The organism is Marinobacter sp. LV10R510-11A, assembly GCF_900215155.1.
GTDB lineage: Bacteria > Pseudomonadota > Gammaproteobacteria > Pseudomonadales > Oleiphilaceae > Marinobacter.
This window is the reverse complement of sequence record NZ_LT907980.1, coordinates 2,809,588-2,865,520: the sequence shown is the minus strand read 5'-3', so window position 1 is coordinate 2,865,520 and position 55,933 is coordinate 2,809,588. Positions and strand designations below refer to the sequence as shown.

The 55,933-nt window shown below is 54.0% G+C and carries 53 protein-coding genes and 3 pseudogenes (2 of these 56 running past the window's edge); 31 read left to right on the top strand and 25 right to left on the bottom strand.

Features of this window, described 5'->3' with window-relative positions; translation table 11 throughout:
- Positions 1–168, top strand: the 3' end of a protein-coding gene (locus CPH80_RS13730; protein ID WP_197703552.1) for a glycine betaine ABC transporter substrate-binding protein. Its footprint begins 849 nt before the window's first position; only the last 168 of its 1,017 coding nucleotides appear in the window; its start codon lies off the left edge, out of view; the stop codon is at positions 166–168.
- Positions 169–472: 304 nt separating this feature from the next.
- Complete coding sequence (locus CPH80_RS23360) at positions 473–694, top strand: JDVT-CTERM domain-containing protein (protein ID WP_096278635.1); 222 nt, start codon at positions 473–475, stop codon at positions 692–694.
- Positions 695–779: 85 nt separating this feature from the next.
- Here CPH80_RS23360 and CPH80_RS13720 read toward each other — a convergent pair whose 3' ends face one another.
- Positions 780–1,013: a hypothetical protein gene (locus tag CPH80_RS13720; RefSeq protein WP_101469615.1), complete on the bottom strand. Its 234-nt coding sequence runs from the start codon at positions 1,011–1,013 to the stop codon at positions 780–782.
- A 28-nt stretch (positions 1,014–1,041) separates the two neighbouring features.
- Positions 1,042–1,128 carry a hypothetical protein gene (locus CPH80_RS21680; protein ID WP_134038300.1) on the bottom strand — a complete coding sequence of 29 codons (87 nt, stop codon included), beginning with the start codon at positions 1,126–1,128 and terminating at the stop codon, positions 1,042–1,044.
- 37 nt (positions 1,129–1,165) lie between these two features.
- On the opposite strand from CPH80_RS21680, the pseudogene CPH80_RS23355 reads away from it, so the two are divergent.
- From CPH80_RS23355 to CPH80_RS13710, 3 genes and pseudogenes are all read left to right on the top strand, one after another.
- Positions 1,166–1,366, top strand: a pseudogene (locus CPH80_RS23355) (DEAD/DEAH box helicase family protein); the annotation flags it as partial.
- Positions 1,367–1,527: 161 nt separating this feature from the next.
- Positions 1,528–1,949 (top strand): annotated as a pseudogene (locus CPH80_RS13715) (transposase); the annotation flags it as partial.
- Between the two features lie 131 nt (positions 1,950–2,080).
- Complete coding sequence (locus CPH80_RS13710) at positions 2,081–3,193, top strand: S-(hydroxymethyl)glutathione dehydrogenase/class III alcohol dehydrogenase (protein WP_096278631.1); 1,113 nt, start codon at positions 2,081–2,083, stop codon at positions 3,191–3,193.
- 34 nt (positions 3,194–3,227) lie between these two features.
- On the opposite strand, the gene CPH80_RS13705 is transcribed toward CPH80_RS13710, so the two are convergent.
- The 3 genes from CPH80_RS13705 to CPH80_RS13695 all read right to left on the bottom strand — a co-directional run bounded on the left by CPH80_RS13705 (position 3,228) and on the right by CPH80_RS13695 (position 5,823).
- A complete protein-coding gene (locus tag CPH80_RS13705) occupies positions 3,228–4,274 on the bottom strand; it encodes a peptidoglycan -binding protein (protein WP_096278629.1) in 1,047 nt (348 codons plus the stop codon).
- Positions 4,271–4,999 (bottom strand): MotA/TolQ/ExbB proton channel family protein, encoded by a 729-nt coding sequence (locus CPH80_RS13700; protein ID WP_096278627.1) that lies wholly within the window; start codon positions 4,997–4,999, stop codon positions 4,271–4,273. Before CPH80_RS13700 ends, CPH80_RS13705 begins: the two co-directional genes overlap by 4 nt.
- Before the next feature lie 140 nt (positions 5,000–5,139).
- The gene (locus CPH80_RS13695; RefSeq protein WP_096278625.1) at positions 5,140–5,823 is read right to left on the bottom strand and encodes a type 1 glutamine amidotransferase domain-containing protein; all 684 of its coding nucleotides are present in this window, start codon (positions 5,821–5,823) and stop codon (positions 5,140–5,142) included.
- 235 nt (positions 5,824–6,058) lie between these two features.
- Here CPH80_RS13695 and CPH80_RS13690 point away from each other — a divergent pair, with 235 nt between their 5' ends.
- Positions 6,059–6,508 carry a substrate-binding periplasmic protein gene (locus tag CPH80_RS13690; protein ID WP_096278623.1) on the top strand — a complete coding sequence of 150 codons (450 nt, stop codon included), beginning with the start codon at positions 6,059–6,061 and terminating at the stop codon, positions 6,506–6,508.
- A gap of 44 nt (positions 6,509–6,552) precedes the next feature.
- A complete protein-coding gene (locus CPH80_RS13685; protein ID WP_096278621.1) occupies positions 6,553–6,978 on the top strand; it encodes a hotdog fold thioesterase in 426 nt (141 codons plus the stop codon).
- 42 nt (positions 6,979–7,020) lie between these two features.
- On the opposite strand, the gene CPH80_RS13680 is transcribed toward CPH80_RS13685, so the two are convergent.
- Positions 7,021–7,401: a rhodanese-like domain-containing protein gene (locus tag CPH80_RS13680; protein ID WP_096278619.1), complete on the bottom strand. Its 381-nt coding sequence runs from the start codon at positions 7,399–7,401 to the stop codon at positions 7,021–7,023.
- Between the two features lie 136 nt (positions 7,402–7,537).
- On the opposite strand from CPH80_RS13680, the gene rarD reads away from it, so the two are divergent.
- Positions 7,538–8,428, top strand: a complete 891-nt coding sequence (rarD, locus tag CPH80_RS13675) for an EamA family transporter RarD (RefSeq protein ID WP_096278617.1) — start codon at positions 7,538–7,540, stop codon at positions 8,426–8,428.
- Positions 8,429–8,434: 6 nt separating this feature from the next.
- On the opposite strand, the gene CPH80_RS13670 is transcribed toward rarD, so the two are convergent.
- Complete coding sequence (locus tag CPH80_RS13670; protein ID WP_096278615.1) at positions 8,435–9,217, bottom strand: LysR family transcriptional regulator; 783 nt, start codon at positions 9,215–9,217, stop codon at positions 8,435–8,437.
- A gap of 95 nt (positions 9,218–9,312) precedes the next feature.
- Here CPH80_RS13670 and CPH80_RS13665 point away from each other — a divergent pair, with 95 nt between their 5' ends.
- The 5 genes from CPH80_RS13665 (at position 9,313) to dctP (CPH80_RS13645) (ending at position 14,852) form a co-directional block, all read left to right on the top strand.
- Positions 9,313–9,951 carry a cation transporter gene (locus tag CPH80_RS13665; protein WP_096278613.1) on the top strand — a complete coding sequence of 213 codons (639 nt, stop codon included), beginning with the start codon at positions 9,313–9,315 and terminating at the stop codon, positions 9,949–9,951.
- Positions 9,952–9,961: 10 nt separating this feature from the next.
- Positions 9,962–10,165, top strand: coding sequence for a DUF3565 domain-containing protein (locus CPH80_RS13660; RefSeq protein WP_096278611.1), 204 nt, complete (start codon positions 9,962–9,964; stop codon positions 10,163–10,165).
- Positions 10,166–10,250: 85 nt separating this feature from the next.
- Complete coding sequence (locus CPH80_RS13655; RefSeq protein WP_096278610.1) at positions 10,251–11,927, top strand: methyl-accepting chemotaxis protein; 1,677 nt, start codon at positions 10,251–10,253, stop codon at positions 11,925–11,927.
- Positions 11,928–12,109: 182 nt separating this feature from the next.
- Positions 12,110–13,156: a TRAP transporter substrate-binding protein gene (locus CPH80_RS13650; protein WP_413772270.1), complete on the top strand. Its 1,047-nt coding sequence runs from the start codon at positions 12,110–12,112 to the stop codon at positions 13,154–13,156.
- A 679-nt stretch (positions 13,157–13,835) separates the two neighbouring features.
- Positions 13,836–14,852, top strand: coding sequence for a TRAP transporter substrate-binding protein DctP (gene dctP / locus CPH80_RS13645; protein WP_096278608.1), 1,017 nt, complete (start codon positions 13,836–13,838; stop codon positions 14,850–14,852).
- A gap of 107 nt (positions 14,853–14,959) precedes the next feature.
- Here dctP (CPH80_RS13645) and CPH80_RS13640 read toward each other — a convergent pair whose 3' ends face one another.
- The 5 genes from CPH80_RS13640 to CPH80_RS13620 form a co-directional block, all read right to left on the bottom strand.
- Positions 14,960–16,243 carry a TRAP transporter large permease gene (locus CPH80_RS13640; RefSeq protein ID WP_096278606.1) on the bottom strand — a complete coding sequence of 428 codons (1,284 nt, stop codon included), beginning with the start codon at positions 16,241–16,243 and terminating at the stop codon, positions 14,960–14,962.
- 65 nt (positions 16,244–16,308) lie between these two features.
- Positions 16,309–16,941, bottom strand: a complete 633-nt coding sequence (locus tag CPH80_RS13635; protein ID WP_096278604.1) for a TRAP transporter small permease — start codon at positions 16,939–16,941, stop codon at positions 16,309–16,311.
- Between the two features lie 170 nt (positions 16,942–17,111).
- A complete protein-coding gene (dctP, locus tag CPH80_RS13630) occupies positions 17,112–18,143 on the bottom strand; it encodes a TRAP transporter substrate-binding protein DctP (protein ID WP_096278602.1) in 1,032 nt (343 codons plus the stop codon).
- A 107-nt stretch (positions 18,144–18,250) separates the two neighbouring features.
- On the bottom strand, positions 18,251–18,781 hold the full coding sequence (locus CPH80_RS13625) for a YqiA/YcfP family alpha/beta fold hydrolase (protein WP_096278600.1): 531 nt from the start codon (positions 18,779–18,781) through the stop codon (positions 18,251–18,253).
- A gap of 6 nt (positions 18,782–18,787) precedes the next feature.
- Positions 18,788–19,780, bottom strand: a complete 993-nt coding sequence (locus CPH80_RS13620; protein WP_096278598.1) for an LLM class flavin-dependent oxidoreductase — start codon at positions 19,778–19,780, stop codon at positions 18,788–18,790.
- 170 nt (positions 19,781–19,950) lie between these two features.
- On the opposite strand from CPH80_RS13620, the gene CPH80_RS13615 reads away from it, so the two are divergent.
- Complete coding sequence (locus tag CPH80_RS13615; protein WP_096278596.1) at positions 19,951–20,706, top strand: putative 4-mercaptohistidine N1-methyltransferase; 756 nt, start codon at positions 19,951–19,953, stop codon at positions 20,704–20,706.
- Between the two features lie 15 nt (positions 20,707–20,721).
- Here CPH80_RS13615 and nfsA read toward each other — a convergent pair whose 3' ends face one another.
- From nfsA to CPH80_RS13600, 3 genes are all read right to left on the bottom strand, one after another.
- Positions 20,722–21,465 (bottom strand): oxygen-insensitive NADPH nitroreductase, encoded by a 744-nt coding sequence (nfsA, locus tag CPH80_RS13610; protein ID WP_227520158.1) that lies wholly within the window; start codon positions 21,463–21,465, stop codon positions 20,722–20,724.
- Positions 21,462–22,430: an MBL fold metallo-hydrolase gene (locus CPH80_RS13605; RefSeq protein ID WP_096278594.1), complete on the bottom strand. Its 969-nt coding sequence runs from the start codon at positions 22,428–22,430 to the stop codon at positions 21,462–21,464. The genes nfsA and CPH80_RS13605 overlap by 4 nt, the downstream gene beginning before the upstream one ends.
- Positions 22,431–22,528: 98 nt before the next feature.
- Complete coding sequence (locus CPH80_RS13600; RefSeq protein WP_096278592.1) at positions 22,529–23,323, bottom strand: enoyl-CoA hydratase/isomerase family protein; 795 nt, start codon at positions 23,321–23,323, stop codon at positions 22,529–22,531.
- 157 nt (positions 23,324–23,480) lie between these two features.
- Between CPH80_RS13600 and CPH80_RS13595 the strand changes: the two genes are divergently transcribed.
- The 7 genes from CPH80_RS13595 (at position 23,481) to nhaD (ending at position 31,768) form a co-directional block, all read left to right on the top strand.
- The gene (locus CPH80_RS13595; RefSeq protein ID WP_096278590.1) at positions 23,481–24,296 is read left to right on the top strand and encodes an ABC transporter ATP-binding protein; all 816 of its coding nucleotides are present in this window, start codon (positions 23,481–23,483) and stop codon (positions 24,294–24,296) included.
- A complete protein-coding gene (locus CPH80_RS13590) occupies positions 24,297–25,175 on the top strand; it encodes a branched-chain amino acid ABC transporter permease (protein ID WP_096278588.1) in 879 nt (292 codons plus the stop codon). It begins immediately after the preceding gene.
- Between the two features lies 1 nt (position 25,176).
- The gene (locus CPH80_RS13585; RefSeq protein WP_096278587.1) at positions 25,177–26,220 is read left to right on the top strand and encodes a branched-chain amino acid ABC transporter permease; all 1,044 of its coding nucleotides are present in this window, start codon (positions 25,177–25,179) and stop codon (positions 26,218–26,220) included.
- A 36-nt stretch (positions 26,221–26,256) separates the two neighbouring features.
- Complete coding sequence (locus CPH80_RS13580; protein WP_096278585.1) at positions 26,257–27,465, top strand: ABC transporter substrate-binding protein; 1,209 nt, start codon at positions 26,257–26,259, stop codon at positions 27,463–27,465.
- A gap of 8 nt (positions 27,466–27,473) precedes the next feature.
- Positions 27,474–28,283 (top strand): ABC transporter ATP-binding protein, encoded by an 810-nt coding sequence (locus CPH80_RS13575; protein ID WP_096278583.1) that lies wholly within the window; start codon positions 27,474–27,476, stop codon positions 28,281–28,283.
- On the top strand, positions 28,280–30,082 hold the full coding sequence (locus CPH80_RS13570; protein WP_096278581.1) for an AMP-dependent synthetase/ligase: 1,803 nt from the start codon (positions 28,280–28,282) through the stop codon (positions 30,080–30,082). Before CPH80_RS13575 ends, CPH80_RS13570 begins: the two co-directional genes overlap by 4 nt.
- 177 nt (positions 30,083–30,259) lie before the next feature.
- Positions 30,260–31,768: a sodium:proton antiporter NhaD gene (nhaD, locus tag CPH80_RS13565; RefSeq protein WP_096281618.1), complete on the top strand. Its 1,509-nt coding sequence runs from the start codon at positions 30,260–30,262 to the stop codon at positions 31,766–31,768.
- Positions 31,769–31,776: 8 nt separating this feature from the next.
- Here nhaD and CPH80_RS13560 read toward each other — a convergent pair whose 3' ends face one another.
- Complete coding sequence (locus CPH80_RS13560; protein ID WP_096278579.1) at positions 31,777–33,342, bottom strand: EAL domain-containing protein; 1,566 nt, start codon at positions 33,340–33,342, stop codon at positions 31,777–31,779.
- 204 nt (positions 33,343–33,546) lie between these two features.
- Here CPH80_RS13560 and CPH80_RS13555 point away from each other — a divergent pair, with 204 nt between their 5' ends.
- Complete coding sequence (locus CPH80_RS13555; RefSeq protein WP_096278578.1) at positions 33,547–34,566, top strand: tellurite resistance/C4-dicarboxylate transporter family protein; 1,020 nt, start codon at positions 33,547–33,549, stop codon at positions 34,564–34,566.
- On the opposite strand, the gene CPH80_RS13550 is transcribed toward CPH80_RS13555, so the two are convergent.
- The 5 genes from CPH80_RS13550 to CPH80_RS13530 all read right to left on the bottom strand — a co-directional run bounded on the left by CPH80_RS13550 (position 34,547) and on the right by CPH80_RS13530 (position 41,869).
- Positions 34,547–36,802, bottom strand: a complete 2,256-nt coding sequence (locus CPH80_RS13550) for a heavy metal translocating P-type ATPase (RefSeq protein WP_096278576.1) — start codon at positions 36,800–36,802, stop codon at positions 34,547–34,549. The two genes, CPH80_RS13555 and CPH80_RS13550, sit on opposite strands and share 20 nt — an antisense overlap.
- 1 nt (position 36,803) lies before the next feature.
- On the bottom strand, positions 36,804–37,562 hold the full coding sequence (locus tag CPH80_RS13545) for a cytochrome c (RefSeq protein WP_096278574.1): 759 nt from the start codon (positions 37,560–37,562) through the stop codon (positions 36,804–36,806).
- Positions 37,563–37,570: 8 nt separating this feature from the next.
- Entirely contained in the window at positions 37,571–38,176 is a 606-nt protein-coding gene (locus tag CPH80_RS13540; RefSeq protein ID WP_096278572.1) for a cbb3-type cytochrome c oxidase subunit II, read from the bottom strand.
- Positions 38,173–39,789 carry a cbb3-type cytochrome c oxidase subunit I gene (locus CPH80_RS13535; RefSeq protein ID WP_096278570.1) on the bottom strand — a complete coding sequence of 539 codons (1,617 nt, stop codon included), beginning with the start codon at positions 39,787–39,789 and terminating at the stop codon, positions 38,173–38,175. The genes CPH80_RS13540 and CPH80_RS13535 overlap by 4 nt, the downstream gene beginning before the upstream one ends.
- Before the next feature lie 256 nt (positions 39,790–40,045).
- Positions 40,046–41,869 (bottom strand): hypothetical protein, encoded by a 1,824-nt coding sequence (locus tag CPH80_RS13530; RefSeq protein WP_096278568.1) that lies wholly within the window; start codon positions 41,867–41,869, stop codon positions 40,046–40,048.
- Positions 41,870–42,013: 144 nt separating this feature from the next.
- On the opposite strand from CPH80_RS13530, the gene CPH80_RS13525 reads away from it, so the two are divergent.
- Positions 42,014–43,072: an AraC family transcriptional regulator gene (locus tag CPH80_RS13525; protein WP_096278566.1), complete on the top strand. Its 1,059-nt coding sequence runs from the start codon at positions 42,014–42,016 to the stop codon at positions 43,070–43,072.
- Positions 43,073–43,084: 12 nt separating this feature from the next.
- Here CPH80_RS13525 and CPH80_RS13520 read toward each other — a convergent pair whose 3' ends face one another.
- Positions 43,085–43,909, bottom strand: coding sequence for an SDR family NAD(P)-dependent oxidoreductase (locus CPH80_RS13520; RefSeq protein WP_096278564.1), 825 nt, complete (start codon positions 43,907–43,909; stop codon positions 43,085–43,087).
- A gap of 209 nt (positions 43,910–44,118) precedes the next feature.
- Here CPH80_RS13520 and CPH80_RS13515 point away from each other — a divergent pair, with 209 nt between their 5' ends.
- Both CPH80_RS13515 and CPH80_RS23350 read left to right on the top strand, forming a co-directional pair.
- Positions 44,119–46,038: a DUF6351 family protein gene (locus CPH80_RS13515; protein WP_096278562.1), complete on the top strand. Its 1,920-nt coding sequence runs from the start codon at positions 44,119–44,121 to the stop codon at positions 46,036–46,038.
- Positions 45,944–46,171: a DUF6351 family protein gene (locus CPH80_RS23350; protein WP_227520157.1), complete on the top strand. Its 228-nt coding sequence runs from the start codon at positions 45,944–45,946 to the stop codon at positions 46,169–46,171. The genes CPH80_RS13515 and CPH80_RS23350 overlap by 95 nt, the downstream gene beginning before the upstream one ends.
- A 20-nt stretch (positions 46,172–46,191) precedes the next feature.
- On the opposite strand, the gene paaX is transcribed toward CPH80_RS23350, so the two are convergent.
- Positions 46,192–47,163, bottom strand: a complete 972-nt coding sequence (gene paaX / locus CPH80_RS13510) for a phenylacetic acid degradation operon negative regulatory protein PaaX (protein ID WP_096278561.1) — start codon at positions 47,161–47,163, stop codon at positions 46,192–46,194.
- Between the two features lie 382 nt (positions 47,164–47,545).
- Here paaX and CPH80_RS13505 point away from each other — a divergent pair, with 382 nt between their 5' ends.
- From CPH80_RS13505 to CPH80_RS22530, 6 genes and pseudogenes are all read left to right on the top strand, one after another.
- On the top strand, positions 47,546–48,706 hold the full coding sequence (locus CPH80_RS13505; RefSeq protein WP_096278558.1) for an ABC transporter substrate-binding protein: 1,161 nt from the start codon (positions 47,546–47,548) through the stop codon (positions 48,704–48,706).
- 77 nt (positions 48,707–48,783) lie between these two features.
- Positions 48,784–49,659: a branched-chain amino acid ABC transporter permease gene (locus CPH80_RS13500; RefSeq protein ID WP_096278556.1), complete on the top strand. Its 876-nt coding sequence runs from the start codon at positions 48,784–48,786 to the stop codon at positions 49,657–49,659.
- Entirely contained in the window at positions 49,659–50,666 is a 1,008-nt protein-coding gene (locus CPH80_RS13495; protein ID WP_096278554.1) for a branched-chain amino acid ABC transporter permease, read from the top strand. Before CPH80_RS13500 ends, CPH80_RS13495 begins: the two co-directional genes overlap by 1 nt.
- Positions 50,663–51,421: an ABC transporter ATP-binding protein gene (locus CPH80_RS13490; RefSeq protein ID WP_096278552.1), complete on the top strand. Its 759-nt coding sequence runs from the start codon at positions 50,663–50,665 to the stop codon at positions 51,419–51,421. The genes CPH80_RS13495 and CPH80_RS13490 overlap by 4 nt, the downstream gene beginning before the upstream one ends.
- Positions 51,422–51,442: 21 nt before the next feature.
- Positions 51,443–51,892 (top strand): annotated as a pseudogene (locus CPH80_RS22535) (hemerythrin domain-containing protein); the annotation flags it as partial.
- Between the two features lie 210 nt (positions 51,893–52,102).
- Positions 52,103–52,807, top strand: a complete 705-nt coding sequence (locus CPH80_RS22530) for an ABC transporter ATP-binding protein (RefSeq protein WP_227520494.1) — start codon at positions 52,103–52,105, stop codon at positions 52,805–52,807.
- 67 nt (positions 52,808–52,874) lie between these two features.
- Here CPH80_RS22530 and paaZ read toward each other — a convergent pair whose 3' ends face one another.
- Together paaZ and paaE are read right to left on the bottom strand one after the other, a co-directional pair.
- A complete protein-coding gene (gene paaZ / locus CPH80_RS13480) occupies positions 52,875–54,920 on the bottom strand; it encodes a phenylacetic acid degradation bifunctional protein PaaZ (RefSeq protein WP_096278548.1) in 2,046 nt (681 codons plus the stop codon).
- 19 nt (positions 54,921–54,939) lie between these two features.
- Positions 54,940–55,933, bottom strand: the 3' portion of a protein-coding gene (paaE, locus tag CPH80_RS13475; protein ID WP_096278546.1) for a 1,2-phenylacetyl-CoA epoxidase subunit PaaE. It continues 83 nt past the right edge of the window; 994 of the gene's 1,077 nt are visible here — the last part of the coding sequence; its start codon lies beyond the right edge, outside the window; its stop codon occupies positions 54,940–54,942.

Sequence of the window (55,933 nt, the reverse complement as noted above, 5' to 3'; positions counted from 1 at the left end):
AAAAAATACCCGCAACTGCAACAAATCTTTGCCCAGATTTCCTCGAAGCTGACAAATTCGCAGCAGCAGACACTCAACTCCCGAGTTGATGTTGATGGCGAGGAGCCTGCCTTTGTGGCCTTCGACTGGATGAAGGCAGAAGGCCTGATCACTGCGCCTGTGAAGTAAATTCGACGTACATTTAATACCTTGAGCATCACATTTCTTCCTGAATCTGGCCAAAGGCCAGCATCGCGAACAAACCTGTACCGCCGAGAATGTTGCCGATCAATACCGGGGAAATATGGTAGATCAAGGCGGTAAAGATATTCATGACGCCATTGAGCACCAGAGTGAAAATTTCGTTTGACCCGGCAATCACATGGGTAAAACCACCCGCCGCGAGAGCGCGCCCGATGCGCGAATAGAGGCGCAGGATCCTTAGCGTACGATTTTTTCCGTTTCGTGAGTTGACCCCTCTCAGCGTCAGGAAATGCCCGAGGCTGGTCTGTTGCCGGCCTCGGGGACAAGAATGGACAGGCACAACATAGCCTGGACCGATGATGAAGAGATCACTTCTTCTGGTTCTGGTGGCGGCACGCTCTTTGGTTGTAGCGCCGGTGCATCGGGTTCGCCATTTGATCCGGTTCTGCCCGGTATGGTCCCGATGGCTCTGGGTGGTCTTTGGGCGCGCAAGCGTCTCAGCAAAGCCTGAACCATTTGCCATTAAAAGGCGCAAATAAAAAGCGGGGCTGATTTTCAGCCCCGCTTTTTTTGTTACCTGGAAAATTTACTCCGGGTTACTGGTTACCACCGCTCTGGCCACCGGGCCCCTTGATCTTATACTCCTGGTTTTTGCCGTTACCCCCGGAGCCCATGCCCTGGCCTTTGCCCATGCCTTGACCGGGACCTTGTCCCATTCCATTCTTCAGTCCAACGCCGTTCTCGCGGTGTTCCTGAAACTCCGTTTGGGTCATCAGCTCCCGGCCAAATACTTCTTCATTTTCCTGAGCTGCTAGCGGCCAACTCGCCATGGTAACGAGAATAGCGACCCAATGATTGTCACATAAGGTGGTCCGGGGTTTTATAGTCCGCGTACGGATCATCGTCACTCATATCGTCTGTTCTGCGATCGTGGAGTACAACCACCGCCTGCTCATGGCATCGGTATTTGCTAGTATGAACGTCTCTATCGGCTAATCTGGATCAGTTCAGAGATGAATGCTCAATGATCATCATCGATGAGTGCCATCGGGTTAGTGGTGATGAAAGCAGTCAGTATCAAACAATTATCGAGCTGCTGCGACCGGCACGACACTTCGGTTCTGCGGAGGCAACAACTTATTCAAAACGGCCGCTTTACGTTCTTCGGAATAACGTGGCATGAATGCTCCCATGCCGCCCCAGCTAGTGAAATTCAGGCGAAATCGCCAACTCGACATGTCTAGGGGGTGTTGACAATTGCTCGTAAGCCTTTGAAAGATAAGAGCAGGCTCGTATAATGAAGTTCCGAAACAACAATTATACGAGCCCGCAATGCCCAGATACATGTTCACAGAGGAGCTGTGGTCCAAGCTGAGAGAAATATTGCTTCAATTCAGCCTCTATGACAAGGCAGGCCTGCGCAGGACAGTCGAAGGTATTCTGTTCAGAATGCGTACTGGCATACCATGGAGAGATCTGCCAGAGCATTTCGGCAAGTGGAATTCCATCTACAAGGCGTTCAATCACTGGTCAAAAAAAGGCATCTGGAAAAAGCTCTTTAGTGGGCTGACAACCGACTCGGACCTGGAGTGGGTCTTCATTGATGGCCGCTATGTATGATAGCCGATAAAGGATACGACAGTCAGACGATACGCGCTGAGGCAGAAGCCCTCGAAATGAGCGTTATTATCCCCAGAAGGAAAAACTCGATAAAGGGAAACAAGGGGCTCGACTGGCATTTGTATAAGCTCAGACGTCTGTCTGAGTGACAAGTTTGCGTGTGTTGTTCGTCGTCATGGCAGCCATACTAGACCGGTCGTCTAGAATCCGTCAAACTCTCGGTATCCGAAATAACCGTAACTCTTTAACCCTAACTCTGCCTGCAAGGAGATATCCTGTGATTAAATCCCGTGCCGCCGTGGCCTTTGCTGCCAATCAGCCGTTGGAAATTGTAGAAGTGGATGTCGCACCGCCCCAGGAAGGCGAAGTTCTGGTTCGTATTGTGGCCACCGGTGTGTGCCATACCGATGCCTACACTCTGTCTGGTGCCGACCCCGAAGGCCTGTTTCCCACTATCCTGGGTCATGAGGGCGGCGGTATTGTGGAAGCCCTTGGTGAAGGCGTGACCGGTCTCGAAGTCGGCGATCACGTGATTCCGCTTTATACCGCTGAGTGTGGCAAGTGCAAATTCTGCACCTCTGGCAAGACCAACCTGTGCGGCGCCGTTCGCGCCACCCAGGGTAAGGGCGTGATGCCGGATGGCACATCCCGGTTCTCGTATAAAGGCGAGCCGCTGTATCACTACATGGGCTGCTCTACCTTCTCTGAATACACGGTACTGCCAGAAGTGTCTTTGGCCAAAATTCCCAAAGAAGCGCCTCTGGATAAAGTGTGCCTGCTGGGTTGTGGCGTAACCACTGGCATTGGCGCGGTGCTAAACACCGCTAAAGTTGAAGAAGGCGAAACCGTTGCAATTTTCGGCTTGGGTGGCATTGGCCTGGCGGCGATTATTGGCGCCAAAATGGCAAAGGCTGGTCGTATTATTGCGATAGACATCAACCCGGGTAAATTTGATATTGCCAAGCAACTTGGCGCCACCGATGTGGTCAACCCGAAAGACCACGACAAGCCGATTCAGGAAGTTATTGTTGAAATGACCGACGGCGGCGTGGACTACTCGTTCGAGTGTGTTGGCAACGTTCAGCTTATGCGCTCAGCGCTGGAATGCTGTCACAAGGGCTGGGGTGAATCGATCATCATCGGCGTGGCCGGTGCCGGCGAAGAAATCAGCACCCGCCCGTTTCAGCTGGTTACCGGTCGAGTCTGGAAAGGCTCGGCGTTTGGTGGCGTAAAAGGCCGCACTGAGCTGCCGGGTTATGTGGAAAAAGCGGAGAAGGGCGAGATTCCGCTGGATGTGTTCATCACCCACGAAATGCCGCTGGAAGACATCAACAAAGCGTTTGAGTTGATGCATGAAGGCAAGAGCATCAGGACTGTTATTCACTTCTGAGGCCTGCGTTCAATACTTACGGACCGTTTTCGAATTAACGGTCCGTAAGTTTGATTTCGATGCGTCGGTTTTTCTGCAAGGCCTCTGGCGTCATGCCATCAGCAACCGGGAAGAACTCGCCAAAGCCGGCGGCAGCCATGCGGTTTTGTGGCACATTTTGGCCCGAGAGGTAGCGCACGACCGCCACCGCGCGGGCGGTTGAAAGCTCCCAGTTAGAGGGAAACTGCTGGGTGTTGATGGGAATAAGGTCGGTATGTCCGTCAATGCGCAGAATCCAATCAAGATCTGCGGGAATCGTTTCCACCACATCAAGCAGCACCCCGGCCAGCTTATCCAGCTCGCGCTGACCTTCAGTGCCGAGCTGGGCCGAGCCAGACGCGAACAACAGTTCCGAAGGCAGTAAAAAGCGATCACCGACAATTCGGATGTTTTCATTGGCCGCCAGAATGTTCCTTAGCCGCGAGAAAAATTCGGATTGATACTGCTCCAACTGGTTGACCCGTTTAGCCAGTAGGGTATTCAACCGCTTACTGACATTATCCAGTTCACCTTCCTTCTCCGCCGTCATTTCTTTTTGCAGGTTTAGGGCTGTGGCTATCTGCCGCAGCTGTTCCTGAAGCGATGCAATCCGGTTTGACAGCCGCAAGATCATGGTTTGCTGGCTGGCGGACATATCGTCCTTGTCATCCAGCTTCTGGTTCATGTTCGCCAGCCTTTCAGCCCTGGCTTCGGCATCGGCGGTTTGTTGCATTAACTGATTACGGGAGGCGTCCAAGCGTTGCTGCAGGTCTTCGCTCTGAGCCAGGCTATCGCTGAAGTTGCTCTGAACAGTGAGCATTTGCTGCTCGAGCGCTCCGGTTTTGCTCTGCTCCAGCCCCAACAGCTCAGATATTTCGTTTAGTCGTTGGTTCAGGCTGGCCAACTCCGAATTGCGATCCGACAGCGTTTGAGAAAGGTAAAGCTGGCTCACCACATAAACCAGCAACATGAAAATCACCAGCATCAGCAGGGCTGATAGTGCGTCTACGTAGCCAGGCCAGACATTGATGCTGCTGCGGTTTCGGCGTCTGGATCCGCTCATGGTTGGGGGGTATCGCTGTTAAACGGATCCACCAAGGTGGTTACGCCCGTAAGCCACTCTTCCAGCCCGTCATAAAACCGGTTCTGAGCATGGCCGGCTTGGATATCCAAAAAGCCCAGTATGAGAGAGCCGCCAAGACCAAACAGTGACGAACTGAATGCGGTGCCCATGCCCTGCAAGGGCGTTAGCAGCCCGGCTTGAAGATCCGCAAACACCTTGCCGAAATCACCCTGGCCCATATCTAGGTTGGTGATCACGGCGCCAACCGCATTGATGGTGCCCAGCAAGCCCCAGAAGGTGCCCAGTAGACCAAGAAAAACCAGCAAACTGATGAAGTAACGAGTGATTTCGCGCTGTTCATCCATTCGTGAATGGATGCCATCCAGGACGGTACGCAGTGACAAATTAGATAGCTTAAACCGATCACGCTTGGACTCTTCGCCCAGCTGCCGGGCCAGGGGTTTTAACAGGCGGGGTTCCTGTACCACGGAAAGACCAGAGTGGCCGGTGCGAAACTGTGCAATCCAACGCATCTCGGGAAACAGCACGAAGACCTGGCGATAGGCAAGGCCGATACCGACGATCAGCACGCCAACAATCATTAGATTGAAAACCCAGTTGGCCATAAAGGCCGATATCAATGGCTTGTGGATCAAAATGCCAACGATTGTGACAACCGCGAGAAAAAAGGTCATCCAGAAAAGGGTATGTTTTGGGTTACTCATGAAGAAAGCCAGCCTTTTGAGATGTTCTTCAAAACGTTAGCACACACTGGCGGATCTTGATGCTTAATCGGCGGGATATCATAGGAATTAGGATCCCCCGGCTAGGCAAATTGCCAGACCGGGGTTGGGTATGGCGAATATCAGTCTTGCTGAAGTGTCTGAACCACTGCCTTGGCAGCACCCTCAGATGAAGCCGGGTTCTGGCCGGTTATCAGCTTGCCGTCCACAACAATATGCGGAGCCCAGTCATCACCCTTGGAGTAGGTGGCGGCGTTTTCCTTCAGCATGTCTTCGAGTAGGAAAGGCACGACCGTTGTGAGGCCAGCCGCTTCTTCTTCACTGTTGCTGAAGCCCGTGACTTCGCGGCCGCCAACTAGGTTCTGTCCCGGCTTGATCTCCACGTTTTTGAACACAGCCGGCGCGTGGCATACAGCACCAATGACTTTGTCTTGCTCATATGCAGCTTTGATCAGGTCGACCGATTTTTTGTCGTTCACCAAATCCCATAGTGGGCCATGACCGCCCGCGTAGAAGATTGCATCAAACCCGCTCATGTCCACATCATTCAGCTTTTTCGTGCTGGCGAGGGCTTCTTTTGCGTGGGCGTCCGCCTGAAAGCGGTGGGTGGTTTCGGTTAGGGCTTCGTCGGCCTCACTGTTCGGGTCGATCGGTGGCTTGCCGCCCTTTGGCGATGCGATGGTGATGTCTGCGCCGGCATCGCGGAATACGTAATAGGGCGCGGTGAATTCTTCCAACCAGAAGCCCGTTTTTTGGCCAGTGTCGCCCATCTGATCGTGGGAAGTGAGAACCATGAGGATCTTCATAGTGTCTATCCTTTTCGTTGAGAAGTAGAAGTGAACTGTTTTCAAGACCTGTTACTGTTACTTGTGCTGTTAGGCTATTAAATCAACCATCGTGTAAAGTGTCTTTTTCGCTTATACGAAAATCTGGTGTTAAAGTACACGGATCAGTACGCTCAGTTATCCTCAGTGGTAAACCGGGCACCGCTTCAGCGTGTGCCTTAATATATAGAGATATAACTCCACGCCCGCAAACAGGATGACCGCTCACTTGCAAGCGCCTAAAGACCAGGTGTTTGAATATCGTCACTGGCCGGACTTGAAGGGCAAGCACGGAAGTACGCTGATCAATAACAGTTTCGGGCAGGGTTTTGACCTTTATGCTGAAAATAATCTTCAGATTGTTAGCGTCAGAACCATAGAGCAATCTTTTGAAATGGCCCTCGCCGGACGTGTTGATTACGTTCTGTATGAGCAGCTACAGGGGCAGGTAAAGCTTCAGCACCTGGGGCTGGCGGATAAGTTTGTTGCCCTGGCTGTGCCCATCAGCAACGAAGGGCTTTTTTTCACTTTTTCCAAGAACTCCCCATGCAACACCTACGAATTCCGTGAGCGCATTGCAGACCGCTTGTATACACTGATCAATTCAGGCCGTTTGGATGAGCTTGTTCGTGAATATACGGCCCGCTACATGTCTCTGCCGCCTTAGTGCCGTAGAGATAATTTCCCCACCCGTTAGAGAGTTTTATCAGTATGGCAATCTGGACGGTTAAACCGGATCTTGAGTACATGGCGAAAGCCAGTGCTAACACGGCAGTCAGCCACATGGGCATTGAGTACACCGAAATTGGTGATGATTACGTGACAGGCCGCATACCGGTTGATAAGCGCACGGTTCAGCCTTTTGGCGTACTCCATGGCGGCTCATCAGTGGTGTTGGCCGAGACGTTAGGCAGCATGGCCGCCAATTGCTGCCTTAAAGATCCCAATACCGTTGCAGTAGGGCTGGAAATCAATGCTAACCATATCCGCCCTGTCACCAAAGGCTGGGTATACGGAACCGCCAGGCCTATTCATATTGGTAGCGCGACCCAGGTATGGGAGATCCGCATGGAAAATGAAGAGGGCAAGACCACCTGCATTTCCCGTTTGACCATGGCGGTTACGCGGCGGGCTTAACGGTTCTCCGGGCCGCGAAAAGTATGCCTGCCCTAGCTGCGTTTAATCGAAGGATGGCAGCTCGGGTTTGGCTGTGGGTTTGCCTGCTTCCTGCCAGGCATCGAACCCACCTTCAATGGATTGCACGTGCAGGTAACCCATTTCTTGCAGGGCCCTTGTGCTCAGCGCTGCGCGGCCTGAAGTTTTGCAATAAACCACGATTCTCATATCCCGGTTTGCCAGCGCCGGGTCGTTGCTGAATTTGAACTCAAGCAGGCCCCGGGAAACATTTGTGGCCTGGGGGATGTGGCTCTGCCGGTATTCGTCGCCATCACGAACATCTAGCAGTAAGTCTGCGGCCTGAATGGCGCTGTCGGCTTCCGCCAAAGAAATTTCCTGAATGTGCTGCTTGGCTTCGGCAACAAAATCCTGTGCTGTTTTCATAACCTGCTCTCCGTTGTGTGTAAGTGTTCCGTGGGCGTCTCGTGAGTGCCTCTCCAGATTAAGACATATTGCCCAAGGTCGTCACCCACAGAGTGTGTTAAATTCAGCACTATCGTGTAATAAGGAAGCTATTTATATGGCCGAGCAGGAAACCAGTAAAGGCGTTGCATACGGCCTGTCAGCTTACATTATGTGGGGCTGTTTCCCGCTTTACTTCGCTTTGTTCGAGGGCGTGCCTGCCTTGGAAGTGGTGATTCACCGAGTGCTCTGGTCCTGCGTTTTTCTGGCGGTTATTGTTACCTTTTTGAAGCGCTGGCCGCCGGTGAGGGCCGCGTTGGCTCGTCCTAAAAAACTCGGTTTTGTTCTCGGCTGCGCGGTGCTTATTGCGGTGAACTGGGGCGTGTATATATACGCCGTGGAAAGCCGTCAGGTGCTGCAGGCCAGCCTGGGCTACTTTCTGACACCTCTGGTGAATGTTGGGCTGGGTATGCTGGTGCTTAAAGAAAGCATCACCCGGTTGCAGATTGTGGCTGTGGTATTGGCGGCTATCGCCATTCTCTATCAGCTCTTCCTTTTGGGGGTGGTGCCCTGGATCACGCTGGTACTGGCATTCAGCTTCGGAACCTATGGGTTACTTCGTAAGCAAGTGGCGCTGGATGGGCTTTCCGGCCTGTTTGTGGAAACGCTGCTCTTGTTGCCGGTGGGTATTCTGGCCCTGACGGCTCTGAGCTACGCCGGGGCTTCTCACTTTGGGACTGATACCGCAACCACGCTATTGCTGCTTTCTAGCGGGATTGTAACGGCCATTCCTCTGTTGGCTTTTGCCGGTGCTGCGCGCAGATTGCGCTTGTCCACTGTCGGTTTTCTTATGTACATCAACCCCACCATTCAGTTTTTTATTGCTCTGATGGTGTTTAGCGAACCCTTGAGTACCGAAAAGCTGACAAGCTTTGTGATGATTTGGGTGGCTTTGGGGCTCTATTCCTGGTCGGCCTGGGTCGAACGCGCCAAGCCGGTGTCATCCTAGCGTTCACTACACAGATTCCAGATACTGCTCCAGCTCGGTAGCCAGCCACCCCACCACGGCGCCACCTTGTGCCTGTTCAGATTCTAAAGCACTGAACACCTTCCACCATTTGGCGCTGCGGTGGTGAATAACCTTGAGTGTGCGTTGGGTTAGTGCGTCGGCTATCAGAGGCAGAGGAAGATCCGCCCAGCCGGCACCATCAATTACCGCATCCCGAATTAGCTCATATTGGGTAAACGCCAGATAATTGGCCGTTTCGGGAGATTCGGCTTCCAGCCGGTCGTTTTGCATAGACGCCAGCGTGACCTCTGTGTAGCTGATGAGATCGTCCTGAGTAACCCGGTTCAGTTGGCTCAGTGGGTGGTCTGGCGCGGCGACTGTTAGCATGCGCACATCCGCAAGCTCGCGAAACCAGTGGTAGCCCTCGCTCAGTAACTCGGGCATCAGGCCATAGGCGACGTCGACGGATTGGCTCTTAACCAGCCGTGGCAGCTCTCGGGGTGTTGCCAGCCACACAGACAGGCTGGTTTGTGGGAAGCGAATTTTGAGCCGTCGTAGAATATCGCGCCACATGGGTTCCGGAACCGAGTCGTCCCGGGCTATCCGCAAAACCGATTCGGCCCCGCTGAAATGATGCTGGCAACGGGCAAAAATCTGCCCTGCTACCTGATCAAATCGCCGGCAGTCTGTGACGATGGTCGTGCGACTTCGGTTGAGCTCCCGCGCCGCCGCCGCAATGGTGCCATTGCGTACTACTGCGAGAAACACTTTAATTTGTGACGTTTTCATCAGATCGCTCCTTGAGCGCCGGGTTTTCCGTCGGCCACTGACTCACGCTGTATGACGTGTGCCGATAATATGCCGGTAATTCATGGGAGATCAAAATGTTTAAGTCTATAGCGCGGGAAAATATGGCGCTGAGTTTGTCTGCGGTAGCAGCTGGCCTGTTTGCTCTAGCCGCTCTGCTTGAGGGCGGGCGGGCTGTAAGTGCAGACAAGGCGCTAATATTTGCCGCCGTGAGTGTGGTGGGCTGTCTTGCTGTGTGGTTGTACCTGAAATGGGCCGAGCGCGAAGAGTCTTCGGGCCTAGTTGTTGCGGAACAACAGCAATGGTTTATGGATACGGTACTCAGTGCCGCGGTATTGATCGGGTTTGGCGCTGCTTGGTGGTTGGAGCAAAGCGCTTGGGCGGCTTGGTCGGTTTATGCAGACCCTATGATGATGATTGCCATCTCTGTCTACTTCATCCTCGTACCGGTAAAGATGACCGTGGGCGCCGTGCGGGAGCTAATGTTGGCCACGCCTTCAGCAGAGTTTGTCGAAGAAATTCACGAAGCGTTGAACTCTGTGGGTATTGTTCCAGAGCAGGTAAAAATGGCCAAGGTTGGCCCGAATTTGATGATGGAAATTAGTCTTCCAGCCAACTGGCCCGGGCGTGTTGAACGCTTGAAATGGAATCTGCTCAGGCATCTGGAGGGGCTTCCTGTGCGGCCCGCGATTTTCATACGCAGCCTAGTCAGTTAACTTAGGCGGTATGAAGCAGCCGATCATTGGATATCACAAAGATGAAGAAGACCACTGGGTCGCCAGACTGGCCTGTGGTCACAATCAGCATGTGCGTCATACCCCGCCTTGGGTTAATCGGCCCTGGGTAACCACCGAGGAGGGGCGGCGCGCCATGCTGGGTTTTGAGCTTGATTGCCGCAAGTGTGATGATGGGGCTGCCCCAGATTTCTGACTGGGTAATAATTTCGTCGTATTCAAGATACCCGGGCTTTGGCCGATAGTATATTGAAACAACGCCTTCCCAAGGATCTGCAGTCATGAATTTTCTGAACAACCTGCGCATACGAACCCGCTTACTTTTGGCTGTGCTGATTCCGGTACTCGTTACAGCGGCCACGGTCGCTTGGATTTCTGTTAGTCAGATCCAGACCAACGGGCTGGCAGAGCTAGAGCGTCTCGAGTCAAGCCTTTTGGAGGCCCGGAAAGCTGGGTTGAAGAACCTGATTGATGCTGCAGAAGCGGTCGTGGTGGAAGCAAAAAATAACCCCGAATTTTCTGAAGACGAGGCGAAAGCCGCTGCAGCATCGCGCCTGCGTGCTATTCGCTTTGAAAAGACGAACTACGTGTTTGCATATAGACGTGACGTATACAACCTTGCCTACGCTCCGGATCCTTCCAAAGAAGGGCCAAGCAATAATGCCACGCTCAAGCGGCTGGTAACGAATCTGTTCGATGCTGCGGAATCTAGTGGGTATTACGGCTACGATTGGATGAACCCCGCATCTGGCAACGAGGAACCTAAGCTTTCATACTCTACCATTATCTCCGGGTGGGACTGGATGGTCGGTGCCGGCGTGTACATTGCAGATATTGACAAGAAGGTTGCGGCGGCCCGTGTTGAGATCGAGGAAAATATCGTTTCGACTCTTGGCTTTATTTCGCTGGTCACCGTTATTGTGGTGTTTGTCTCGTTGTTGATCGGTGTGTTGGTTGGCCGCACGGTAACTCGTCCACTGAAGACCGTTAGCGATTTGATGCAGGAAATCGCTGATGGCGAGGGTGATTTGCGCCAGCGCTTGCCGGAAGCGGGCTCCGATGAGCTTTCCGAGCTGGGCCGTCGTTTCAACGCCTTCGTTATAAAAATCCAGTCGACCATTCGGGAAGTAGGCGCAACGACGGATCAGGTGGCGTCTGCTGCGGAAGAGCTGAGCCGTGTCGCCAATGAAACCCGCGCATCGGTGCAGGAACAGGGCTCGGAAACTGACCAGATTGCCTCTGCGATTAATGAGATGGCAGCGACCATCCAGCAAATTTCCGGTAACGCCAGCGAGGTTGAAGGTGCTGCATCGGATGCTGATCGCATGGCGCGAGAGGGTGGTGAAACCATTGCCAGTGCTCAGGGCGCGGTAAATAAGTTGTCCGAGGAAATTCAGGAAAGCGCTTCCAGTATTCATGCTTTGGCTGAAAAATCAGATGACATTCAGAAGGTTCTGGATGTTATTCAGGCAGTGACCGAGCAGACCAACCTTCTCGCACTGAATGCGGCGATAGAGGCCGCCCGGGCAGGCGATCATGGCCGCGGTTTCTCTGTAGTTGCGGATGAAGTGCGTCAGCTCGCTAAGCGCAGCGCGGAGTCCGCAGAGCAGATTCGGGAAATGATTGATGGCTTCGTGAACGAATCACGTTCAGCAGTTGAGCGCATGAACCGTTCCCGGGATCGTTCTTCAGAGACAGTTGAGCGCATTAACCACGCGACGGGTGCCCTAGCGACAATCGAGAAATCAATCGGGCAAATTCACGACCAGGTTACCCAGATAGCCACTGCGGCAGAGCAGCAAAGCCAAGTGGCTGAAGAAGTAAACCAGAACGTGGTGCGCATTGTCGATGCGGCCCAGCGTAGTGATACGGGTGTTACCCAAACTAACGAAGCCAGCCAAGAACTGGCCCGGCTCAGTGAGAGTCTGCGGGACTTGGTGAGTCAGTTTAAGGTTTGAGGATCAAAAAGGCGAGCTGATGAGAGCGGCGCAATGAAGAAGCTCCTTACGCCAGGAACTTTTTCACAGGCTTTCTTGGCGTGAGAGTTGATGAAGGGCTAATATTGCAGTCGTTCGAACGACAAAAACGCAACAAAACAATACGATAAATGGTGCCAACGATGATGACTCGTCTGTTCAGAATGGCAGCGGTGACGCTGTTGTTCTCTGTTAGTTCGCTCAGCGTAGCGGCAGAAAACTATACGCTTCGGCTTGCGCAAACTTGGGGTCCTAATTCGCCTATTCTTGGTGAGACCACCGAGAATATGGCCGAGATGGCAGAAGAAATGTCTGCCGGACGCCTGAAAATCCGTATCGACAGTGCGAATAAGCACAAGGCGCCGTTTGGCATTTTTGATATGGTGCGCAATGGTCAGTACGACATGGGCCATACCGCTTCTTATTATTATAAGGGCGCCATTCCGAATGCGATGTACTTTACCACGATCCCTTTTGGCCTGATTGCTCCAGAAATGTATGCCTGGTTCTATTATGACGATGGCATGGAGCTGATGCAGAAGGTCTACGAGCCGTACGGCCTGCTTTCATTCCCGGGTGGTAATACCGGTAACCAGATGGGCGGTTGGTTCAACAAAGAAATCAACACCGTAGCAGACCTGAAGGGTCTGAAAATGCGCACCCCGGGGTTTGCGGGTGAAGTTATGTCTGAACTCGGCGTTGCAGTAACTAACCTGCCTCCCGGAGAGCTATACACAGCGCTTGAGCGCGGTACGATCGACGCGGTTGAATGGGTGGGGCCGGCTCTTGATTTCCCCATGGGCTTTCACCAGATCGCGAAGTACTACTATTCGGGCTGGCAGGAGCCAGGCGCGGAAGTTCAGTTCCTGATCAACGACAAATCTTGGAACAAATTGCCAAAGGATTTGCAGGCAATTCTGCGAGTAGCCATGCGCACAGCCGCCTATGACATGTACATTCAGACCACTCACGAAAGCGGTGTAGCATGGGATCGGATGAAGGAAGATTATCCCGAAGTCACTCACAAGACCTTCCCGCCGGAAGTTATCGAAGCGATGCGCGAGGCAACCAACAAGTTGCTGGCAGAGGCCGCTGACAAAGACGAGCTGGCGAAAGAGATTATTGATTCTCAGCTTGGTTACCTGAAGCAGGTTCGTCAGTGGACCAACATTTCAGATAAAGCTTACCTAAACAGTATTGCTGGCGAATAAAACCTCTCGGTGGCCCCGGCTGTTTCTGCAGCCGGGGCGCCTTCATGATAGAACATCCCCTGCAAATCTATTGCTTGGTTAAAGCCAAGTACTTCGCGGAACCTGAAGGGCGAAAGTTGTAGCCTAAATAGGCTGCGCTACTCTTTAACACAGATGGCACGCCATAGGGTTTCCTTTCAATCCGCCTGGGCTTGCTGGCGTTTTCTTTGGCAGTTGTCCTTGTTTCGTTTCGGCACTATGCGTTCACTCAACACGCGTTACAGACGTTGACGGTGACCCTAGAGCAACAGGTGGCCGAACGTACAAGAAAAACAACGCACGTCGGATAACTTACTATACTCAAGTTGCCAGAATGATTTCTGGCTGTTGGTATAAGACGACTTCCTTGCCTTGAGTGGAAGCTTTTGCCATTGTTACACAAGTGTAGATTTTGTGAGTGCAAGACTCACAAGAAAATCGCCGACAGAAGGCGGTTTAGAAAAGCCCAAAATACAAACTAAAAGTGGCCAACCTTCAATGGGCGGGGTGCAAGAGGCCAATGGAGATACGGAAATGGAGAGAGAGCTACCGCAATGCGGGTCGGGTATTTTTTGCCCTGAGCAACAATATCTCAGCCGAGCAGGAGCGTGCCGACGTTCTGTATTAACAACAATTATCCCGGTTTCATGAAGGAGTATTTATGAAGTTCTATAAAACATTGTGTCTTGCAACAGCAGTGGGCCTTGCCTCAGCAGCGACTGCTGTGAGCGCAGAAACATGGCGCTTCGGCCTTGAGGAGATCGAGGGTAGTGTTCAGGCCAAGTACGCTGAAGCGTTCAAAGAAGCCATTGAGAAAAAGAGCGACGGAGACGTGACCGTGCAGCTCCTTCCCTATGGTAAGTGGGGCTCCTCTTATTCAGTGCTCTATGATGCCGTACAGAATGGTTCTCTTCAGATAGGTTTTGGTTCGGGAGCCTTGGGTGGCACTGTGCCCGAAAGCCAGTTGCTCAGCCTGAACTTCGTTATGCCGTCAGACCAGCTTGAGGCCGTTAAGGTTCTCAACTCCCCGGAGTTCCTGGAAAGCGAGCCATGGCAGAAGTCGTTCCGCCAGCGTGGGCTTGTACCACTGGCGGAGCTGGCGGAAGGCTATCAGGTATGGACCACGAATAAGTCCATCGAGTCGCCTGAGGATATGAAGAATTTGAGCATCCGGGTAATGGACAACAGTCTGTTACGCTCAACGTATCAGGCGTACGGTGCATCTCCGATCACTATCGCTTACGGCGAGCTCTACAGCGCACTGCAGCAGGGTCAGGCCGATGGCAATATCCAGCCGGTGTTTGCGCACGAGGAAATGGGCTTCTACGAAGTTCAGGACTACATGATCTTTGCCAAGCAAGCGCAGTTCGTGGCCACGATGATGGGCAACCTCGACTGGTACGAAGGGCTTTCTGACGAACAGCGTAAGATGATCAAGGATGTGACCGGTGAGCTGGTAGAGACGGGTCATGAGATCCAGAGCGAGTTTAACGAAACACGTCTGGATACCATCAAGTCCAAGAGTGACATCAAGATCATTGAGCTGACAGAAGAGCAGCGTGAGAAGTTCCGTGAAATGGTGAAGCCAGTTCGTCAGACATTTATTGACGAGGTAGGCGAGAACGCCAAGAAGTCTCTGGATATTCTATTGAAGGCATACGGTGACACCGCGTCTTAGTCCAGAGCGTGAAGTGCTGGCTTCTATAAACGATTGAAGCCTTGAATGAAAAAACCCGGCCTGAAAGTAGGCCGGGTTTTTTTGTGGCATCAACTCTAAGTGCAGCGCTAATCACCACCGAGCGACGGCAGGAACAACGAGATCTCCGGGAACAGTATGAGCACGACGGTGGCTAGCAGCAGAATGAAAATAAACGGCGGCGTGCCACGGATTACTTCGATATAAGGCCGGCGGAAGACGGCGATTGCAGTGAAGATGTCGCAGCCAAAGGGTGGCGTTGCCGAACCAATGGCGGCCTGCAACGTTACGATAACCCCCACGTGTATCGGGTCCAGCCCTGTGGACTGCACCAGAGGCTTGAAGATAGGCACAAGAATCAGGATAACCACGATAGGGTCGACAAACATGCAGCCAACAAAGAACGCTGCAGCAATCAGAATCAGAGCAAGAGTCTGGCTGTCGCCTACGCTCTCAATGACTGGCCCGAGAAGCTGTTCAGGTATACCCGCCGTGCCAAGGGCCTGAGAAAATGCTGCCCCGATAGACACCAAAATGAAAACCACCGCGGTAATCATGCCCGTAGACAAGGCCAAGCCCGGGAGCTCGCGAATGGAAACCTTACGATAGATAACGACTTCCAGCAGCAATGCATAAGCGACAGCAACCGCAGAGGCCTCGACGGCGCTGAAATATCCGCCGTAGATACCGCCAACAACAATCACTGGGAAGCCCATCGGCAGGATAGCTTTACGCAGAGCGAGCCATCGCTCGCCCCAAGATGCGCGGGGGTCAGCCTCGATTCCCTTGATGCGGGCACCGACATAACAGTAGAGCGAGAACATAAGGAGAATAAGGAGGCCCGGCAAAATCCCGGCAAGGAATAGGTCGCCGATAGAGGCCTTCATCACCACGCCGTAGATGATAAACCCGATGCTTGGTGGTATTAACAATGCGATATCACTGGCGTTGATTATCAAGGCCAGTGCAAAGCTGTCTGAATAGCCTTTGGCAAGTAGCCGCGGGCGCATTGGTCCACCCATCGCCACAACCGTCGCCTGGGTTGAGCCCGACACTGCCCCAAACAATGCGCAAGAGGCTGCAGTTGTTATTGGCAGGCCACCGCGTATATGCCTGGTGAAGGAATCAACTACATCAAGAAGCCGGTTGGCGGTATGACCTTTGGTAAGAATGTCGGCAGCAAAAATAAACATAGGGACAGCAGCCAGCACCCAGCTACCGACACCTGAAACCATCCAGCTGATGGCCTGGTCCGGACCGAAAAACGTCATGCCCGTAAACATCATGAACAACGTACCAACAGCTAGGGGTACCATCATTGGAAACCCCATCAACAGCAGCACTACCATGGTTATTATTAGTAGAGTCAGCATTGTTTTCCCCCGAAATCAGCCTATTGTGCGCTTAAAATAAATGCCTGCGAGTAGCAATGAGACCGTCAGGGGCCCATAGGGTCGTCGGACACATGGCTCTCACCACTATCATCCAGTGGTAGCTCGTTAAACTCTTCCTTCTCGGTAAACGAGCGATAAATACCTTCGCTGAAAAGATTTCGGAGTGTCACCAGAACATACTGGATTCCGGCGAGTGTGAAGCCAATGGGCAGCGCCAAGTTGACTGTCCACAGGGGTATATTCAGAGATGAGCTGACACGGCCGCGTCCATACAAGGCTATGTCGTACTGGGCTGACTTATACGCAAAATAGAACATCAAAACGGCAGTGACAATGCTGAGGATAATCATTAGAACCTTGCGGGGACGTTCACTCAGCATGTCGTAAATCGCGGACATGCGAATGTGTCGCGCACAGCGTGCTGCATAGCCGACGCCCACGAAGGTGATCACGATAATGAGCATTTCAGTGACCTCGTAGGTGCCCGGAATCCCTCTATTAAAAAGGAGGCCCCCTACCACGTGTGCACTCATTAGCAGTGCCATCAGCAGAACGCTGGTGGAGATGATTGTCTTTTCGATCCAGCCGAGGCCCTTGTCTATGGAGTTGAGTGCCGAAAGGAAAGCATTGTGTTGGAGTGGATTGTTTTTCTGATTGGCTTGATCCGTTTCGTCCATGTCTCGTCCCGTTTTGTTAGACGGCCATTAGCGCTGCCATTAAGACCGGGCCGCGCCGCTAAGGAAACCGTACCTAGGGTTTAAACAAGTAGCCCCGTGGTTCGGCTTGTACGTATTATGAGAGTACAGGCATCGAGCAACCTTCGCCAACTTGCATTTTATCAGGTTCGTTAGTGCTGATTCTGTACGTTTTTCAGATCCTTTTTGAATTGCCGAAGCAGCTCCTTGCCGCTATCCCCCGTCATTTTAATGAATTCCTCTTCAACGTTGGGTGCTCGAGCTTTAAACGCTCCAATTTGAGTGTCATTCAAACGGGTAACCGTCACCTTGTCACTGATCTTTTTGATCCTTTCAAGGGCTTGGCCCGCAAGGCCTGTAATGTGAACAGCGACCTTCTCGAAGGCGTAGTCTGCTGCCTCTTGGATCAGTGTCTTATCACCGCCGGGTAATCCGTCGTAAAAGCTCTTGTTGGCTATTGCGGCCGTGGTGAACCAACCGTGGCTTGTGTAGACCAGGTTTGGAGAAACCTCATAGAGCTTTTCGGATTCAATCCAGAAAATTGGATTTTCTTGACCGTTGATCATGCTGGTTTGCAGGGCTCCGTATACCTCACCGGTAGGCAGTGGCACGGGGATAGCGCCGAAGGCTGAGTAGGTTGCCGATAGTAAAGGATTAGTCATAACCCGCATTTTTTTATTTTCCAGGCCTTCTGGCGATGTGAAGGCTTCGTCAACTGTGATGACCATTTCGCCTTCCGGGTACATGTTCAGAAGCTTCAGGCCGTTATCAGCGTACAGCTTTGGGAAGTCTTCGTTGATGGCCGTACTGTTGCGGAAGAACTCGAGAACCATGTTGAGGTCCGTGGGCATGAGGTATGGAATGAAAAAGATCTGAGCTTCCGGAATCTGCGCGCCGGTAAAGCCAGGCGACTGGTTAACAAAGTTCAGAATACCGGCCTTGGTCTGTTCCATGATGTCATCAGATTCCCCAAGTTCGCCAAAGCGATATATCTGAAGGGTGTGATCAGAGTTTTTTTCGATGTATTCCTTGAACCTCTGGGCGTATACATCCTGCACATCGCCTTTGTTCTCCTCGTGTGCGTAGCGCCATGTCGCGGCATTTGCGAGATTGGTTGCCGTGACTATCCCGAGTATAAAAACGGAAATCACCGACCGCCTGATGATTTTTTTTATTGTGTTCATTGTCTATATTCCTTCGCACCATCATTAGTGTATAGCTGATTTATACGCAAAAGCTGGCAAAACTTGCCGGTTTTAGCAAGAAAAAGATCTTTTTTAACTGACTCTGGTTATTTATCGATACCTGTTCTGGAAAGGAAGGCTCTGAATTCCTCTACCACTGTGTCGAGGCTATTCTCAAGTCGGTGGCCATCGGGCAACATCAGCGCCGAAAGCGCCTGCTGACGAGCAAGCTCCATCACTGGCATCACGGGCACAACGTCGTCATCCCAGCCGTGGATAATCTGTACGTGCTGAGCCTGAATGCGAGGGCTGGATTCAGGGTAATCGGGCAGCGCGAGTGCCGGTGCCAGTAGGAAGCACCCCAAAACCGGTGTTTGTGCGCTGATCTGAGCACACACCCAGCCGCCCATGCTAGAACCGGCAAGGATGATATTTTCCGGGGCCGCGCCGCTGGCCGCAATCGCATCATTCATTTGTGCAAGACGAACCGTGGGGTCTTTGCTGCTCCGGTGGTCAACCGCATATGTCTGAACGTTATCGAACGTCTCTGCCACGGCTTTCAGGGCTTGGATTTTGGTGCTGCCAGGGCCGCTCTCGAGGCCATGGGAGAGAAAAATATGTGTCGTTTCCGTTTTCATCGTGCATCAGCCTCGCTGAGTTTCTTCGAGTATATTCAGAGCATGACGGCGCTTTTCAGGGTCATAGATGTCTATCGTGAACATAAGCTCATCCACCGTCACGCTGGCAAGCAGTTCATTAAGTTGACTCTTGATGGCTTTCGCATCGCCGAGTAGCTGAAGCCCCAGGAAATCCTTCACAGTTGCTTGCTCACCCGCGTTCCAGAGACCGTCCATGGATGTCACCGGAGGTTTCATCCAGAGTGGCTGGCCCTTGAAAAGCGCCAGAATACGTTGGTAACTGGTGGTTGCCAGATACTCCGCCTCTTCCACAGAGTCTGCCGGCACAGCAGGAACCGCCAGAATGGTGTACGGCTGCTTGAGTTGCTCTGAGGGCTGAAAGTTGTCTCTGTAGACCTGTATCGCTTCGCGATACAGGCGTGGAGCGAAGTGCCCGGCGAATGCATAGGGTAGGCCACGCATGGCCGCAAGCTGTGCGCTGTAGAGGCTTGAGCCGAGCAACCACACAGGCACGTTGGTGCCAGCGCCGGGAATGGCTTTAACGGCTTGGCCGGGCCGCAGTGGTGCGAGTAGAGCTTGCAGCTGTGCGACGTCTTCTGGGAACTGTTCCGCCCCCATGCCATCTCGGCGCAGTGCGCGAGCGGTTATGGGGTCGGTGCCGGGTGCGCGGCCAAGCCCCAGATCAATGCGACCCGGGTAAATGCTTTCCAAAGTGCCGAACTGCTCGGCGGTCACCAATGGCGGGTGGTTGGGAAGCATGACGCCACCGGAACCCACCCGAATCGTCTGGGTATTGCCAGCAATATGGCCAATCAGCACCGAGGTCGCGGAGCTGCTGATGCCTTCCATATTATGGTGTTCGGCCAGCCAAAACCGTTTGAAGCCGAGTTTTTCGGCATGCTGGGCATAGGCCACGCTGTTTGCCAAGGTGGCGCCCACGGAATCGCCTTCACGAACTGAAGCGAGTTCTAGCAGTGAGTAGTCAAAATGGTTGTTCATGGTGCTCCCGGATTGCGCCCTGTGGTCGGATGTACCCGAAGATATGGAGCTTGAGCGCAAGAGTTTCAACCTTTGCCGTCAGATCTTGAGCCGGAAGAGCTTCGATTCTTCTGCCGGTGGTTTTCCGTTGTATGATGAAGTTCCTACATGTGCCTTTGGAGGCTGAGTAAATGCGACCGAGCGATTATTATGAAAACGATACTACGCTTGCCCAATATTGCGAATTTCATTTCGGAGAGCAGTGGCATGGGGAGTCGAATTTCCCGAAGGAACTGGCGCTGGCGTGTATTGATGCCATGAATGGTCGAGCCATGGGTAGGGCGCTGGATATCGGCTGTGCATGTGGTCGGTCCACATTCGAGCTGGCGAGGCAGTTCGAGCATGTGGATGGGATCGATTTCTCGGCCAGCTTTATCCACACATGTGTGGAAATGGCGGAACAGAAACTTGTCCGTTATGCGCGCCCGGAGGAAGGAGAGCTGGTGAGCTACCATGAGCGCACATTAGCGTATCTGGGGCTGGACCAAACCGTGGAGAAAGTGGCTTTCCATCAGGGCGACGCCTGCGACCTGAAACCTCAGTTCAGCGGTTACGATCTGGTGCTCGCGGCCAACCTGATTGACCGCCTGTATAAGCCGTCGACCTTCCTGACAACGATACACGAGCGGATCAATGATGGCGGTTTGCTGGTCATTGCGTCGCCTTATACCTGGCTTGAGGAATACACTCCCAAAGAGGAGTGGGTTGGAGGATTTCAGCAGAATGGCGAAGATTACACAACGCTGGATGGCCTGCGGGACATGCTCGCACCTCACTTCCGCATTTTGGGCGAGCCGCGTAGTCTACCGTTTGTAATTCGCGAGACCCGCAACAAGTTTCAGCACAGTCTTTCGGAGCTGACCGTTTGGCAGAAAGTCAGCACCTGAGTGTCGCGGGGCAGCTCACTGCATTTTGAAGCCCTTTGCCTGCAGAAAGTTTTTCATGTGCGGGCGCAGTTTGCTGGTGAACAGGGGCTTCAGTTGCTCTGACCAGTTTGTGTCCTTGTTGCCGCCGGTGCGCTCCAGGTAGTACTTGTTCATGGTCTCGTCGAAGTCCGCTATCTGGGCTTCATCCTGTTCGTCTTGGTAATAGTCTTCCTTGAGAATGGTTTCTGCTGGCAGCCGGGGTTTAACCTCCGGGTTCTGGTCAGGGTAACCGAGGCACATCCCGAACACCGGGTACACGTGCTCAGGCAGGTGGAGAATCTCGCTGATTTCGGCAGGATTATTCCGGATGCCGCCAATGTAGCAAAGCCCCAAGCCTTCGGATTCAGCGGCAATGGCAACATTCTGAGCCATCAGTGCGGTGTCGACACTGGCGACCACCAGTTGCTCTGTCATGCCGCGAACGACGTCTGCACCAGCCCTTTCTGCTGCTCCCGTGGAGCGTTTCATATCAGCGCAGAACACCAGAAAATCCGAGCATTCGGCAATGTACGTCTGCCCGCCGGCGAGCTCTGCAATCTTTTGACGGTTTTCCGGATTGACCACGCGGATCACGGAATAGGCCTGAACATGACTGGACGTGGCCGCACTCTGTCCGGCACGGATGAGCTCCACGAACAACTCGCGGGGAATCTTCTGGTCGGTGAATTTTCGGATGGAGCGATGGGATTTCAGTAGGTTAATGGTCGGGTTCATGGTCATTCGCCAGTTTCGTAGTTTGCAGGAATGAACTCGTATCCTTTACCGGCTTCCTTAACGTGACCCAGGCCCGGGAAAGACAAGTGCGCCGAGCCTACCAGGTAGCCCACGTCTGCGGCATGTTCAAATTCGTCCACCCGCTCCCTGACAGCGTTTTCACTGTTCGAGTCGAACTGGATGGCAATATCCGGTTCCAGGAACTGAACAGCGGCGACGTGGATCAGGTCACCCCATAGCATCAGTATGTTGCCCTCGCTCTCCACTTTATACATCGTGTGGCCCGGGGTATGGCCCTTGGCTTCGACGGTTGAAATGCCTGTCAGAATTTGACTGTTGCCTTCAAACGCTTCGAACTGACCGGCTTTGACATAGGGATTCAGGGATGCCATGGCGCCCTGGAAGAAACCTTTTGCGTTCTTCTCTGCTGCATTCAGGTTTTCCTCACTCAGCCAGTAGTTCGCATCGACCTGATTGGCCCGGATCGTGGCGTTGGGAAAGACGATCTTGCCATCGGAAATCAGGCCGCCAACGTGGTCGGGGTGCATATGGGTAATGTAGATTGCATCCACCTGGCGCGGCTCGTAACCGGAAGCCTTCAGATTGTCCACGAGGTTGCCGAGGGTAGGGCCAAACAGACTGCCGGCTCCGGTATCGATCAGTACCAGTTTGTCACCCGTGTTGATGAGGTATCCGTTGACGGAGGTAGACAGCGGAGCAGAGAGGTAGTTGTCTGCGAGCCTTTCGTGGACATGCTCCCTGGTGGTGTTCAGCAGCAAGTCGTCAACCGGCAACTTGACGGTGCCGTCAGACAGGGCTGTAACCTCGAAGCTGCCCAGCACCATGCGATAGTAACCCGGCGCCTGCTTTTCGGCCATGGGTGCAGCCGCCATGACGGTGCCGGAAAGTAGGGTGCCTGTCAGAGCCATCAGGCCCAATGAGCGGTGGATAACCTGCAAACGGTGTTTCATTAGAACACTCCTGTTTTGGTTAAAACTTATTTTAATGGGAATGCTGAACGCTTACGGGCGGATGAGCAAGGTGGATTCAATTTGCTGGATTAGCGCAGTTACTGGCCGGAAAAAGCGGCTGGTCGCTTGGCTAGAAACGCCGATACGCCTTCTGCGAAGTCAGCTGTTTCGGCGATCTTCAGAAACGCTTGCCGCTCGGCTTCCAGGTGAATGTCCAAGGGGCTTCCACTGGCATCATCTATCAGTCGCCGAAATGCACCAAAAGCCTGTGTTGGCCCATTAGCAACCCGATTGAGGGTGGCCGCCAGAACCTCGTCAAATGTTCCTTCCGGTGACACCTCCGCCACCAAACCCAGTTGTTTCGCTTCTATTGCGCTCAGGGTTCGCCCAAGCATCATCATTTCCGTTGCGCGTGCCGATCCGATTTTGTGCGGCAGGAACCAGGTTCCGCCGCAATCTGGTACGGCGCCTATGCCATTGTAGCCAATAAGAAATCGTGCGTTTTCCTCTGCTACGATGATGTCTGCCATGAGAGCGAGGCTCAGCCCGGCGCCTGCGGCGGCACCTTTTACAGCGGCAATTATCGGAGCGTCCATGCTCCGTAGCAGGAGAATCGCTTCGTTGATTGGCACGAGCAAGCCATTGATAACGTCTCTGGTCTGTTCTGGAGTGCCGGACATGCTGGCTACATCGCCCCCCGCCATGAATGCACGCCCAGCACCGGTCAATACAATGCAGCGTAACCCCGGTTCTTCACGCAGTGCCTTCACTGCCTCCAGGAGCGCCTCAGCCATGGGTATGTTGATGGCATTAAGAACTTCTGGGCGGTTGAACGTCAGGGTGGCGACACCGGTTTGCTTATTAAGCGTGGAGATAATCGGGCTGGCTGTCATGGTCGTAGATCCCGTCGCGGAGAGTGTTCGAGTCACTATAGAACAGACTGCCTTGTTTTCTTTGATGAAAGTAGGCTACTTTAAAGTCTGACTCAGGAAATCAACCTGAGGTTAACGTAAACAACAATAATCATAATCTGCCGATGTGTGGGTAATAATGTCCAGTATCCTCGAAATTGACAATCTTTCGCTCTCGTTCGGTGGTGTGAAGGCGTTACAGGATGTGAGCTTCCGGGTTCCGGAAAACACCGTAACCACTGTGATCGGGCCAAACGGCGCCGGCAAGACATCGCTTTTTAACTGCATCTCCGGTTTTTACAAACCCCAGCAAGGCACCATAAGCTATCAAGGTAAGGCGCTCACGGGAATAAAACCGCCAGGCCGAGCGGTCTTGGGCCTTGCACGAACCTTCCAAAATATAGCGCTGTTCCGAGGCATGACGGTGCTCGACAACATCAAACTGGGCGCCCACGTTCACATGAAGAGTGGTCTGCTGGGTTCTCTGGTGTATTTCGGGGCGGCACGCCGCGAAGAAATGGCGGTGCGTCAGGAAGTAGAACGCCACATCATCGATTTTCTGGAGATAGACCATATACGGCACCAGTCGGTAGCCAGCTTGTCCTATGGCCTTCAGAAACGAGTGGAGCTGGCTCGCGCCCTGGCCATGCGGCCAAAAGTGCTGATGCTGGATGAGCCGGTCGCCGGGATGAACCGTGAAGAAAAGGAAGACATGGCCCGGTTCATTCTTGATATCCGGGAACAGTGGGGCGTAACGGTACTGATGGTTGAGCATGACATGGGCATGGTCATGGATATTTCCGATTATATTGCCGTGCTTAATTTTGGCCAGGTGATTGCGGAAGGTCTGCCGGCGGAGGTGCAGAACAATCCGCAGGTCATCGAAGCGTATCTGGGCACCAGCGATATGGACAGCCTGCGCAAGAAGCTGAACCCAGAACGTGAGGTGGCTTGAATGGATTGGCTATTTTTTGGGGAGATCAGCCTGGCAGGTCTCGCCATGGGCGGTCTCTATGCCTTGATCGGGCTGGGATTTGTGATCATTTACAAAGCCACCCGAGTTATTAACTTCGCCATCGGCGAGATTATGATGTTCGCGGCCTACCTGTTTCTGACCTTCGCTGGGGGTATGGAAATGTCGCCCTGGGTTGCACTGCCGCTGGCGGTGCTTGGCGGGAGTGTTCTGGGGGGCGTCATCGAAAAAGTGATGATCCGGCCAATGCTCGGAGAATCCCCTATTGCGGTGGTGATGGTCACGATTGGTATCGCCAGTATTCTGGTGGGGCTGGTAGAAATGGTATGGGGCGCAGATCCGCAGCTCCTGCCCAGCTTTTTGCCCCGCTCACCGGTGTTTATAGGCGAGATGTACCTGGCGCCAAAGATTGCTTACGGCTTCCTTATTGGTGCTGCGCTGCTCATCGTTTATCTGCTGTATTTCCGTTTCTCCCGCGGTGGCGTGGCACTGCGGGCCACTGCTTCCGATCAGGCTGCGGCCTATTCGATGGGCATCAACGTGCGCCGGGTGTTCAACCTGGCGTGGGTGTTTGGTTCTCTCGCGGCGTCTCTGGCGGGTGTGCTGGTGGCGGCAACCGGTGGGCTCAGCCCGCAGTTTGGTGCCATTGGCCTCAGCGTGCTGGTGGTCGTGATTGTTGGAGGGTTGGACAGCATTGTCGGTGCGCTGGTTGCTGGAGTGTTTATTGGCTGGCTGGAAACGGTGGCAGGAGCATACCTGGGCGGTGAATATCGTATGCCGGCAACGTTTGCGGTGCTGGCAGTGATTCTGGTGCTCCGGCCTTATGGCCTTTTTGGCACCCACGAAATAGAGCGAGTATAAAATGCGCATTGGTGATGCCAAACAGAGTTATGAGGCCGATGAGGCCATCTGGACCAGTTCGACCCAGAAAATCTGGTTCGCCTTTTTTCTGCTTGCGCTTGCTGCCTTTCCTTTCATGGCCGACGCTTATCTGTTGTATATGGGTTGCCTGGTGGGCATTGCGGTTATCAGTACCACGGGGCTTAACATCCTGACCGGGTTTACCGGGCTGATTTCCCTCGGTCAGGCAGGCTTTATGGGGGTGGGCGGCTATACCGTTGCCTGGCTGTCTATGAACACCGCATTGCCTTTCCCGGTCACGCTGGTGCTTGCTGGGTTGTTGGCGGCGGCTGTCGGTATTCTTGTGGGGCTCCCGTCCCTCAGGGTCAAAGGGCTTTATCTGGCGATCGCTACCTTGGCCGCCAGTGTTTTCCTGCACTTTATTTTCGCTCAGTGGGAGTCTGTCACGGGTGGAATGGGCGGCATGAGCCTTGAACCTGCGCACCTATTCGGGCTGACGTTTCAGACCGATTTTCAGATGTACTTTATCATCGTACCGCTGGCGGTATTGATGGTATTTGCGGCCAAAAACGTATTCCGTACCCGCACGGGTCGGGCGTTTATCGCGATCCGGGATCGCGATATTTCGGCTGAGATACTGGGTATTAACCTGCTGCGCTACAAGCTGATGTCATTTGCGCTAAGTTCGTTTTATGCCGGTGTGGCGGGTGGTCTTTTTGCTTATTTTTACCGAGTCGTCACGCCCGAGAGCTTCCCGCTTTCGATGTCTATTTTCTATCTGGCAGCCGTCATTGTTGGCGGTATGGGGAACTTGCTGGGCGGTATCCTCGGTGCAGCCTTCATGACGCTGATCCCGGAACTGCTCGGCATGCTCACGACTGCGCTCACGCCGTATTATCCGAACGCTCCGGTATTCATGTCGCCGATGCTTGGAATCATCTTCGGTGCCTTGATTGTGGGCTTTCTTATTTTCGAACCGCACGGGCTGGCGGAGATTTGGCACCGTATACGGCGCTTTTTCAGTTTATGGCCCTTCAAGAACTAGTGGATTTAACAATAAGAAGCCGCAAGGAGAAGAAACATGTTCAAAAACATTCTCAGTAAAAGCCGCAGGCTTGCAGGTATCGGCAGTATTGCCGCTGCCCTCGTAGCAGCGGCGCCCGCAATGGCGCAAGACAAAGAACCCATCGTATTTGGTGGCTCCATACCTCTCTCTGGCGTGTTCGCCTTTGCCGGTGTGCACCTACACGCCGGCCTGACCGACTATACAACCTGGATCAACAGCGAGGGCGGAATCAACGGCCATCCGGTTGAGTATGTAATGGAAGATACCGGCTATGAAGTCGACCGCTCAGTAGCCGCCTTCAAGAAAATCACCGGTAGCAACAAGGTCCCGGTTTACTACGGCGACAGCACCGGGTTCATGAAAACAATCGCCTCGGAACTGAACAGCAGAGGTACCACGCTGATGAGCGGTGCATCATTCGCGACCGCGCTGACGGACAACGAACAGTACCCGTACCAGTTCATTCCCGGCCCGAGCTACAGCCAGATGTTCGGCATTATTCTTGAGTACATTGCGACTCAAGGAAAAGATGGCGATATGCCTACCGTTGCATTTGTATACAGCGATACCGAGTTTGGCAAAGACCCTATTGAAAACGGCAAGGCCAAAGCCGCCGCGATGGGAATCAAAGTTGTAGAGGAAATTGTCACCAAGCCTGGCAGTGTGAATGTGTCTGCAGAGATACTGAAGCTGCGCAGAGTGCGCCCTGACTTTGTGGTATTCCACGGCTATGTGTTGTCGCCCATAAACGAGTTCATGGTGCAAATGCGGCAGATGGGCTTGGATACCAAGTTCATGGGCACTTTCTGGTCTACCGACAAGCTCATCATCAACAAGATGGGTGCAGACGCCGATGGCTACATGGGCGTTATGCCATATAACTATTATGACAGCGCCGAAGGCGGCCCGATGCTCGACGCACTGCGAGCCACGGCGGAAAAGAGCGACCCGGATGCCGGCTACCGCCCCACTGGCTATATGCAGGGCTGGTTTAACGCGATGGTCTGGACTGAGGTGATCAAGCGCACCATGGCTGCCGGCAAGGAGCTGACCGCCGACAACATGGCTGAGTCTCTGGCCTCTATCAAAGACTGGGACACCGGCGGTATTATCGGCATTCCGGTTACGGTGCAGGACATGTCGTTCCCGGTTGGTCGTATCTGGCGCGTGAACGCTAAAGAAGCCCGCTATGAGCCGGTATCTGACTGGATTCACCTCGACTGAGACACTGTATGGAAGCCTTGCTGGAAATCGATAATATCGAAGTGGTTTACAACAAGGCGGTGCAGGTTCTCCGGGGCCTGTCACTGCGTGTTCCCCATGGCGCCATTGTGGCGCTGCTGGGGTCCAACGGTGCTGGGAAATCCACGACACTGAAGAGTGTGTCAGGGTTGCTAGCCCTTGAGAACGGCGAGGTGACGGCCGGAGATGTCCGCTTTAAAGGTCACGCTATAAAGGGCGTTGCACCGGAAAAGCTGGTTCGCGATGGCCTCTTTCATGTGATGGAAGGGCGTCGCGTATTCGAGGATCTGACCGTTGAGGAAAACCTTGTTGCGGCAACCTATGCGCTGAGTGGGCGCAAGCAGTCGCTGAACGATTCCTACGAGTTAGTCTACAACTATTTCCCCCGCCTCAGGGACCGTCGTAAGCAATTGGCGGGTTACCTGTCTGGCGGGGAGCAACAGATGCTGGCTCTTGGCCGTGCACTGATTGCGCAGCCGGAACTGATCATGCTGGATGAACCGTCCCTGGGCCTGGCCCCGCAGCTGGTGGAAGAAATATTCACCATTATTGCCCGGATAAACCGGGAGCAGGGCACCGCAATACTGCTGGTGGAACAGAATGCGGCCGTGTCTCTGGCGATTGCGTCTTATGGTTACATCATGGAAAACGGGAAAATCGTGATCGATGGCCCGGCGGATAAGCTTTCATCCAACGAGGATGTACAGGAGTTCTATCTGGGGGTTGGAAGTAAAGAGGGAGAGACCCGCAGTTACCGGGACATCAAACATTACAAACGCCGTAAGCGGTGGCTGTCATGACAACACCACAGGTTCGCGATCTGACGCTGACCCAAATGCTCCGGGCTCACGCAGCAGAACGGCCGGACACGCTGGCGCTTCGGCAGAAAGATTTTGGTATCTGGTACGCGCTCTCATGGCAGGATTATTACCAGCGGGCGCGGCACTACGGCCTGGGCCTGCGTGCGCTCGGGCTGTCTGAGGGCGGTCACGTTGCCATACTGTCGGAAAATCGGGTGGAGTGGGTTATCGCTCAGATGGGTATTGGCCTGGTAAAAGGTATCTGCGTGGGGGTTTACCCTACCAGCCCCTGGAATGAAGTGGCCTATGTGCTTGAGCACAGCGATGCAGAAATCGTGGTGTGTGAAGATCAGGAGCAGACCGATAAGGTTCTGGAGGCCTGGCCTCAGCTGCCACAGCTCAAACACAACATTGTTATTGACCCCAAAGGATTGCGCGCCTATCCATCGCCGCCGTCGTCGTTTGAAGAAATCGAGACCTTGGGGAGGGAGTTCGAGAAAAACCATCCTGAGCTGATTAACGAGCTGCTCGATAGCCAGCAGATGGATGATATTGCCCTTATGATCTATACCTCCGGCTCTACCGGCCGGCCCAAGGGTGCGATGATCAGTTGGGGCAATCTGCACGCCGGTGCGCCCGGGCTTGTTGAGCGGCTGGGTGTGGATCAGCACAGTACAAGTTTATCCTATCTGCCGCTGTGCCATGTGGCGGAACAGGCTTTGACAAACATCGCGCCTGTCTATGTGGGCAGTGCGGTGAGTTTTGGTGAAAGCCTGCGCACGGTTCAGGAAGACCTTCGGGAGCTTGCACCGACATTTTTCCTCGGTGTTCCCCGGATATGGGAAAAGCTTCATTCGTCTATCTACATCAAAATGCAGGAAACGGGGCGTTTGCGGCAGGCGCTTTTTAACAGCGCCATGAAAGCCTGTGAGCCGATGATGACCAAGCCGAAAGCAAAGTGGAGCCTTGGGGAGCGGCTTACCTACAGCATTTATTACTGGCTGGTGTTCCGTGCTTTGCAGAATTTTATCGGATTGCGCCGCTGCACCATCGCGCTTACTGGCGCGGCACCGATCTCCACGGGTATTCTTCAGTTCTTCCGCACCCTGGGTATCCCCTTGGTTGAAGTTTACGGCCAGACTGAGAGCACCGGTGTGGCGACTGCCCAGCGGGTGGACAATGTGTGTCTTGGTACGGTCGGTACAGCGGTTGCCGGGCTTGAGGTGGCGCTGGGTGAGCAGAACGAGATCATTATGCGAGGTGGCACGGTATTCAAAGGCTACTACAAGAACGATGAGGCAACAGAAGCTACCCTCAAGGACGGCTGGCTGCGCACGGGCGATGTGGGTGAGTGGCAGGAGGGGCAGCTGAGAATCGTTGACCGGCTCAAGGACATCATGATTACCGCCGGGGGTAAGAACCTATCGCCCACGGAAATTGAAAACACGATTAAAGCGAGCCCTTACATTAAGGAGTGCATTGTCGTTGGCGAGGCCCGCAAGTATGTTTCGGCACTGATTCAGGTCGATTTTGAAACAGCGGCAAAATGGGCGGAGCAGGAACGGATTGCGTACACCACGTTCCGCAGCCTGACCGAGCATGAGAAGGTTCAGGAGCTGATTCAGAAAGAGGTGAGCAAAGGCAACGACCGGCTGCCGCAGGTGGCACAGATCAAGCGTTTTCATCTGCTGAATAAAGAGCTGGATCACGACGATGATGAAGTGACCGCCACCATGAAAGTGCGCCGGAGCAAAATCTATGAAAAATACACAGAGGTGATCGAGTCTTTATATAGCTGACAAACGCCGCCCTACGAGTACAAGTGCACTACGAACGCTCAAAAGTGACATTGTAGGTGAAATTTCAAACATAATAGCTTGCGAACGACCTGGATCAAGTCGACTTGACGGAAGATATGGTTTGCTAAGCTTATTTTGATTGATAATGCGCCCCACACAACTTTTGAGCTAGGTACCATGACTGAAAACAGCAGTTCCGAAAAACTACCCGCCCGGCGGGGTCACAACCGTGTCGTTGCCAATAAAGGATTCGTAACGAGAGTAGCACTGACTATTGCCGCAATTTTTTCGTTGGGGTTCAGCGCCTTTGCCAGTGCTGCAGAATCTGGCGTAACAAGCTTCACGCACCACCCGGTGGGCTATATTGCCGTAGCGATTTTTGTGATCGCCTACGCCTTCGTGATGCTTGAGGAAAAACTGCACATGCGTAAGTCCAAGCCGGTGTTGCTGGCTGCGGGCCTGATCTGGTTCTTGGTTGCCGGTGCCGCGGCCATGACTGGCGATACAGAAAGCGCCAATGCTGCCTTGAAGCGCAACCTACTAGAATACTCCGAGCTATTACTGTTCTTGCTGGTGGCGATGACGTATATAAACGCCATGGAAGAGCGACAGCTTTTCGATGCGTTGCGCGGATGGTTGGTGAATAAAGGCTTGAGTTATCGCAGCTTATTCTGGATTACCGGGTTGATGGCGTTCTTTATTTCACCCGTTGCCGATAACCTGACCACCGCTCTGCTGATGTGCGCGGTATTGATGAAGGTGGGTGAAAACAGCCCGCGCTTCATTGGCCTTGGTTGTATCAACATCGTGATTGCGGCAAACGCAGGTGGTGCTTTCTCCCCGTTTGGCGACATCACAACCCTGATGGTCTGGCAGAAAGGCGTGGTGGAATTCACTGAATTCTTCCGGTTGTTCATTCCCGCTGCCGTCAACTACCTAGTGCCGGCGATTATCATGAGCTTTTTCGTGCCAGGTGAGCCACCGGGAAAAGCCAAGGATACAGTGATCATGAAGCGTGGCGCTCGCCGCACGGTTGCGCTATTCCTGCTGACCATCACTACCGCTGTATTGGGGCACAACTTCCTGCACCTGCCGGCTGTGGTTGGCATGATGATGGGCTTGGCTTATCTGCAGATTTTTGGTTACTACCTACGTATGAGTTTCAAGCGTAGTGTTGCCCGTGAGCGTGTTTGGGCAGAAAACCACCATAATACCCGGTTGCTGGCTCGACTCGATGCCGCGGTGCCATACGATGCGTTCAATCCCATGGCCCGAACCGAGTGGGACACCCTTCTGTTTTTCTATGGCGTTGTGCTTTGCGTGGGAGGGCTTGGGTACATCGGCTACCTGTCGGAGGTATCCGAATTGTTATATGTAGGGTGGAACGCCACGGGCGCTAATATAACCGTGGGGGTTTTGTCTGCCATCGTTGACAATATTCCAGTGATGTTTGCCGTGCTCTCCATGGAACCGGATATGTCCCACGGCCAGTGGCTGTTGGTAACGCTTACGGCGGGTGTGGGCGGCTCTTTGTTGTCCATCGGCTCAGCGGCTGGCGTAGCGCTTATGGGGCAAGCCCGTGGCTACTACACCATTATGACGCACCTGCGTTGGACACCGGTGATCGCCCTTGGATACATAGCGTCCATCGCGACCCATATGTGGTTGAACGCTAGCCTGTTCTAACGCTTTTTTCATGGAGCCCTGAACGGGCTCCGTGCTCCAACACACTTCTCCAGTTCTTTTGCGGGCATGGCTTTGCCAAATGCCCAGCCCTGCCCAAACCTGATCCCCATATTCTGAACAATGGTTGCCTGGGCGCTGGTTTCCACGCCTTCAGCTACAACCTCCATGCCCAGCTCATCCGCTATTCGGATCATTAGCGGAACAAGTGCAGCGCCCAGGCCGCCGGAGTCGATATCAAACACAAAGCTGCGGTCAATTTTCAGGGTGTTGCAGCCCAGATCCCGCACTTTTGAAAGGTTGGAGTAACCGGTGCCAAAATCATCCACCGCCAGTTCAAAGCCGTGTTGCTTGATCCATTCTAGACAGTCTCTGGCGGCGTTCGTGTCCAGTTGCTCGTCCTCGGTAATCTCGAACGCTACATGAAACCGGGATGCAGCAAGAACCAGGGAAATATTGGCGTCTTTTATTCTGTTTTGAGCAATGTCAGACGGGAACAGGTTGAAGTTTACCTTGAAGCCGTCAGGTAGCCCGGTTCGTGGATTCAAATCTTTCAGAGTTCTCTGCATTATTAGTTGGGTAAATGACCAGCCAAGACGAGCTTTAGCCAGTACCGGAATAAATTCATCCGGATAGATAGCGCCATGGGCATCCTTAAACCTAGCCAAAACTTCACACCCAACAACCTTTCCGCTCTCCAAATCTACGATAGGCTGGTACAGCGGGAAATAAGCGTTGTGCTTCAGGCCCCTAATTATTCGTTGCTCTGTGCTCAGCCGCTTTTTAAGAATCAACCAAGATACAAGGCCGGATCCGTAGCCTAAAGTCAGGCCAATTAACACCAGAAATGCCACAAGCACCTGATTACGTTTGATAACGTCCCAGTGCTCTATTTCAGTGCTTGCGCAATAGGGGATGATGTCACTGCATGCCTCGGAATAGGTGGACACGGGCGTAATAATTTCTCCCAGTTTTTCGCCCAAATCACGGAACAACCCGGTGTCTCCGTAGGTATGGTGAGCCTGCGAAAGGTTGTCGCGGTATACAAGTTCCCAGCGGTTGTTCGTGATGGCCAACTGCTCGAGGGAGCGGCTGTCAAAGACAACATTGAACTGGCCCTTCTCCGCAATCGCCGCGCTGATTTCACCACCAAAAAAAACAAGGCGGACAGCGGGCCAGTATTTGAAGCCATTTTTGCTGATGAAGTCCCACGGAGCTTGTTTTATCGGCGTTTCCAGAATGCCTTGGCTTGTTGTGCACAGCACAAGGTTGTTTCTGACAAAGCCGATCTCTCTTACGTGGCTGGCAAGAAAAAGCTCTCGCCGCATGACATCAAGCAACTCATGGGTACAGCGATCAAAGCCCTGAGCGTTCAGCCGATTAATGACCGAGCGGCCATCCAACGCTATTTTTTCGGTTTCCGAGATCAAAGCGTCGAGTTTTTCTGATTGGGATACCAGCAGGCCCTGGCCCGCCAAGGCAAGAATGACAGCAGTATAGAGAGAAAAAACACCGACGCCTGTAAGCACGGTGGTCAGGGCATGAATCCAGCGAAATGTTTGAATAGCACCGGGCATATAAAGAAATGTCTCTGCGAGCTTTAAATCACTATAGTTGAAATTCGTTGCTTGAGGATAGTCCTGGCCTTAGCTGAAGATTTAGCTAGAAAAATGTATTAATGCTTAGTGCCGATATAGGGTTTGAACAGATCCAGCGGTGAACTAAACTGTGTTCTTCTAAGAGAGGGCAGTTTCCAGACCAATTAGTGCAGGTGGGCCGGTATGACACATGATTTGAAAGGCCTGTCACCGGCCTACTTCGGTATGGTGATGGCAACGGGCATCATATCGTTGACAGCTCATTTTCTGGGTTTTGATTTGGTGGCGATCGGCCTGTTTTATCTGAACCTGTGCTTCTTTTGCGTGCTTTGGATAGCCACACTTGCACGTCTTCTTATCTATCGCCGGGAGTTTCTGCTCGATGTTATAGACCATCTTCGCGGCCCCGGCTTTTTCACCCTACCTGCCGGCGCTAGTGTTCTTGGCAGTCAGTTTATTACCCTGACGGATTACACCCTTGCCGGTCGGGTGCTTTGGATTTTTGCGATTATCCTCTGGCTGACGCTGACCTACACCATATTTACAGCGTTTACGGTAAAGGAAGAAAAACCGACTCTGGATAAGGGCATTACGGGCGGGTGGTTGCTGGCGGTAGTCGCAACGCAATCCATTGCCGTTCTCAGTGCGTTAATCGCGGTGGATATACCGCAGCCTTATAAGCTGGGCGTTAACTTTTTGGCGTTATCTATGTGGCTGTGGGGCGGCATGCTGTACATCTGGATGATGTCGCTGATCTTCTATCGCTATACGTTTTTTAAGTTTTCCCCAGGTGATCTTGCGCCGCCGTACTGGATCAACATGGGTGCCATGGCGATTTCGACACTGGCCGGCTCGCTATTAATCGTTAACGTGAAAGACGCGCCTTTCCTAGACTCATTACTCCCCTTTTTGAAAGGTTTTTCTGTTTTCTACTGGGCGACGGGAACCTGGTGGATACCCATGTTATTTATCCTGGGTATATGGCGACATGTGTACAAGAAATTCCCGCTGGAATACGACCCTTTGTACTGGGGTGCCGTGTTTCCCTTGGGGATGTATGCCGCCAGCACCCATGAGATGGCGGGAGCCTTGGGTTTTCACTTCCTCGACTTCATACCCATTAGCTTTTTCTACCTTTCTCTGGTCGCCTGGTCCGTGACCTTTTTTGGGCTCTTGCGGTCGCTCAGGCCGGCGAAGCCGTGACACTGGCATTTGGTGAGCGTTTTGGCGCGTCACCGGGCACCTGTTTTTGCATACGCAGGCTGTTGAGTAGAACACACAGGCTGCTGAGTGACATGGCGATGGCGGCAATAACAGGCTGCACCCAACCCATAACCGCCAGTGGAACAACCAAGGCGTTGTAACCTACTGCCCAGAACAGGTTCTGGCGCATGAGTTTGCGGGCTCGCTGAGCTAACAACAGAGTAGCGGGCACTTTTTCAATGCTTTCGGTGAGATAAACGGCGGCAGCTGCGCCAGTGGCGGAGGCAGCGTTGCCAACGGCGATGCCTAGTCTTGCACCTGCCAAGGCTAGGCCATCGTTCAGCCCGTCACCCACGAACACCGCGTTGGTTTGCTTTTCGAGGTTTTCCATAAAGCTGTGTTTCTGCTCGGGGGAGTAACCGGAAAGCACGTGTTTACTGGGTATGCCAAGGCGTTCCGCCAATTCCAGGCAGGCGTTTCGGGTATCGCCGCTGAGCAGATAGATGGCATAGCCTTGGCGTGTCAGTTGCCCAATGGTTGGTGCAGCCTCTGGTCTGAGGGTTTCCTGAAAACCGATCTTCCCGGCATAGCGCCCGTTGCAGGCTATATGGACGTTCATTCCAGTATCTTCGGTGGTTGGCACTTCGACCCCTTGTTCTCGAAGCCAATCCGCTTGCCCAGCTAGGGCGGTGTCTCCGCCGTTGATCCATCGTGTGCCCGCGCCTGCAATGCTTTCCCGGGTGCCGTCAGATATTGCTGCAGATGAGGATGCGTTTTCTGCCCTAAGCCCTCTGGCGACAGGGTGATGGGACTCACAGAGAATATTCTGTGCCAGCTCCAGCAATGTGTTTTTAGTCCATTGCTCCGCTGGCGCAATGCTGTCGACGCTGGGCTCGCCGGTGGTTAGGGTGCCTGTTTTGTCGAAGACAATCGCGCCAACCTCTGCGGCGGCTTCCAGCGCCGCGGGGTCTCGTAATACGATGCCGCGGTCTACCATGTGAGCGTGGCCCATGGTGATCACTAGCGGAATGGCCAGGCTCAGTGCGCAGGGGCAGCTAATGATCATGACCGCGAGCCCACGAGCGGCGGCCTCCGGGGCCGGTAGACCCTGAACAAGGGCGAGTGCCACGGCCAGCACGGCGGCGATTAAAATAACGGGTAGTAGGATTCGGGCAATACGGTCTGTTAGTCGCTGCAGGGTAGTTTTTCGGCTGAGCAGGGCGCTGATGGATCGGGATAAGCGGTCAATGCGGCGCTGGCCAATGTCTGCGGTTACCGACAGCTCGAGTTCGCCTTCCACTAGCTGACAGCCTGCCAACATTTCCGCACCCGGCCCGAGGGCTTGTGGCAGGTGTTCTCCGGTTAGCATCGACAGATCCGCCTGTCCATGGCCTTGGATGATCTGGCCATCCAGAGCTAGCAGTTCACCGGCCTTTAGAATAATGCGTTCGCCGGTTTCAACGTCGTTGGCTGGGCGGGTTTCGTAGTGGCCGCTGGAGGTTTTCAGGGTGACCTGCTCTGGTACATCTTGAAGGTAGCGACGAATAATCTCTGAGGCGCGCCGGCGTACGCTGGTGTCCAACAGCCTTGCGATCAGTTGGAAGGTAATCAACATGACGGCAGCGTCGAAATACACGTGGTGGCTGCCGGCGGCGAGTTGCCAAGCCGAGATGATACAGGCGGCAAACACTGCGATAAAAATCAGGCTGTCGAGACCAGGTGCGCCCGCAATCAGCGTGCGCCAACCCACTCGATAGAAGTGGGAGCCGGAATAGAGCACTACCGGCACCGCGAACAGGCCGCTGGCCAAGGCGAGCGGCCAGAGTACCTCCGGCTCTACCGCTCCGAACGGCGCCAGATAGATTAGCAGAGCCGGCATCATGCTCCACATGCCAAAAACAACGGCAACGGCCAGTCGTCTTTGCAGATGCTTGCGCACGGATTCTGCCTGGAGTTTGCTTCGCTCGGCGTCGACCGAACCATGCAGTCGATAGCCCAGGCGCGCGACGGCCTTCTGCAGGCCCGCAAGCGGCGGCTTTTCGTTGTCCCAGCAAATCAGGGCCACGTCGGCTGCAAAGTTAACGGCTGCGTCACTGACCCCGGGTTGCTTTTTCAGCAGAGCTTCAACGGCGATGGCACAGCTGCCACAGCGCATCCCCTCTATCATCAGAATGTCCTGTTGCTCGGGCTTCTGGTGCAGAGACTCTTGTGCCGTGTTCGCGTTGCTATCGGGCATTTTAGGGTTCCCCGAAAACCTCCGTTAGCTCTTCTGCAGACCAGCTTCCACGGTCACCAAAGCGCTCTTTGTGTTTAGCTACCGCGTCTGGGCTGACCTCGCTTGCGTTATTACCCCACTGGCTCCGAGCGTAGGTCAGCACAGCTGCCAATTCTGCATCCGAGAGTTGCCCTCCAAGCGGAGGCATCATGCCTTGGAACTTATTGCCCGCAACTTCAATTTCACCCTGCAAACCGTCATGAACGATGGCGATAGGGATATTTGGGTCACCCAGCAACCATTCACTTCCCGCTAAGGGTGGAAACGCGCCAGGAATACCCTGTCCATTAGCCTGGTGACAGGCACTGCATTGAGCGCTGAAAATAGCTGCGCCATCCGCTTCTGCGCTTGCTGTGTTTGCTGTGTTGCTAGGGCTAGAATCCTCGGAGCTTGCAACGTCTGAGCTCTCTGGATCAGGCGTGCTGGGCTCGACTGAATTCGAAGTGCTAGGCGCTTCTGAACTCGCCGCGTCGGCGCTCTCGGCAGTTTCAGAGCTAACAGAACTTACAACTTCTGCGGGCTTAGATTCTTGATGCTCGGCTGCAACGGGCGTGCGGCTGTCACCACCCAGCATAGGCTTGCCAATCTGCCAGGCGTAGTAGCCAACACCCCAGACAATCAGAACGGCTATCCAGGCAATGACAATTTTTGGGACGGCACGAGTGCCCTCTTCTGGTTCGGCTGCTTCACGGTTCTGAGCGCGATGATCATGCTGGTCCATGGCGCACGTTACTCCTTGGGTTTATCGATTTTCGGCAAGGTAGGTGCCGGATAGGTATGGTCAAGCGCGAGCATATATTCGGCGAGCGCGAGTGCATCTTCGGTGGCAACAATCTGCCCGGATTCGGGTCCAAAAGACGCCGGCAGATAGACCACTTTGTCACCCTCCTCTGCTTCATCTACATGGCGAAACAGGAAGGGATAAGACGGCATGATACTGTCTTTGTGGATCGTACGCGGGTTGTAAAGATGCAGCAGTTGCCAGTCGATGCTGGGTAGCCGTGCGCCAACGTTGAACAGATCAGGGCCGGTACGCATGGTACCCAGCAAGTGCGGCTGATCGTAAGCGTAGTCGCCGGGTACTGAAGGGCGTCCCCAACCCCGGTCTCTGTCTCCGGGCGCAAAACCCGGGTCCCGTGGTTGCTGGCTATGGCAGTAGACACAGCCGTTGGCTATATACAACTGCCGGCCACGCTGCTGTTGCTCTGTGTAGGGCTTGAGATCCGGTGGAACCTGTTCTGCCGACATTTGTAAGTACGGCATAACCACCAGCGTAAGCGTGGCTAGCAACAGAATAAGAGCCGCACCGACCATAATTGCGAGGGCATGTTTCATCGTGTGGCCTCCTTAACAGCAGGGCGGAACAGTGTTGGTTGCTCTTGAGCGTTGCCACGGTGCATAAGCATGGCAACGAAGTGGAACGCAAACACTATGTGCCCCAGGGTCATCAGAGTGCCACCAACGGTGCGTGCCTGAAGCCCGGGGATTGTCATACGCACAATATCCATGAAGGGCATTGCGGCATCGAGCAGCGCCACGCCCTGCTTCCAGCCAGTAACGGTTAGCGACACCACGTAAATTACAATGCCGACGCTCACCAGCCAGAAATGCAGACTGATCAGCCTGCGCCATGGCCATTCCCAATTGGTGAGGCGCGGCATAATGAAATACACGGCGCCAAACAGAATGAAGCTTAGGAAGGCATACATACCAAGGTGCGCGTGGGCGATGGTGTAGTGGGTAAAGTGAGTAATAACGTTAACGCTGCGAAGCGCTTCCATGGAGCCTTGGAGCGACGCTACCGTATACATAAGAGCGCCTATCCACACAAAACGAAGGGTGGGCGAGTCTTTCAGGCGGCTGAAGTTACCCATCATGGTGCCGTGGTGGTTAATAGCGACGGTAATGACCGGAATCGACATCATTACACTGTGAACGATCGACAGGGTAACCAACCAAGTTGGTATGGGCCCGCCAATCAAGTGGTGAATGCCCACTTGGCTGTAGAACAGCGCCAACGACCAGAAGCCGATCAGCGACAGTTGGTAGGAGATAATCGGCCTGCCAAGGATTTTCGGAATCATGTAGTAGGCAATACCAATGCCTATGGGCGTTACCCAAAGCCCGAGAACGTTGTGGGCGAACCACCAGTTAACGGTGGCGCCGGATGCGCCGGGAAAAGTAAAGGGCAGGTTGGCAATCAGGAACAGAATCGGAAACCACACCAGTGCAGCCATCAAATACCAGCTGGTTACATAGAGATGCTCCACCTGGCGGTTGGCCGCGGTTAACAGCAAGGGTATGGCGCAAAGACCGCCGCCGAACACGAACAGAATGTCTATCTGCCACGGAAACTCCAACCATTCCTCACCGTCGGAGAAGCCAAGCGTAATAGCCACCAGCCCGAGAACCAGGCCGATATTCCAGATGGCAGCGCCAAATACGGCATATTTTCCGCCGACCAGAGAGGTTTTGAACAGCCGGGGGATCAGGAAAAGCGCCACGCCAATGCCTGCCATGGAGGCCCAGCCGTAAGTGACGGCGTTCAGGTGCACAGGGCGTACCCGGCCGAAGGTGAGAAACTCACTGGCGGCCAGAAACTCCGGCAGATGCATTTTAATGGACGACATCAGGCCGAAAGCTGAGCCCAAAAGCAGCCAGAAAATCGACGAACTCAGCCAGGTTAACACCGACGTTTTCGATGACTGGTCTGCGGACCAACGTGCTTTGATGGCGGCTGCCTGTTCAGTGTTGTCGCCGGTAAAGGTCGGGTCGGAAGCTCGCGCCGGGTCTTCACTGTGGCCTTCCTCACCGGGGGAGAAAATAGTGCGTGCGGCTTCCTCGCCGTGGCTGAACTGATTATTGGCGATAGACCAAATTAGCAGCAACAGACCAACCGTCGAGAGCACGAAGGTGATGATCAGGAGAATGGCGATGGTAGGCGTCATATGTTTTCCTGTTGATTCATTACAAATACATCTTACTGGCAGGCAGCATTATGATTCAAATGAATACTGGCTTTAACAGCTGTATTTGTATTTTCTTAGAAGGTAACGAAGAGTCGCATTACAATAACGCGGCTGAGGTGATGGGGCGATGGTGGCGCTTGTTCTAAATCAAGTAATGGCTGTTGAAGCACCCTGACAGCCAGTTGAAGGAGAGCGAAAACTCAACCAGCTGTCAGGGTAAATTAGGTGCCGAGAATCAGTTGCGGGCAGGTGTCAGGCACATGAACTTTGCGCGTCCACCTTCAATGGCGCTGGCGGGCAGGTTTGCGTTACTGGTGCATACGTCGCCGTCTGGAGTGAAAATAAAGTCCCGCAGAAAGGTTACCCGGGTCGGGCTCGGGTAGGCCTGAAAGGTTTCAGCTACTGGATCGAAACGCAGTATGCGGTCCGACATATTGGCGGCAATCCACACGTGCTGTGTGCTCGGCTCCACCGCAACTGCATAGGGCGTTTCATATTCGCCCTTGGCCAGTACCGGAAGCTCGTAGCTTTTAGTAAATGTCTCGGTTGCTGGGTCAAACTTCATCAGCACACCGCTTTCAAAAGACGGGATCCACAGGGTGCCATCCTTTGCAAACCGCAGGCGCCTGGGTGCCGGGTAGGGGGTCTCGAATTCGGTTACTTCAAGGGTTTTTGGGTCTATCTTGCCAATACGGCCTGCGTACAGCTTTGAGTACCAGATCATGCCGTCGATCGGGTTAACGTCTATGCCATAGGGCAGGTTAAGCACATCGCGGCCTTCGCCGGTTATCTTGTGATGGGAAAGCGCTACGTGCATATCCTCTTTGCCGAACCAGGAGGCCACCTTGAGTATGGTTGGCAGCATGGCATCGGCCACCCAGCGCCAGGCGCCATTGGAGGGTAGGTCAATAATGGTGAACTCGCGGGTCTCAGGATCCAGTCGGCCAACCTGATTAGACAGCGCCACGGTGAACCACAAAATGCCCTGGTCATCGAATCTCAAAGTGTGTGGGTACACCGTGTCGCCACCGAGTTTTACAAAGTCCGTTTCTCGGGTTTTTGGGTCGAAAATGCCGATTTCAGAGGCCAGTGAGTTGGTGGTGTACAGCTTGCCCTTTGGCCCTTCAATAATCGAGTGGGGGCCGTGGTAGGCCGCAAACGTGCCTAGCGGTGCCACGGCTCCGGCAAACATGCCGCCTAGGGGAAGATCGTTGGCAGGCCACTGAACATCTTCAATCTCGTTCGTCGTGCGATCGAGAATCCAGATTTTATCCGCGCTCATATCCACGCCGTAAATAAGCCCATCTTCCTTGCTGATTTCAATGTCGTGAACATAGTTGATTGGCCCGCCAAAAGACCATTCCCGCATCACCGACCCTGGAAGGCCGTCGTGCATCTCTAAGGTGCGCACCGCCGGAACCGGCTCGCCGTTAAAGTTGGCCGAGAGGGTTTTGGCAAAATCGTCTTCGTTCTGCCAGGTCAGCATTGCGCCATAACCCTGCATGCGCTCAAGAGTGTCGCGCCACTGTTCTTCGGTTTTTTCTACGCGGGTGGAGGCGTTACCAATCTGGTGGCAGAAATGACACTGGCTGATGAAATCTTGTTTTGTGTCCGCATCCTGCCAATCTACAGCTGAAGCGTGGGCGCTGGCAGTAAGGCGCGCTGAGATAGCCTTTGGGTCGGTGAGCTTCTCTAATTGCAGTATTATAGACGACTGAGCGCCGGGTTCGATGTTCAGCGTGGTATCGGCGTAGGCGGCACCGGCTCGGGCACGCAGGGTCAGTGGCGGTTGCAGGGAGTCTTGCTTGAGTTCCCAAGCGCCATTTGCGGCGGAATAGGTGGTGACAGAAACGCCGCGGCTATCGGTGACGGTAATCATGGCACCGCCCACAACAACGCTATCTGGCACCGAATCCGCCGCGTTGGTTGGTTCACCTTCCGGCGCTAGGTCAGCCAGGGTGACCTGGCCGGAGAGTTGAACAGAGGCAGCGTGCGCCTGGGCAGCTAGCAATGTCAGTGCTAACGGTAAAATGAGTGTGTGGAGTTTTTTTATTGTCATGATGTTCGCCCTCGCAGACTTGCGGTGTTGCTTACATGGGGTGTATCGAATAGTGCACTCATAATCGCCTAATTTTCTTGCTCTAACATTGCTTTTCGCGCCATAAACTTGATTTTTTGCGCCAAAGTATCGGATGCTGCCTTTATGACTCAATTCTCACGTGCCTCATCCCTTGCCCGTTTCGATGAGTTTGCGACACAAAACGGGCTGAATTATCAGCAGATGCTGGAACTCGCTGGCTTGCCGGGCGATGTACTCGAGCATCCAGAAAGCCTGATCTCTTATCAGCGCGTTGAGAAGCTGATGGAACTGTGTGCGAGTAAATCGGGTAACCCTCTGTTTGGGCTAGAGTATGGGTTATTTCAGGGTGTCGATATATTTGGCCCTTTGCTGTATCTGCTTAAAAACGCCCAAACGGTTCTGGAATCCTTGATCGAGCTAACAGACTTCTATCACCTGCACTCCAGTGGTGCTCTAGTGACCATTGAACAACACGGCAGCCTAGTCGTGTTGAGCTATAAACCGACCTTGGAGAGCGAAGCGACCGGCCGGCAGGCGATTGAGTTGGCTATAGGCGTGGGCAAACAATTGCTGCATACCCTACTGGGTAAGAGCTGGCAGCCCAGTGCGGTTTATCTGCAAAGTGCCCCGGGAGCCGATCTTGCCAATTACCGGCGATTGCTGGGCTTGGTACCGCAGTTTAATAGTGAGACCAATGGCTGCGTATTCGATGTGGGTTGTCTAAGTGCACCTCTGAGTGAGTCTGACCCTGTACTCCACAGCTTGATGCGGCAGCATATGGAGAAGTTGGACAAGATGTCTCTAAAGGAGCTGCCAGCCTATGTGCAGCATCTGATCAGCAGTTTTTTGCCAAATGGGCGGGTGACGGTAGAGCAAGTGGCAGATTACATGATGCTCAGCCGCCGAACGTTGCAGCGGCACCTGGCAGATGAGGGAACCAGCTTTCAGCGGTTGCTGGAAAATACGCGAAAGAACATGGCAACGCGCTATCTGAGGGAGTCTGATGTCAACCTCACCCAGCTTTCGGGCATGCTGGGTTATGGGGATCTTGTGGCGTTCTCCCGAGCTTTTCATCGCTGGTATGGCAAAAGCCCAAGGCAGTGGCGTAAAGACGAAGGTATTAATACGTCATCCCGCCGGCTGGTCACTCGGCGGAAGCTGCCCGCTTGGGTTAAAAATTAGAGAGCTTAAAGGCTAAGCCGTATCTTTGTGCACCCCATGTCTACGCAGGGCTCTGCCTATCAGTCGCAGCATAATCGCATTGAACGGCCCGGGCAGATAGCGCGCACCAAAGGCCGTCAACTTGCCAGATAAACCTGGGATAATCTGCCAACGTCCGGCATCTAACCCCGCAACAATTTGGTCGCAGGCGCTGTCAGGCTCCAGTGAGCCCGCCAGTGCTTTGAGCTCAAGGGACACAGGATTTCCATCCTCAAGCTCCTTTGCCACCATGGGTGTTTTGACTTCTGGCGGGCAGATGCAGCTTATATGAATGCCTTGAGGCTCATATTCGTAGCGCAGGGTGGTGGCTAGACCCACTACGCCGAATTTCGACGCGCCATAGGCAGCGTAAGCGTAGTTGCTGGTAAGGCCGGCAATGGACGCCACCAACGCCAGCCGGCTGCCGGGCTGCATGGTTGGCAGCACGGCTTTAGCAAAGTGGTAGCTGCCGTTAAGGTTGATGTCGACAACCCGGCGAAACTCGCTGGGCTCCATGTCCACAAACGCTTTGTTAATCACCACACCGGCGGAGTTGATGGCAAGGTCGGGGGCGCCAAAGATATCCACAGCCGCCAAAATGGATGCCTGAGTCTGATCAAAATCGGTAATATCTGTAGTGTGGAATTGCCAGGAAGTTTGCCCATCGCCGGCGGCCACATCTAGCTGGCCGTGGCTTTCATTAGACATAGTGATATCGAGCACAGACACCTGGCAGCCCCGCTTCAGATACCTCAACGCCATACCCAAGCCTAAGCCACTGCCGCCACCGGTAATCATCACGTGGTTGTAGGTTTTCATCGCACAAATCTCCGGGACTGATGGTCGGTCTGTTTAGTGTTGAGGGATGCTACTGAAACTCGCGGTGCGATAATTGATAAATCACGCCAACTGTTTGATGAAGTGTGACGATCTTGAGATTTTTCCTTAATCTGTTTCTGTCGCAATACCCCTTCCGCTTCTATACTCGCTGATACGCCCAACGACAATACAACAAGGAAGAGATTGTTATGCGTAACAGTAAAATAGCGCGGTTTGGCTTGGCCACAGGCTTTATAACATTACTGCTCAGCGGCTGCTTCGATGGATCCAACAGCCCGTCCGAACCGGGATCAGGGCCGGGCGACAACCCGCCAGATCTTGATCTCACCAGCCTGTCCAGCGCTCCAGATCAAGTCAGTGGTGATACTGTGCTGATTGGCCTTGAAGGCGAGCCTGCCACGATTGCAGCCGAAAAGAACAACCTGGAGTTCTGGCTTAATGACGCCAAAATCAGCCCCGTGCTACGAGAGGGACGTAATGGCCCGGAAATTCTTGTGGCAGGGCTTTCCCAGGGTGAAAATCGGTTGGAACTCCATCATGTTGACTACGGGCCGCTAAGTGATCTTACGCTGAAGGCTTACCCAGTAACTGGGCCAATTTTCTCGGGGCCGCATCAGTATCCATTCGTTTGTACGGTCACCACAGAACTAAATAAGCAGCCCCTAGTAGATACCATCGGTGATGCCGGCTTTCCGGTTATGGATAGCAGCGATAACCAGATTGGTTTAAGCAAGGACTGCTCGATTGACTCCTACGTGGAGTTTGTTTATCGCACGACCGAAGGAAACTGGGCTCCCTTGCCCGATGACGGCTCCCGGCCTGCGGATATGGCGACCACAGAGCTCACCGATGGCCGCACCGTTGATTTCATCGTGCGGCAGGAGCGGGGCACCATTAACCGGTTTATCTACAGCTTTGCCACCTTGGCATCGTTGGGAGACGAAACCGATGATGCAGCCACTGAAAACTGGAACGGACGGCTTCTGTTTCATTTTGAAGGCGGCGAAACGGCGCTGATGGTGAAAGAGCACTTCATCAAACGCTTCGGCGTGCCCGACTATACCGTGGCCATTGGCGGCTCTGGGGGCGGTATTCAGCAGTATGTTTACTCCCAGAACCATCCCGACCTGCTGGAGTACTACATGGATGTCACTGACAAAGACAACGCCAAATGGCAGACAACCACTAACCGAACCTGGCTTGTGGGCCTGAATGCCACCGATGCTTATACGGATCCGTTTGCGGAGGCGAAGACCATGCTGGGGTTCAGCACGGCCCCGGGAATGACCGAATGCGTACCCGCATGGCGCGGTTTGACACCGTTGGTGATGAACCCGTCGTTCGGAGAGGCCCGTAACCAACAACTGATGCAGCCCGATGGTGTGATGAAAACCGTTCAATGGAGTCACTACGACGACCTGAGAAATATCTACGGTGTCGATGAGAACGGAAACCCTCGCACTCTGGATGACAACGTGGGTGTGCAGTATGGGCTCGGAGCGTTACGTGATAGCAATATTACCCGAGACGAGTTTCTGAAGCTGAACGCCCAGATTGGCGGCTGGAAGCACCCTTCTGAAATGGTGCAGGAGGGGTTTCCTTTCATTGGCTCAGAGGAAGATGTCCAGGCAGGCCGCGTCGAATTCGATCCCTGGAGCTTCCGTAACATGAACCTGAGCCCAGATGGCGCCCAACCAGCACCGCGCACAAAGGGCGACCTGAAAGCCATTCAGGCCGCCTATGAATCCGGCATGGAGTTTGACGGTGAGTTGAATATGCCGGTAATCGACTCGCGGCATTACCTAGAGGAGGTGTTGGATATGCACAACAGCCACCAATCCTTCTCTGTTCGCCAGCGCATCATCAACAAAATGGGGAATGCCGACAATCAGGTAATCTGGTTTACCGATACCCGGCCGACTGACACCTCGAATCCGAAAGAACCGAAGCCGGATAAGAGTTCAGACCCAACGGGAGATGGTGTCTGGAACGGTATTCTTGGCTATCAGCCTGATGGCGCCTGTATCGAGAAGTTCGAGACCTACACTACATCACGCATGGTTCGCTGGCGGGCCGATCGAAGGCAGTGTTTTCAAGTGCGCTCTTAAGGCCGTCGAAACGGCACTAACAGACGGCACCTACGCCGGTGTCTCGTTTACTGGGGAGGAAACTGCACGACTGAACGGAATCTTCCCTGGCGGTGTCTGTGACTACAGTCGCCCCGATCAGGGCCGGCCGTAAGTCGCCCTGTTTTACGGTGCTCAGGCAGACTCTTCTGCGACAGCAGGGTTGTTATCGGCTGTATTTTCGTCCGCGAGGCCGCCAAAGCGACGATAAAAACCTGGGCTCGGGCCGGGCAGCGGGCCTGAAGCATTTTCCAAAACGCTCGCTAAATACTCATCAGAGCGACTGTATATAGCACGGTACAAGTTGCGGCAAAGCTGTTTGGCACTGCGCCCTTCCCAGTCGCCAGGCAGGAGTTCGTCGGGCAGCAGCGGGTCCCGCAGCAGTATTTTTCGGTATTCGTGAATCAGTAATATGCGAGCAGTCACGCAATCTTCCGGGCTTAGGTTGTCGTTGGTGCTGATCTCTCGCCACAGCGGCCGAAATTTTTCCAGGAAGCGCTTGTAGCGAAAGCCAAGTTCGTCTAGGTTCCAGCTTTCCTTCACTTGCCTGCGCAAAGCTCGGGGGCTTCGCTGTTCCAGGGGTTGGGTCTGCATCACGATGGTGTCTTCCAGAGCGCCCCATTCTTGAAGCAGGGGCACCAACTCGTGGCGTGTAAAACGCGGATGCTCCATTACACCCGAAGCCATGCTGCCGAAGCTCAGCCATTTTAGCTCTTCACGCACTTTGGCCCGGGTTTCCGGTTCCAGCTGGTTAAGAAAAACCAGGCACCAACTGCCGTTCCAATCGTCTGTGCCGAGAGTGTAAACATGCTCGAATGCTTGCTGGAATCGCCTCAGGCCCGCGCCGGTAACGCTGTAATAGCTGCACCGGCCCACTTTCTCTGTTTGTAGCCAGCTTTCCTGAACCAGTCTGTAAACTGAGGTGCGCACAAGCCGCTCACTCACGCCCATGGGTGTGAGCAGTTTCATCAGGCTGCCCAGCCACACATTGCCGCCACGCGGGTGAATGATGTCGCCGTAGGTTGTGATGATCAGAGACCCTGCGCGTAAAGGGCGTTTTTTTTGGAAGTCCCTAACCAGGCTTCCGAGCTGTTGTTTTGCAGACATGGTTCTCTTATCTCTTTAAGGCTTTCCGCCAAGCCGTCCCCGGCCTGCTTAACGGCGTTCGGGCGCGCACATTATCCCCCATCTAGCCTCCGGGTAAAGCCGCATACATTCTGTGCCGTAGTGCGCTGCGCAGTTGACACTGATGTAGTGATACAATATTTTCCATTGATATCCGTCAACGGTATCGTATTATTAGAGTGGCGGATAGCGAGTAATGGTGGTGATAGGCTAATGTCTGTCGCGCTGCGCTGAAGGCAGGGCGTTGCAAAGGGGTACACGATACGAAAAGTTCAGCCTTTGCACGAGAAGCCGTTCTGGTTTTCAGAAATTCTGGGGCATCTAAAACCAAAATGCCCTGACTACACTTGGGAGAACAAAAACAATGTTCAAAAATATCACGCGTCGTGCAAGTAAGTTTGCGGCCATTGCGGCCGTCGGCCTGCTGGCAATGAACGTTCAGGCAGCTGAGCCTATACGTATTGGCTCCTTTCTTGCGGTTACAGGCCCAGCCTCTTTTCTGGGTGATCCGGAGCTGAAAACTCTGGAAATGTATGTTGAAAAAATCAATAAAGACGGCGGCGTACTGGGTCGTCAACTCGAGCTTATTCATTACGATGACACAGGCAACGCCTCCAATGCCCGCAACTTTGCAAGCCGGCTGATCCGTTCAGACAAGGTCGATATTATTGTAGGCGGTAGTACCACTGGCGCCACTATGGCGGCTGTGCCGATGGTTGAACAGGCAGAAATTCCGTTTATTTCTCTGGCGGGTGCAACGGTTATTACCACGCCGGTTAAAAAGTGGGTTTTCAAAACGCCGCAATCTGATCGCATGGCGGCAGAGCGTATCCTGACCGATATGAAATCCCGAGGGTTGACGAAAATCGGCCTGATCTCCGGCACCGGCGGCTTTGGCAGCTCGGGGCGCGAGCAAACCCTCGCAGTGGCCAAAGAAATGGGTGGTATCGAGATTGTTGCTGATGAAACCTACAGCGGTTCTGATACCGATATGACGGCGCAGCTCACCAATATCCGCGGTGCCAAAGGTGTGCAGACAGTCCTTAACTTCGGCTTTGGTCAGGGTCCGGCTATTGTTACCCGTAACTATGCTCAGTTGGGTATAGAGCTTCCGTTTTATCAGTCGCACGGTGTTGCCTCTGATGGCTTCCTCGATCTGGCAGGTAGCAGTGCAGAAGGCCTGAGGTTGCCTGCGTCACCATTGCTGGTGCCCGACTCCCTGCCGGCGACTGATCCGCAAAAGCCGATCGTTGAAGCCTACAAGAGCGAATACGAAGCGCGCTGGGACGCCAAGGTATCTACCTTTGGTGCCTATGCCTATGACGGCCTGATGCTGGCCGTTGAAGCCATTGAGAAAGCTGGCAGCACAGATAAAGCAGCTGTGCGCGATGCTCTTGAGAGCATTCAGGGTCATGTGGGCGTAACCGGTACGTTCAATATGTCAGCCGACGATCACAACGGCCTGAACGCCGATTCCTTCCGTATCCTCGAAGTTAAGGATGGCAACTGGAAGCTGATCAATTAAGCCTGTTTTCATCCGTACTACAGGCGAGCAGCCTCCCTTCGGGGTGGTTGCTCGCCGCTGCGCGAGCGGACCCGATTATGTTCTCTGAATTCCTGCAGTTCCTGTTTACTGGTATCACTATCGGTGCCATCTATGCCCTGATCGCCTTGGGGTTCACCCTGATTTATAACGCCAGCCATGTGATCAACTTTGCTCAGGGCGAGTTCCTGATGATTGGCGGTATGGCGACCGTGTCTTTAACCTCCATGGGTGTGCCCATGCTGCTCGCTGTGGTACTTGCTGTGGTTTTGGCAGGTTTGCTGGGCATCGCTCTCCAACGCCTAGCCATTGCACCCGCTAAAAACGCGGATGTGGTTACGCTGATTATTATTACCATTGGTGCGTCTATTTTTATTCGTGGCCTGGCCCAGCTGGTGTGGGGCAAGCAATACCACGTTATGCCCAACTTCAGCAGCAACGAGCCAATTCAGATTTTTGGAGCTGTGCTGAATAGCCAGAGCCTTTGGGTGCTGGGTGTTGGCGCGGTTCTTGTGGCGGTATTGGTGTACTTTTTTACCCGTACGCTGACGGGCAAGGCCATTCTTGCGACGTCGATGAACAAAGATGCCGCTCGCCTGGTGGGTATTCGCACCCAGGTTGTGCTGATGCTCGCATTTATGGTGTCTGCACTGTTGGGTTCCATAGCCGGCATTGTGGTGGCGCCGATTACCTTTACCTCCTATGACATAGGCATCATTCTCGGGCTGAAAGGGTTTGTAGCAGCAGCCATTGGCGGCCTGGGCAGCGGTACGGGTGCTGTTGTAGGCGGCTTGGCCCTAGGTGTGGTGGAAGCCATGGCGGCTGGCTATTTGTCGTCGGACTACAAAGACGCAGTGGCCTTCTCGATGATTCTGCTGGTGTTGTTCTTCATGCCCCGGGGCTTGTTTGGCGCCAAAGTTGTGGAGCGGGTGTGATGATGGCTCGATTTTCGCAATTCCGACTCAGAGGCTTGGTGTTCCTGGCCGTTGTGGCGTTTGCTCTGCCACTGTTTCTCTCTAATCCGTTTCATTATGGCCTAGCTACTCAAATCGCGTTGATTGCCGGCGCCGTGGTTGGCCTCAACCTGCTGGTGGGTTTTGCGGGCCAGATCAGCCTGGGCCATGCGGGCTTTTTTGGGCTAGGTGCCTATTTCAGCGCCATCATGACCAGCACATACGGCTGGTCTGCCATTCCTGCCCTGGTGGTCGGCGCCGTTGTCGTGGCCGTAATCGCGTGGGTTGTTGGTCGCCCGATTCTGCGCCTGAAAGGCCATTACCTTTCCATGGCCACCCTGGCTGTGGGCTTCATTATTGCCATTATTCTGAATAACGAACGGGAAATAACAGGCGGCCCTGACGGGATGCCTGTCCCCCCGTTTGATGTGTTTGGTTGGGAGCTCAGCCCCTTCAGCCAGTATTCGCTGTTCGGTATGGATATCGGCGGCGACCTGGCCTGGTACCTGTTTGCGGTCGTGGTGCTTCTGGCTGCGGTGTGGTTGGCTCAGAACCTGATTGATTCGCCTATTGGACGCGCTTTGCGCTCGGTGCACGGCTCGGAAGTAGCGGCCAGTGTGGTGGGTGTAAACACCGCAAAGTACAAAAGCTTGGTGTTTGTGATCTCAGCGGTATACGCCAGTGTGATGGGTGGGCTTTATGCGCACTTTCAGGGCTTTATTACGCCTTCTGTGGCCAGCTTCGACTTTTCCATTTTGCTGATCACCATGGTGGTTCTGGGTGGTATGGGTTCGACCATCGGGGTAATCATTGGTGCTGTGGTACTGGAGTTGCTGCCGCAATTGCTGGCGGATTTTCAGGAAATGGAAATGGTGTTGTTTGGCCTCATCCTGATGCTGACCATGATCTTCATGCCCAAAGGCTTACTGCCAACCGCTGCTAATTTCGTAAAAAAACGACGTTCCAAGTCTGCCGGAGGTGACGCATGACCGCTCTGGTAGAAGTTAATAATCTGTCAAAATCTTTTGGTGGCGTACACGCCGTTGAAGGCGTGAGCTTCTCGGTGGATGCCGGCCAAGTGTATTCGGTTATCGGCCCCAACGGCGCCGGCAAAACCACCCTGTTCAATCTGATCACGGGGCTGTACACGCCCACCAGTGGCGAAGTGAAGGTGAATGGCGAAAGCATCGCGAAGCTTGAGCCCAGCCAGCTAGCAGAGCGAGGAATGTGCCGCACGTTCCAACAGATGCAGATCTGTATGAACATGACGGCCATCGAAAACGTGATGCTTGGCCGGCATTTGGCCCTGAAAAGTAATCTGCTCACCACCCTGTTCCGTTTGCCTGCGCTCACCCGGGGCGAAAAAGCCGCGCGTGAGAAATCCGCTGAGTTAATGGAGTTTGTCGGTTGTGGCGAATACATCAATACCGAAGCCTCTGCCATGTCGTACGGCGCGTTGAAGCGATTGGAGATTGCCCGAGCGCTGGCCGCAGAGCCGAAAGTCGTCTTGCTGGATGAGCCGGCCGCTGGCCTGAACGCTGTGGAGACAAGAGCGCTGGAGGATTTGATCCGCAAGATTGCAGAACAGGGCATCACCGTGATGCTGGTCGAGCACGACATGAAGCTAGTGATGGGTATTTCCGACCGTTTGCTGGTGCTTAACTACGGGCGCGTGCTGGCGGAAGGCACGCCGGAACAGATTCGTGCAAATCCGGATGTAATCGCAGCCTATCTGGGCGGTTAAACGGAGCGAGGAATAACCATAATGACACAAACACCGACCAACGTTGCGCCTGAAGACAGCTACAGCCTGCAAGCCATCAGCACGATCGTTCAGGAACATCAGTCCCTGTGGCGCATACTGGACTTGCTGGATCAGCTCCAGCACGACATGAACATTAATGAACAGCAGCCTGATGAAACGCTGTTCAATAACATTTTCGATTACGTTCAGCACTTTGCCCGGCGTGTGCATAGCTCTCCCGAAGAGATTGTGCTCTACCGCGTGCTGGGGGAAAAGTCGCCGGAAACCAAGCCGTTGCTGGATAAGCTCGCGCACGGTTACGTGATTGGCGATCAAAAGATCAACGAGCTGCGCCATTTGCTGATGGTGTGCATGGAGCGCTGGCCCGAAGGCCGGGAAGACTTCAGTCACGCGCTTGCACGGTTTACTGAGGCCTTGCGCAAGCACATCAAAAAAGAGGAAGGCGTTGTCATACCCCGAGCGCGCAAACTTCTGACTGAAGACGATTGGCACCTGATTATTGAATCCCGTGACCAATCCAACGATCCGCTGTTTGGTGAGCGTGTGCGGGATGAATTCCGCGAACTTCGCCATCGCATCGTGAGCTACACGCCTGAGCGCCTCGGTGGACTTGGGCTGCGCCACGTACCGCGCAGGACCGCACAGCGCGCGACTGAGGAAATGCTTACCATCAAGGGCCTGAAGACCTCCTATGGCCAGATCGAGGCGCTCCACGGCGTTGATATTCACATCAACAGCGGTGAAATCGTCTCCTTGGTCGGTGCCAACGGTGCGGGCAAGTCAACACTGTTGATGACGATCTCTGGCCTGCAGCCGACAGACAGCGGCAGCATTACTTTCGAGGGTAAAGACCTGCTGAAAGTCAGTACGGATAAGCGGGTTGCCAGTGGCATTGTGCAGGTGCCCGAAGGCCGGCAGGTGTTCAAAGATCTGAGCGTTGAGGACAATCTGCTGCTGGGCGCCTACACCCGTGGACGCAGCCCGGAAGTGGAAGACGATATTGAGCGCATGTACGAGAAGTTTCCCATACTGCGCCAGAAGCGTCGCAACCTGGCGGGCGAACTGTCCGGCGGCCAGCAGCAAATGCTGGCAATGGGCCGTGCGCTGATGGCCAAGCCCAGGCTGTTGCTTCTCGACGAGCCCAGCATGGGGCTTGCACCGCTGATCATTGAAGAGATCTTCAACATCGTCAAGGAGCTTAAAAACGAAGGCATGACCATTTTTCTGGTGGAGCAAAATGCCTCCCAGGCGCTGGCGCTTGCCGATCGTGGTTACGTGCTGGAGACTGGCCGAGTGGTAATGGAAGGCTCTGGCCGTGAGCTGCTGAGTAACGAGAAAGTGCGTGAGGCGTATCTGGGGATGTGACGTAACAGCCAAAAAAAACCGCCAGAGCCTATTAATGCTGCTGGCGGTTTTTTTATGGCCGGAGGAATTACTCCGGCTTTTTAGCAACCAAGGTCAGAATGTCATAGCTGGCAACCAGATCGTCTTCCTGATTGGTGACCTGAACATCCCATACAACCACACCTTGCGGATGGCCATCTGGCGAGGTGCGGCCCTGATCGATCTTGCGCTTACAGGTCAGGCGGGCGCGAATGGTGTCGCCCGGCGCGACCGGCTCGATGAAACGCAGTGTATCCAGGCCGTAGTTCGCCAGTACCGGGCCTTCGGCCGGATGAACGAACAGGCCAGCGGCCGCAGACAGCACGAAGTAGCCGTGTGCGATGCGCTTGCCGAATTGACTGTTCTTGGCAGCGATTTCATCAAAGTGCATGTAGAAGTGATCGCCCGACAGGCAGCCGAAGTTCACCAGATCAGCTTCAGTCACTGTGCGACGATGGGTCAGCAGTGACTGGTTAATTTGCAGATCATCGAAGTGGTAACGGAACGGGTGAATATCGTTTTCGATCACCTTGGCACCGCGAATGTACTCACCGGTTACAGCCGCCAGCATGGTGGGCGAACCTTGAATCGCTGTGCGCTGCAGGTAGTGATACACAGCGCGAATACCACCGAGCTCTTCACCGCCGCCAGCGCGTCCTGGGCCACCGTGTTTCAGCATGGGGAGGGGCGAGCCGTGGCCTGTAGATTCTTTCGCAGCTTCCGCATCCAACAGATGCAGGCGGCCATGGTAGGCAGCCAGCGCCGGTGCCAGCTTGGCAATGATAGCGGGGTCGCGGCTGGTTACGGTGGTAACCAGCGATCCACGGCCCTTGGCAACCAGCTCAACGGCTTCGTCTAGGGTGTTGTAGGGAATGATCGTGGCAACCGGGCCAAAGGCCTCGATGTCGTGCGCACCACAGCCATTTTCTGGGTTACGACATACCAACAGGTGCGGTTCGATGAACGCGCCTTTATCCGTGCCCTCGCCAGTTGGCTTGAAGTTGCCTTCGCCACCGAACACCAGCTCACTGGTTTTCAACAGTTCCTGAATGTTGGCCTTCACGTCTTCCAGCTGATCGATAGATGCCAGAGCACCCATGCGCACGCCTTCAACCGAGGGATCGCCGGTGGTGATTTTCGACAGCCGCTCTTTGAGCTTGTCGCACACGGCGTCTACTTGATCCTTAGGCACCATAACCCGGCGAATTGCGGTGCATTTCTGTCCCGCTTTGGCGACCATTTCGCGGCCGACTTCCCGCACAAACAGGTCGAACTCTTCGTGTTCCGGCGTTACATCCGGAGCCAGAAGTGCGCTGTTCAGTGAGTCCGCTTCCGCATTGAACGGAATGGAGCGATTGATGATGTTCGGATGAACGCGCAGCATGCGAGCGGTTTTCGCTGAGCCGGTAAAAGTGACCACATCCTGTTCTTCCAGGTGCTCGAACAGGTCGCCGGTGCTGCCGATGATCAGCTGCAGACTGCCCTCTGGCAGGGCGCCAGATTCGTGCATCAGGCGAACCGCCAGCTCGGTTACGTAGCAGGTAGACGTGGCCGGCTTCACAATGGAGGGCATGCCCGCCAGGAAGGTCGGCGCAAACTTTTCCAACATGCCCCACACAGGGAAGTTATAGGCGTCGATATGAATAGCGACACCACCGCGCGGAACCAGAATGTGAGTACCGGCGAAGTGGTTGTTTTTGCCAAGTGGCGTAACCGGGCCTTCGTGTACCACGTTGCCGGAGGGCAACTCGCGGCGGCCCATGCTGGCGTATGAGAACATGGTGCCGAAGCCGCCATCAATATCGATGCCGTTATCCGCTTTGCTGGAGCCGGTATGCATCGACATCGCATAAAGCTCTTTCTTGTGTTCTTGCAGGTATGTCGCCATGGCCTTGAGGGCAAGCGCGCGTTCCTGAAAGTCCATGGCCAGCAGGTTATTCCCACCGACCGTGCGGCCGTATTCAACAGCCTTCTTGAAATCCAGGGTGTCGTCGTGGGTGTGCGCGACGATTTCGCCATTGATGGCGCTAGGCAGGGCTTTTGCAGGCTGCTCACCCACCCACTCCCCGGCAATAAAACTTTTTAGAACGGACATGTAAAAAACTCCAAAATGACTATTCGTCGTAGTCGAGAACAACCTTGTCACTGACCGGGTAGCACTGGCAGGACAACACGTAGCCGGCAGCGATTTCGTAGTCTTCCAAGGCGAAGTTCTGATCCATCTCCACTTCGCCTTCTATCACCTTGGCGCGACAGGTGGAGCAGACACCGGCTTTGCACGAGAAAGGCAGATCGGCACCTTCGTCGAGACCGGCGTCAAGAATGCTCTTGGTGTCGCGTACCAAATCGAAGGACAGGGAGCGGCCATCAGCCTTAACGGTTACCACGCTGACAACCTGCGGATCGATTTTGGCATCAACACGGTCTTTACGGGGCCGAGGGACACCTCCGACCGGTGTGAACAGCTCGTAGTGCGTTTTCGACTTGTCTAGACCGTGGCGTACCAGTGACTCGCGCACCGTTTCAGTGAGAACCTGAGGGCCGCAAAGGAAGGCCGCGGTTAAATTCTTGACGTCGATTCCGTGGTTAAACAACTCGTCGCACTTGTCGCTATCAATGCGACCGTTGTACAGATCGATCTCTTGTTCTTCCCGAGTGAAAATGTACACCAGGTTGAAACGAGTCATGTACTCGTTTTTCAGATCCTGCAGCTCATCGCGGAACATGGTGCTGCCGGTGCCCTTGTTGCCGTAGAGCAGGGTGAAATGGCTTTTGGGTTCGGTTTCGAGCGTCGTTTTGATGATCGAAAGGATCGGGGTAATGCCACTGCCAGCGGCAACCGCCAGATAACGGCCTTCGCGCTGCGGATCCAGGTCAATGGAGAAGCTGCCCTGCGGGGGCATGACCTCCAAAGTGGAGCCAGGTTTCAGCTGTTCATTGGCAAAACGGGAAAATACGCCGCCGGGCACAAGTTTAACCGCAATACGCAGCTCTTCGTCATTCACACTGCTGCAAATGGAATAAGTGCGGCGCACTTCTTCACCATCCAACGTAGTGCGTACCACCAGGTGCTGACCTTGCTTGTACTTGAATTTTTCTGCCACATCC

Excerpts from the sequence above, each read along its gene's own strand:
- CPH80_RS23360 (WP_096278635.1), top strand. The coding sequence starts at position 473 with ATGCCCGAGGCTGGTCTGTTGCCGGCCTCGGGGACAAGAATGGACAGG.
- CPH80_RS13720 (WP_101469615.1), bottom strand. The coding sequence starts at position 1,013 with ATGGCGAGTTGGCCGCTAGCAGCTCAGGAAAATGAAGAAGTATTTGGC.
- CPH80_RS13705 (WP_096278629.1), bottom strand. The coding sequence starts at position 4,274 with ATGAGCGGATCCAGACGCCGAAACCGCAGCAGCATCAATGTCTGGCCT.
- CPH80_RS13700 (WP_096278627.1), bottom strand. The coding sequence starts at position 4,999 with ATGAGTAACCCAAAACATACCCTTTTCTGGATGACCTTTTTTCTCGCG.
- CPH80_RS13695 (WP_096278625.1), bottom strand. The coding sequence starts at position 5,823 with ATGAAGATCCTCATGGTTCTCACTTCCCACGATCAGATGGGCGACACT.
- CPH80_RS13690 (WP_096278623.1), top strand. The coding sequence starts at position 6,059 with ATGACCGCTCACTTGCAAGCGCCTAAAGACCAGGTGTTTGAATATCGT.
- CPH80_RS13685 (WP_096278621.1), top strand. The coding sequence starts at position 6,553 with ATGGCAATCTGGACGGTTAAACCGGATCTTGAGTACATGGCGAAAGCC.
- CPH80_RS13680 (WP_096278619.1), bottom strand. The coding sequence starts at position 7,401 with ATGAAAACAGCACAGGATTTTGTTGCCGAAGCCAAGCAGCACATTCAG.
- rarD (WP_096278617.1), top strand. The coding sequence starts at position 7,538 with ATGGCCGAGCAGGAAACCAGTAAAGGCGTTGCATACGGCCTGTCAGCT.
- CPH80_RS13670 (WP_096278615.1), bottom strand. The coding sequence starts at position 9,217 with ATGAAAACGTCACAAATTAAAGTGTTTCTCGCAGTAGTACGCAATGGC.
- CPH80_RS13665 (WP_096278613.1), top strand. The coding sequence starts at position 9,313 with ATGTTTAAGTCTATAGCGCGGGAAAATATGGCGCTGAGTTTGTCTGCG.
- CPH80_RS13660 (WP_096278611.1), top strand. The coding sequence starts at position 9,962 with ATGAAGCAGCCGATCATTGGATATCACAAAGATGAAGAAGACCACTGG.
- CPH80_RS13655 (WP_096278610.1), top strand. The coding sequence starts at position 10,251 with ATGAATTTTCTGAACAACCTGCGCATACGAACCCGCTTACTTTTGGCT.
- CPH80_RS13650 (WP_413772270.1), top strand. The coding sequence starts at position 12,110 with ATGGCAGCGGTGACGCTGTTGTTCTCTGTTAGTTCGCTCAGCGTAGCG.
- dctP (WP_096278608.1), top strand. The coding sequence starts at position 13,836 with ATGAAGTTCTATAAAACATTGTGTCTTGCAACAGCAGTGGGCCTTGCC.
- CPH80_RS13640 (WP_096278606.1), bottom strand. The coding sequence starts at position 16,243 with ATGCTGACTCTACTAATAATAACCATGGTAGTGCTGCTGTTGATGGGG.
- CPH80_RS13635 (WP_096278604.1), bottom strand. The coding sequence starts at position 16,941 with ATGGACGAAACGGATCAAGCCAATCAGAAAAACAATCCACTCCAACAC.
- dctP (WP_096278602.1), bottom strand. The coding sequence starts at position 18,143 with ATGAACACAATAAAAAAAATCATCAGGCGGTCGGTGATTTCCGTTTTT.
- CPH80_RS13625 (WP_096278600.1), bottom strand. The coding sequence starts at position 18,781 with ATGAAAACGGAAACGACACATATTTTTCTCTCCCATGGCCTCGAGAGC.
- CPH80_RS13620 (WP_096278598.1), bottom strand. The coding sequence starts at position 19,780 with ATGAACAACCATTTTGACTACTCACTGCTAGAACTCGCTTCAGTTCGT.
- CPH80_RS13615 (WP_096278596.1), top strand. The coding sequence starts at position 19,951 with ATGCGACCGAGCGATTATTATGAAAACGATACTACGCTTGCCCAATAT.
- nfsA (WP_227520158.1), bottom strand. The coding sequence starts at position 21,465 with ATGACCATGAACCCGACCATTAACCTACTGAAATCCCATCGCTCCATC.
- CPH80_RS13605 (WP_096278594.1), bottom strand. The coding sequence starts at position 22,430 with ATGAAACACCGTTTGCAGGTTATCCACCGCTCATTGGGCCTGATGGCT.
- CPH80_RS13600 (WP_096278592.1), bottom strand. The coding sequence starts at position 23,323 with ATGACAGCCAGCCCGATTATCTCCACGCTTAATAAGCAAACCGGTGTC.
- CPH80_RS13595 (WP_096278590.1), top strand. The coding sequence starts at position 23,481 with ATGTCCAGTATCCTCGAAATTGACAATCTTTCGCTCTCGTTCGGTGGT.
- CPH80_RS13590 (WP_096278588.1), top strand. The coding sequence starts at position 24,297 with ATGGATTGGCTATTTTTTGGGGAGATCAGCCTGGCAGGTCTCGCCATG.
- CPH80_RS13585 (WP_096278587.1), top strand. The coding sequence starts at position 25,177 with ATGCGCATTGGTGATGCCAAACAGAGTTATGAGGCCGATGAGGCCATC.
- CPH80_RS13580 (WP_096278585.1), top strand. The coding sequence starts at position 26,257 with ATGTTCAAAAACATTCTCAGTAAAAGCCGCAGGCTTGCAGGTATCGGC.
- CPH80_RS13575 (WP_096278583.1), top strand. The coding sequence starts at position 27,474 with ATGGAAGCCTTGCTGGAAATCGATAATATCGAAGTGGTTTACAACAAG.
- CPH80_RS13570 (WP_096278581.1), top strand. The coding sequence starts at position 28,280 with ATGACAACACCACAGGTTCGCGATCTGACGCTGACCCAAATGCTCCGG.
- nhaD (WP_096281618.1), top strand. The coding sequence starts at position 30,260 with ATGACTGAAAACAGCAGTTCCGAAAAACTACCCGCCCGGCGGGGTCAC.
- CPH80_RS13560 (WP_096278579.1), bottom strand. The coding sequence starts at position 33,342 with ATGCCCGGTGCTATTCAAACATTTCGCTGGATTCATGCCCTGACCACC.
- CPH80_RS13555 (WP_096278578.1), top strand. The coding sequence starts at position 33,547 with ATGACACATGATTTGAAAGGCCTGTCACCGGCCTACTTCGGTATGGTG.
- CPH80_RS13550 (WP_096278576.1), bottom strand. The coding sequence starts at position 36,802 with ATGCCCGATAGCAACGCGAACACGGCACAAGAGTCTCTGCACCAGAAG.
- CPH80_RS13545 (WP_096278574.1), bottom strand. The coding sequence starts at position 37,562 with ATGGACCAGCATGATCATCGCGCTCAGAACCGTGAAGCAGCCGAACCA.
- CPH80_RS13540 (WP_096278572.1), bottom strand. The coding sequence starts at position 38,176 with ATGAAACATGCCCTCGCAATTATGGTCGGTGCGGCTCTTATTCTGTTG.
- CPH80_RS13535 (WP_096278570.1), bottom strand. The coding sequence starts at position 39,789 with ATGACGCCTACCATCGCCATTCTCCTGATCATCACCTTCGTGCTCTCG.
- CPH80_RS13530 (WP_096278568.1), bottom strand. The coding sequence starts at position 41,869 with ATGACAATAAAAAAACTCCACACACTCATTTTACCGTTAGCACTGACA.
- CPH80_RS13525 (WP_096278566.1), top strand. The coding sequence starts at position 42,014 with ATGACTCAATTCTCACGTGCCTCATCCCTTGCCCGTTTCGATGAGTTT.
- CPH80_RS13520 (WP_096278564.1), bottom strand. The coding sequence starts at position 43,909 with ATGAAAACCTACAACCACGTGATGATTACCGGTGGCGGCAGTGGCTTA.
- CPH80_RS13515 (WP_096278562.1), top strand. The coding sequence starts at position 44,119 with ATGCGTAACAGTAAAATAGCGCGGTTTGGCTTGGCCACAGGCTTTATA.
- CPH80_RS23350 (WP_227520157.1), top strand. The coding sequence starts at position 45,944 with ATGGCGCCTGTATCGAGAAGTTCGAGACCTACACTACATCACGCATGG.
- paaX (WP_096278561.1), bottom strand. The coding sequence starts at position 47,163 with ATGTCTGCAAAACAACAGCTCGGAAGCCTGGTTAGGGACTTCCAAAAA.
- CPH80_RS13505 (WP_096278558.1), top strand. The coding sequence starts at position 47,546 with ATGTTCAAAAATATCACGCGTCGTGCAAGTAAGTTTGCGGCCATTGCG.
- CPH80_RS13500 (WP_096278556.1), top strand. The coding sequence starts at position 48,784 with ATGTTCTCTGAATTCCTGCAGTTCCTGTTTACTGGTATCACTATCGGT.
- CPH80_RS13495 (WP_096278554.1), top strand. The coding sequence starts at position 49,659 with ATGATGGCTCGATTTTCGCAATTCCGACTCAGAGGCTTGGTGTTCCTG.
- CPH80_RS13490 (WP_096278552.1), top strand. The coding sequence starts at position 50,663 with ATGACCGCTCTGGTAGAAGTTAATAATCTGTCAAAATCTTTTGGTGGC.
- CPH80_RS22530 (WP_227520494.1), top strand. The coding sequence starts at position 52,103 with ATGCTTACCATCAAGGGCCTGAAGACCTCCTATGGCCAGATCGAGGCG.
- paaZ (WP_096278548.1), bottom strand. The coding sequence starts at position 54,920 with ATGTCCGTTCTAAAAAGTTTTATTGCCGGGGAGTGGGTGGGTGAGCAG.